Raw genomic sequence first — 57,671 nt, 5'->3', positions numbered from 1 at the left:
CGGTCTCTGACCGCCACATGTCGCAGCGCTACCGTCGGATGCCGGCGCGCGCAATCATCGACGGCCCTTGCCAATACGTCGTCGGCTTCGGGTCGGTGAGTTGCCCATTCGAGACCGGGAACCGACATCCCTATCGACAGATCGGAATCGGCCCATGCGTGCACAGCAGTAAGCGTCACGCCTCGGACTTCGGCTTCCTCGAATGCCCACTCCACCGCGCCCATGGCGGCCGAGGTCCCATCGACGCCGACCACGACCGCTTCGGACTGTGTGTAGCCGCCCGTCGGCCACGCATGTACGACCGTGACCGGGCAGTGCGAGTGCGTACTCAGCGCAACGCTGACCGAACCCAACGACGCACGCTGTGCCGCACCGAGTCCGTGCGTTCCGATGACGACCATGCGAGACGTCTCGGACAACTCGAGCAAGGTCGCGGCGGCGGGTCGATCCGACAGAAGTACGTCGACGGCGATGGTCGACGCGGCCGATCCTGCGGCTCGAGCTATCGACATGGCCTCGTCCAGAATGAGGTTCGTTTCGGACCTCAGGTGCGCCGATGTTCGTTCGGGCAGGGCGTCGAGGCCTGTGAGTACCGTCGGGACAGCAGAGACGATCGTCAGGTCGGAGCTGTGCAGTTCGGCATCGAGCACGGCCCATCGGAGGGCGTCGAGAGACGCCGCGGAACCGTCGACTCCTACCACGGTGTGGGATATGCCCATCTGATGTTTCCCTTCATGGTGGTCTCGGAGCTCCATCAGACCCTCCGGCCCGGCATCCGCGCGCCAGGACAACTACACCGACGTCAGGGACTTTCGGCTCCACTTTCGATGACCAAAGGTGAAGCTCGCCCGCTTGCGGGTCCGTAGTGTTGTGTAAGAAGCGCCCACCGAGGACGCAGGCGAGGGGCTGGACGTGGTCACAGTGTTTTTGGTCGACGATCACGAGATCGTGCGACGAGGTCTGATCGATCTCATCGATTCCGATCCCGATCTTTCCGTGATCGGTGAAGCCGGAAGTTGCGCACAGGCACTCGCTCGTATTCCCGCGTTGAGGCCCGACGTCGCTGTTCTCGATGTGCGTCTCCCCGATGGAAACGGCATCGAGCTCTGTCGCGAACTGCTCGACCGACTCCCCGATCTCAAATGCATGATGCTGACCTCGTTCACCGAGGATCAAGCCATGCTCGACGCAATCCTCGCCGGTGCGAGCGGGTACGTCGTCAAGGACATCACCGGTATGGAGTTGACCCGCGCGATCAAGGATGTCGGTTCGGGTCGATCGCTGTTGGACAATCGTGCAGCAGCAGCGCTGATGGACAAGCTGCGCGCGGGCACGGCCGCTCCAGGACCGATCGACCACCTCACCGGGCAGGAACGCACACTGCTCGACCTTTTGGGGGAGGGGCTGACGAATCGGCAGATCGCCGCTCGAATGTTCCTGGCGGAGAAGACGGTGAAGAACTACGTCTCCCGGCTGCTGGCCAAACTCGGGATGGAGCGGCGCACCCAGGCTGCGGTGTATGCGTCGAGACTGGCCGATACGAACCCGAAATCGGATATGCAACCAGGTTCGTCGGATGGATGATCGTCACGGCGAGCACGATTCCGGGCTGCCGCAGCTCCGGCTCGGTGAACTGCTGGCCGAGGTACAGGACCGAATCGGGCGCATCGCGGATGCGCGCGTGCAGGCGGACGGTCTGCTCGACGCAATGTTCGTCATCACCTCCGGCCTCGATCTGGAGGTGACGTTGCGGTCGATCGTGGAGTCGGCAGTCAACCTCGTCGGTGCCCGGTACGGTGCACTCGGCGTCCGAGGCGACGGTCACGATCTGAAGGCGTTCATTCATCACGGTATGGACGACGACGTGCGGGACGCGATCGGCCACCTGCCCACCGGCCGAGGTGTGCTGGGTCTGCTGATCGATCAACCCCATGTCCTGAGACTCGACGACCTCTCGGCACATCCTGAGGCGGTGGGCTTCCCGCCCAACCATCCGCCGATGAAATCGTTTCTCGGCGTGCCCATTCGGGTGCGAGACGAGGTGTTCGGAAACGTGTACCTCACCGAGAAGAAGGACGGAGCCCAGTTCACCGAGGACGACGAGGTGGTGACGCGCGCACTCGCGTCGGCGGCCGGAATCGCGATCGAGAACGCACACCTGTACGAGGAGTCGCGGATCCGTCAATCGTGGATGGAAGCGATGCGGGACATCGGTACCGAACTGCTGGCCGGGAGCGACATCGACGAAGTCCTGCACATGGTGTCGAGGCGAGCCTTGCATCTGACCGGGGCCGACACTGCGTTCATCGCCGTCCCCGCCGACGCGGACCAACACGCCGATGTGGTGTCCCGGTTGAACATCTCGGTCGCCGAGGGGCACGACGCAGACGCTCTGGTGGGTTCGCTCATCCCGATCGAGGGATCGAGTTCCGGTGCGGCATATCGTCTTCGGACGGCTACCCGCAAGGAGAACTTGGACTACCGGCCCAACGAGCACGTGGCGAACACGTTCGGCCCGGCGCTGATCTCGCCGCTACGGGTAGCGGACGGCGTGCGAGGAGTCCTGGTGACGCTGCGCCGAAAAGGCGCACCGGTCTTCAACGACTCTCAACTCGATCTCATTTCCAGCTTCGCCGACCAGGCCGCGCTCGTCATGCAGATGGCCGACACCACCCGACGAATGCACGAGCTGGACGTCCTCGCGGACCGCGACAGGATCGCCAGGGACCTTCACGATCACGTCATCCAACGGATCTTCGCAGCCGGATTGTCGCTGCAGAGCACGTTGCAGAAGACCGAGCTCGACGACATTCGTCAGCGTCTGGCCCGCACCATCGATGACCTGCAGGACACCGTCCAGGACATCCGCACGACGATCTTCGACCTGCAGAGCGCGACGCACTCGACCACTCGCCTTCGGCAGCGCGTCAACGGAGCCGTCCTCGAACTCACCGAGAGCGTTCCCATTCGCGCCGTGGTTCGCATGTTCGGGCCCCTGTCGGTCATCGACAGTTTCCTCGCCGACCACGCCGTCGCCGTCATTCGTGAAGCGGTGAGCAACGTTGTCCATCACGCACGCGCCGAGACCGTCAATGTGACACTGGCTGTCGGGGACGATCTCCGCATCGAGGTTTCCGACGACGGAACAGGGTTGGACGAGAACATCACTCGTAGTGGACTGGCAAACCTCGAAGCGCGTGCACTCGAATGCGGCGGCGCGCTGATCCTCAGGCCGTCCGCAGCCGACGCAGGTGGCACCGAGTTGATCTGGTCGGTACCGCTGCCCTGACGACGGACGACCTTGGTCACCTGTTCCGATGACCTCGGACTGCTGTGACCGGTGTGCCTGCACTCGTAGCGTTCTCGTTGTAGACGCGCACCATCGAGAGGCATCTGATGAACACTTCACATTCCACCGGACCGGTCACGGTCGGTATCGACGGATCGGAGACCGCACTCGATGCGGTCCGGTTCGCCGTGCAGGAGGCACGGGGACGGGGCACGTCGCTTCGCTTGATCCACGTCATCGACAGACACGCAATGGCCGAAACCGTATACGGCGCTCCGGATGTCGACGGGGACTACGCCCGCACGGCATTGAGCCGCGCCGCGGACGTGGCCGCAGCGATCGATCCGTCGGTTGCTGTGGAGTCGGTCGTTCTGCGCGGTCGGCCCGAATCGGTGATGTCGACCGAAGCCGGATCTGCGTCTCTGCTGGTAGTGGGGACCACCACCGGCAGTGCGGTGGCCGCCTGGGTACTCGGATCGATGGTCGGTGCCGTGGTCGAAGCCTCACCCAATCCCGTGGCGATCGTCCGGCACTTCGACGCGCAAGGGCACGGCCCGGTAGTGGCAGCGCTGGGTGATACCGAAGTATCGGCAACCGATGTCGTTGTGCATCAAGCATTTCGCGAGGCATCGATGCGAGGGGCCGGCGTGCTGGCTGTGCACACCCAATCTGTCGCGTCCATTCTCACGGCTGCTCTCGGTGGCCCTGCCGACGGGCTTCATCCCGAATCGGCAATGGATGTTCGACTCGAACCCTTCGGCGCGGACTACCCGGATATTCGCGTGGCGTCGGTGTACGCCGAGGCCGACTCGGGATCGGAGTTGGTCGCTATGTCAGAGACAGCCCAACTGATGGTGGTCGGTCACGAACGAGACCGAGTGCCGGGGCGAACTCTGACCGCCGTCCTGCGGCATGCCCATTGCTCCGTCCTCGTCGTCCCGCACGCATGAGTACCCCGAGGAAGTCTCCGATCGTCGTCGGTGTCGACGGCTCCGGCTCGTCGCTCGACGCAGTCGGTTGGGCCGCGCGTGCGGCCGAGTTGCGTGGGCTACCGGTGAAGCTGGTGTCCGCCTACCAAGTCAAGGCCCTGTACACGAGTTTCGTCGCGCTGCCGACTCACATCGGCTCCGAGGAGCACACAGCCGCAGAGTCGACCCTGGCCTGGGCGTCGCTGGTTGCTCGACGCTCGGTGAAGAACCCGGACGCGCTCACCATCATGAGCGAATCGATTGTGGGACCGACGATTCAAGCCATGCTCGATCAGAGCTCGAGTGCGTCGATGATGGTGGTCGGCTCGCGCGGCAACGGCGAATACTTCGCCGAACTGCTCGGCTCGGTGAGCACCGCGGTGGCGGTTCAAGCACACTGCCCGGTGGTCATCGTGCCGGGAAGCGTCGAGGTGGATTCGTCACGAGGCCCTGTTGTCCTCGGAATCGACGGGTCGCCGCACAACCAGAAGGCTGTTCGGTTGGCATTCGACGAAGCCTCGCTCCGAGGAACAGAATTGGTTGCAGTCCACGTGTCGACGGACGAACTGATCTCGTCGCCCGACGCGTCCGCGACCGACAGATCCGACGCGATCGTGTCGAACGGTCGAACCGTGTTGGCAGAGAGCCTGTCCGGCTGGAGCGAGCAGTATCCGGACGTAGTGGTTCAGCAAAAGGTGTTGCGCGGCAACGTGGTCGAGAAGATTCTCGAGGTATCACCGCGGGCGCAGGCCGTCGTCGTCGGTTCGACCGGCCGCAACGGTTTCAGCGACCGACTTCTCGGATCCACCGTCCGTTCGCTGGCCCACCGCGTCGACTGTCCGTTGATCATCGCCCGCGGGTAGCGAGCGCCCTACGATTGTGGACCCGCTGGTCGATCCCGACGACGAGCGACAGCACTACGGACACCGCACCGATCAGCAGCCACGAATCGATGCCGATCGGTGCGGTACCGAACAACGCATTCATGGCCGGAAGGTACGTCAGCGCCATCTGGCCCGCGATTTGGGTGAGCACCCCGACAACGATCCACCGGTTGGTGAACAGACCGAGCTGCCAAGCCGAACGTGTCAGTGATCGACAGCTGAACAGGTAGGCGATCTCGGCAGCGACGAACATGTTGAGCGCGACAGTGCGTGCCTCGTCGAGGCCGGCCCCGCGGCTCTGCGCCCACTCGAAGATCGCCCAGGCACCGACCACGAGCACGGTCGACACCAACAGAATCCGCACCATGAGTGCTCGCGTCAGAAGCGGCTCGTCGGGTCGGCGCGGCAACCTCGACATGATCTCGGGCTCCTTGGGCTCGAACGCCAACATCAGGCCCAAAGCGACGGCAGTGGTCATGTTGATCCACAGAATTTGGGTGGGAAGGATCGGCAGAGCCGTGCCGCACACGATCGCGACCAGGATGACGAGGCCCTCGGCAAGATTGGTGGGCAGCGTCCACGCGATGAACTTGGTCAGGTTGTCGAACACACCACGGCCTTCTTCCACCGCGGCCTCGATGGTGGAGAAGTCGTCCTCGGTCAGCACGACATCGGACGCATCCTTGGCCACCTCGGTTCCGCTGTGGCCCATCGCGACCCCGATGTTCGCCCGGCGCAGTGCAGGCGCATCGTTGACGCCGTCACCGGTCATGGCGACAACGTGGCCGCGCGACTGCAGGGACTCGACCAGCTGAAGCTTCTGTTCGGGGCTGGCCCTGGCGAAGACGACCGCACGATCGACCGCGTCCGGATAGTCGTCCGCGCTCAACGACGAGAGGTCGGATCCGGTCAGCACCGACCCGTCTGCGTCACCTCGATCCAGCAAACCGACCTGCTGGGCAATGACGGTCGCGGTTACGGCGTGGTCACCGGTGATCATCTTGACGGAGATCCCGGCGGAGCGGCAGGCCTGTACAGCGGACGTCGCGGCCTCACGGGGCGGGTCCATCATGGCTTCGAGGCCCGTGAACACGAGCGTCCCCGGCAGGCCGTCCACCGTGAAATCCACTGCCGCTCCGGTAGTGGTGCGCGCAGTGGCCAACACGCGCAGTCCTCGTCCTGCGAGGTCTTCGGCTGCCTCGGATATGCGATGACGATCGATCGGACGCAGTCGGCCTTCGGAATCCATCATCGTCTCGCTCATGTCGATGATGCGCTCCACGGCCCCCTTGACGAGGGCGAACCCGTGCTCGTCGCTGCGGGAACGATGGAGCGTGGCCATGAACTGACGGTCCGAGCTGAACGGAATGCTCCCGGATCGTGGATTCCCGTCGAGGAAGTCCTGGGTGTCGATATCGGCTTTGATCGCAGCCACGATCATCGCGGCTTCCGTCGGATCTCCGACGATCGTCCACTCATCGTCGATCTGTCGCAGCGACGCGTCGTTGCACACGGCACCGGTGAGAAGTGACCACCGCAGTGCGTCGTCGTGGTCCGCGGACACGAGATCACCGTCCTCCGTCAGGTCACCGACAGGCTCGTATCCCGAACCGGTGACCACGATTTCGCCGTCGATCGTCCACAGAGCTCGCACCGTCATCTGGTTCTGGGTCAACGTGCCGGTCTTGTCGGAACAGATGACCGTGGTGCTGCCCAGGGTTTCGACAGCGGGCAGCTGCCGGATGACGGCACCACGTCGTGCCATTCTGGAGACCCCGATGGCCAGGGTGATCGTCACTGCTGCAGGCAAGCCCTCGGGAATTGCGCCGACGGCGAGTGCGACTGCGGCGACGAAAGTTTCGACGGTGTCCTGGCCTCGGAGCAGCCCGACTCCGAAGGTGACAGCGGCCAGCCCGAGAATCGCGAACGTCAGGATCCTGCCGAACTCGGCGAGTTTCGCAGTCAGCGGTGTGGCCAGCGGCCGAGCCGACCCGACGAGACGGTGAATGCCCCCGAGTTCGGTATCGGACGCGGTGGCGACGGTGATGCCGGTCCCCGTTCCTGCCGTGACGAGGGTGCCGGAGTAGCCCATGTTGGTTCGGTCGGCGAGTAGGGTCGACGGCGGTACTGCTGCAGTGCCTTTTGCAGAGGGTTCGGACTCACCGGTCAGGGTGGACTCGTCGACCTCCAAGCCGGTCGTGTGTACCAGCCTGAGATCGGCGGGGACCTTGTCTCCGGCTTCCAATCGCACCAGGTCGCCCGGCACCACGTCCTCGGATGACAGGGAGTGCACCTCCCCGTCGCGCACCACGCGCGCCGGAGTCCGTGCCATCGACCGAAGAGATTCCAGCGCCGAACCGGCCTTGGACTCCTGAACGAACCCGATTGCTGCGTTCAGCACGACGACAGCGAAAATCACTGCGGAGTCGACGTATTCGGCCAGTGCCGCTGTGATCGTGCCGGCGGCGATCAGAACGTAGATCAGCGGATTGTGGAACTGACCGAGCAGGCGTCGGGGCCATCCGGGGCCGGCTCTGGCCGGGAGCACGTTGGGCCCGAACCGGAGGGTACGTCGGGCCACTTCGTCCACGCTCAGACCGCGATCGAGGCTCGAAGCGACGGAGACCACGACCTCGTCGACGGACAGAGCGTGACGTTCCCCAGTCTCTCCGCCCACTAGTGTCACGACCACCGCCACTGCCGAATCTCCGGGAGGTCCTCGAAATGCTCTCGGATGTAGGCGTCGTGGCGTGCGAGTTGGTCCTGGCAGTGCTGCCGCAGTTGCTCGGCACCGGCCGGCGCGGTGCGCGCTCGGTCGAGTGCTGCGAGCGCGAGGTGATAGCGACTGATCTTGTTGAGCACCACCATGTCGAACGGTGTTGTCGTGGTGCCCTGTTCGATGAATCCGCGAACGTGGAACCGTTGGGCGTCGGGTCGGCCGTGCACCAGTTGATGCACCGCACGGGGATAGCCGTGGAACGCGAAGACCACATCGACCGAGGCGGTGAACAGATCCACGAACTGCTCGTCTGAGAATCCGTGCGGATGATCGACGACGGGGAGCAGCGCCATCAGATCGATGACGTTGACCACGCGAACCCTGAGCTCGGGAGTCCACGTACGCAACAACTCTGCGGCAGCGAGGGTTTCCTCGGTCGGTACGTCGCCGGCACACGCCAGAACGATCTGGGGATCCTCCTCGTTCCCTTCGGTGCCGGCCCAGTCCCAGCGGGACGCACCCGCCGCGGCATGCGCCCGCGCCTCGGGAAGCGTCAGATACTGCGGGTGACTCTGCTTGTCCACCACCAGAACGTTGACGTGACCTCGACTGCGGAAGCAATGATCGGCAACGGCGAGCAGAGTGTTGGAGTCCGGTGGTAGCCACACGCGCACCACGTCCGGTGCCAGCGGAATCACCGCGTCGATCAGTCCGGGGCCCTGATGGCTGAATCCGTTGTGGTCGTTGCGCCAACACGTGCTGGTGAGCAACACGTTGAGCGACGCGACGGGTGCCCGCCACGCGAGTGTGGCCGCATGCTGGAGCCACTTGGTGTGCTGGATGAGCATCGACACGCTCACCATGGCGAAGGCCTCGTAGCTCGCGAAGAGACCGTGTCGACCCGACAGCAGGTACGCCTCGAACCAGCCCTCGCACAGATGCTCACTGAGCACTTCCATCACGCGGCCGTCGGGACCTAGATTGTCGTCGAACTCGGTGGTCGGCAACTGCCAGCATCTGTCGGTGGCCTCGAACACGGCCTGCAGGCGATTGCTCGCGGTCTCGTCGGGACAGAACAGACGAAAGTTGCCGCCGCCGTTGGGCTGTGCGTTGTCGAGGTAGATATCGCGCATCATCTCCCCGAGCACCGTGGTCGTCTCGTGCGAGGTGCGCCCCGGGGACTCGACGGTGAGTGCATAGTTCTCGAGGTCGCGAATGGCCAGGGGCTGCAACAGGACACCGCCGTTTGCGTACGGAGTGGCACCGAGACGTTCGGTGCCCGACGGAGCAAGCTCGCGAACGGCCGCCACCGGGGCACCGGCGTCGTCGAACAGCGATCGGGGATCGTAGGAGAGTAGCCACTTCTCGAGCAGATCCAGATGTGCTGGGTTCTCGCGGACACCCGACAGCGGCACCTGGTGCGCCCAGTGGGTGCCCTCGATGAGCTTGCCGTCCACCTCGTGCGGTCCGGTCCAGCCCTTGGGAGTGCGGAGAACGATGGCGGGCCATTCGATGTCGTGCTGTGGTTCGCCGCTGCGGGCGGTGTGCTGGATTCTCTCGATCGTCTCGTGGGCGCGGGTGAGGGCGCTTTCGAGCGCCGGGAACACTTCTCGTGGATCATCGCCTTCGACGAACAGCGGAGCCCAACCCTGGCCGCTCAGGTAGTCCGCGATCGATTGATCGGTGCTGCGACCGAGAACCGTCGGTCCGGATATCTTTCCGTCGTTCAGGTGCAGGATGGGCAACACGGCACCGTCGCGAATCGGATTGAGAAAGGCCGGGATCTTCCACGAACCGGACAGCGGACCGGTTTCGGCCTCACCGTCCCCGACGACACAGGCGACGATCAGATCGGGATTGTCGAACGCTGCACCGGCGGCGTGGACGAGGGCGTAGCCCAGCTCGCCGCCCTCGTGAATGCTGCCCGGAGTCTGGACGCTCACGTGGCTCGGAATGCCTCCGGGAGTGGAGAATTGACGGCACAGACGTTGGACGCCGTCGTTGTCGAGCGAGATGTCCGGGTAGATCTCGCTGTAGGTGCCCTCGAGGTAGGTGTTCGCCACCAACGCCGGACCGCCGTGGCCCGGACCGGTGACGTACAGCCAGTCCGAACCGGTTCGGCAGATCACACGATTGAGCAGTGTGTAGATCATCGACAGCCCGGGACTCGTACCCCAGTGCCCGAGCAGCCTCGGCTTGATGTGTTCGGCTGTCAGAGGCCGACGCAGCAACACGTTGTCCTGCAGATAGATCTGCGCCACCGTCAGATAGTTCGCCGCAGCCCAATAGCGCAGGTCTGCGTCCAATTCGTTGGAACCGTAAAAAGATTCGACCGCCGGTGCGCTCATCGATCGGTGGGTACGACAACGACGGGAACATCGACCGAATGGAGCACCGCGCGCGAGGTGGAACCGAGAAGCATCGACGCGAATCCGCCCCGACCGCGGCTTCCCACGACGATCAACTGCGCTGTCTCGGACGCGCGGACCAGTTCACGAACCGGCCTGTCCTGAACCACCACACGATGGATGGTGACGTCCGGGTAGTCCTCCGACCATCCGGCCAGGCTCTCCGCCAACGACGTCTTCTCGGCGAGTTCGGAATCGACCCACGGACCCTCGTCGTCGCGCGTCAACACGCTGCCCAGCTCGAGGTCGCTCCAGGCGTGTACCGCAACGAGGTCGACGCCTCGCAGTGACGCTTCCTTCAGAGCGAAGCCGATGGCGGGTTGGCTGTTGGAGGTGCAATCCACGCCGACGACGACCGGCCCGTCGCTGATGATGTTCGATTTGATCACCGCCACGGGGCATTTCGCATGCGAGACCACTGCGGTACTGACCGACCCGATCAATCCACCGGTGAACTCGCCGAGACCTCTCGACCCGACGACGATCATGGCGGGCGCGACGTCGAAATGCGTCAGGTTTCGTGCGGCAGAGCCGTGTTCGAGACGAGTGTCGAGAATGAGCGAGTTCCCCGCTGCGGTCTTGTGCGCAACGTCGACCGCGGCGGTCAGCACGCGCTTGGCCTCGACATCGGGGTCCGAGAACGAACCGATCCGAAGACTGATGGCATCGCCGTAGGTTCCCGGCGCGAACAGCGACGACGTGACCAACTCGAGCGGAGCGTGGCGTCGAACGGCCTCGCGTGTTGCCCAGCGGACCGCGTCGAGCGATGTGGCAGATCCGTCGACTCCGACGACTACCCGGCTCGATGCATTCATGACGAAATCCCGTCCCTTGACTTTCGTGTGCAGATACACAGCGAGCATGGCCCGAATCGGACCGTCGCAGACAGAGGCGGAAGTCCTTCGGTGCGGGGCGGAAGTCCCTGCCGGCTACCCCTAGGGGGTATGACTTGCTATCGTCGGTGACATGTACTCAGTGATCCGACGCAGACGCCTGGGCTCCGCCTCGGCGACCGGATTGCTGATCGCGCTGACGATCTTCGGGGTGCTGCTGATGCACTCGGTGACACCGATCATGTCGGTGAGCAGCGAACACGCCGCCATGGCGTCGACGACTCACCACGAGGATCCGGTACAGGTGGCGGCCGGCGAACACGACTGCCCGTCGGCACATCAGATGATGCATCCGTGCGCGGGAACCACGGTGGCGTGGGCTGCGTTGTCGGTCCCGGCGACGAGCGTCGATGTCGTCCACTCGCCGATGTCGGAGGACGGTATCGGTGGGCGCACCGACTCCATCTCGGAGCGTGCGCCGCCGTGGACCCTCTGGGAGCTGGACAGATCGGTGACCTTGCGAGTGTGACATGCAGTCCGGTGGACGCACGACCACCGGCGGATCGCCATACCCAGATCCCTGTATTTCGCACTTGTTCAAGGAGATTCACATGCGTACAACACTCGTCGCTTCGCTGGCTGCCGCCACCGTGAGCGCATTCCTTCTCGCCGGCTGCAGTAGCGACGACTCGTCGATGGACGGCCATTCGATGGGCTCGCAGAACTCGTCGTCGGCGTCATCGGACCAGGCCGACGCGTCCGCAGAATTCAACGATGCGGACGTGATGTTCGCGCAGATGATGTACCCGCATCATGCGCAGGCGGTCGAGATGGCGGCCATGGTCGAGGGCCGCACCGACAATTCGGACGTCGTTGCCTTGGCGTCGGCGATCGAAGCCGCGCAGCAACCGGAGATGGACCGGATGACGGCCTGGCTCGCCGAATGGGGTCAGCCCGCACCCTCGTCCGACATGGGTGAGATGGGCGGAATGGACCACAGCTCGGGCATGGGCATGGGCATGATGAGCCAACAGGACATGGACGCGTTGAGTGCGGCCACCGGTGCCGAGTTCGACCGCCAGTGGTTGACGATGATGATCGAGCACCACGAGGGCGCAATCGAGATGGCGAACATCGAGATCGCCGACGGCTCGAACCCCGACGCGCAGGAAATGGCGCGCGAGATCGTGGCCTCGCAGCAGCAGGAAATCGACACCATGCAGGCCTTGCTCGGCTGATCTGCACAGACACCGAAGGCCGCACCCTCTCATCGGGGGTGCGGCCTTCGGCCGTGCCGGGGCGATTGGGCGTCGTCGATGGCTCAGTGCACAGGTCGGCCGGTCACCGCGTCGGGGGAGAGGTCGAGTCGACGGAGTAGCTGCGCGTTGGCGGCGACGACGATCGTCGACAGTGACATCAGGACGGCACCGATCGACATGGGGAGCACGAAGCCGACCGGTGCCAGCACTCCTGCCGCGAGCGGAACCGATATCAGGTTGTATCCCGCTGCCCACCACAGGTTTTGCTTCATCTTCCGGTACGAGGCCCGGGAGAGTTCGATCACCGACAGCACGGACCTGGGGTCGTCGCTGGCCAGGATCACTCCCGCCGACGCGATCGCGACATCGGTACCGGCTCCGATCGCGATACCCACATCGGCCTGCGCCAATGCCGGGGCGTCGTTGACCCCGTCGCCGACCATCGCGACGGTGCGCCCCTCCTGTTGCAGGGTCGCCACAGTGTGCGACTTGTCTGCCGGTTTCACTCCGGCGAAGTACCGGTCCACGCCGAGTTCGGTGGCAACGGATTTTGCGACGGCTTCGGCGTCTCCGGTGATCATCACCACCGTGATTTCTCTTGCGTGCAACGCGTCGATCGCAGTGCGGGATTCGGGTCGTATCTCGTCAGCGAGGGCGAGCGCTCCGATGACGGTGTCGCCGGCGAGGACATGCAGGATGATCGCCCCGCCCTCGCGCCATCGATCGGCAACAGAGAGTTCGGTTGCGTGTTCCTGCTTCAGTAGTGCAGGCCCGCCGACCTGGATGTGGAGTCCGTCGACGTCGGCGGACACCCCGATCGCCGGGGACGATCGGAAGTCGGTGGCCGAAGAAACGGCCAGCTCTCGATGCCTCGCAGCGGCGACGATGGCGCGCGCCAACGGGTGCTCGGAATCGGCTTCTGCAGCTGCAGCGAGCGCAAGAACTTCGTCGGGGCTGTGCCCGGCGGTCGCCTCGATCGCGGTGACGTTGGGTTCGCCCATAGTGAGGGTGCCGGTCTTGTCGAACAGCACGGTATCCACGACCCGCATGGTTTCGAGTGCGAGCCGGTCCTTGACGAGCACACCGCCGCGGGCGGCTCGTTCGGTGGCGATGGACACGACCAGCGGGATCGCCAAACCGAGTGCGTGCGGGCAGGCGATGACCAGCACCGTGATCGTGCGGACAACGGCGTCGTCGGGCATCCCGAACAGTGTCCACGCGGCGGCGGTGAGGCCGGCCGATCCGAGGGCGAACCAGAACAACCATCCCGCTGCCGTGTCGGCGATGCGTTGAGCTCGCGACGTCGAGTTCTGGGCGTCGGCAACCAACCGGCCGATTCCGGCGAGTGTGGTGTCGTCCCCGACGGCGGTGACCTGCACGCGAAGACCTGAATCGGTGGCCACTGTTCCCGCGACGACCTGATCGCCTTCGCGGCGACGGACCGTCTTCGATTCGCCGGTGATCATCGATTCGTCCATGCTCGCCGAGCCGGCGACGACGGTGCCGTCGGCGGGCACTCGTCCTCCGGGACGGACGACGACGACATCGCCGAGCTGAAGTCGGTCCGGGGATACCGGCACCACGTCGTCGCCTTCGACGCGTTCTGCAGTGTCGGGCAGCAGTGCTGCCAGTGAATCCAGCGCGGATGTGGTCTGCGCAAGAGATCGCATCTCGATCCAGTGCCCGAGCAGCATGATCACGATCAGCAGCGCCAGTTCCCACCAGAAGTCGAGCCGATGATCGAGGATGCCCAGACTTGCCCCCATCGAGGCACCGAACGCGACGGTGATCGCCAATGCGATGAGGAGCATCATGCCCGGAGCGCGCGAACGGATTTCGCTCACTGCGCCGGTGAGGAACGGAGAACCGCCCCAGACGAACATCACGGTGCCCAGCACCGGGGAGATCCAGTCGATCCATGGCTCGTCGGGCAGTGAGTATCCGACGAGCATCGCGAACATCTCGGACGCGAGGACGACGGGGACGGCAAGCACGACCATGATGGTGAACAGGCGTCGGAACATCCCGACGTGATCGCCGTGCCCCGCATGGTCGCTGTGTCCTTGGTGGCCTTCGTGTTCCGAATGTGTCGAGTGTTCCGCGTGCGTGTGGGTCATCGTGCTGGTCCTTCCCGCTGACGAGTTCGGCGGCTACGAACGGTGTGAACTGGAGGGATCCGCGACGGCCGAATAGCCGGCCTGTCGGACCGCGGCGATGACCTCTGACTCGTGGAGCGCCGGCGTACCGACCACGGTCAGTGTCCCACTGGCGGCGGACGCGACCACGGACTCCACCTCGGCGAGCTCGCCGACCTCTTCGGTGATCGACGCTTCGCAGTGGCCGCAGGTCATGCCGGTGACTCGATAGTTGCTGGTGAACAGTTCCATTTCTCCGCCTTTGCTCGCATACCCCTAGGGGGTATCTTGGGTGACGGCTCGAACATACCCCCTCTGGGTATGCATGGAAAGGGGTGGGGCGAATCGAATCTGCTCGAGTAGGCTGCGATATCGGAGAGTCCTTCTCTGGGGGTCCGTCCGAGGGAGAGCGTTCACATGGCACGTCCACGGGTATTGGTCATCGGCGGAGGATTCGGCGGGCTGCACGCGGCCCGGCGTCTACGCGGTGAGGACGTCGACGTCACCGTGCTCGAGCGCGGCACCTCCCACGTCTTTCAGCCACTGCTCTATCAGTGCGCCACCGGTCTGGTGTCCGAGGGCTCGATCGCCAGTCCACTGCGACACCTGCTGCGTAAGCAGAAGAACGTGCATGTGGCACTGGGCGAAGCGACCTCGGTGACCGCGGTGGGTGACGGTGGAGTGGTGACGGCAAGCCGGTTCGACGGCTCGACCTTCGAGCTGCCCTACGAGTACCTCGTCGTCGCTGTCGGAATGCAGCAGGCCTATCACGGCCACGACGAATACGTGCAGTGGGCACCGGGGATGAAGACCCTCGACGATGCCCTCGCGATCAGGCGAAAGCTGATCTCCGCCTTCGAGATGGCGGAGTCTCTGCCCACCGTCGAGGAACGCCGACCATGGCTCACGTTCGCCGTGGCAGGGGGAGGCCCGACCGGAGTCGAATTGGCCGGTCAGATAAGGGAACTCGCCTCCAGGGCGCTGGCGAAGGAGTTCGACGCGATCCACCCGTCGGAAGCGCGGGTGCTGCTCTTCCACGGCGGTGACCGCGTACTCGAATCGTTCCCCGACTCCCTGACGAAGAATGCGCAACGCACCCTCGACGAGATAGGAGTGGAAACCCATCTCGGAGTTCACGTCACCGACGTCACGGCCACCGACGTCGAGGTGACGGCCAAGGCCGAACCCAACACCGTCACTCGCTACGACACCCACACCGTGCTGTGGACCGCAGGCGTCGAAGCCGTTCCGTTCGTGAAGCAACTCGCCGACGCGATGGACGTCGAACAGGATCGATCCGGACGCATCGCCGTGCAACCGGACCTCTCGATCCCCGGACATCGCACTGTGTTCGTCGTCGGAGACATCATGTCGCTGAACAAGCTTGCGGGAGTGGCCGAAGTGGCGATGCAGGGCGGGCGAGCGGCGGGTGCGGCCATCGCAGCAGACCTGTCCGGTTCTGCGCGAAAGGATTTCAAGTACCGAGACCTCGGCACCGCGGCCTACATCGCCCGCGGTCACGCACTGGTACAGGCCGGGCCGCTGAAGATGTCCGGATTCCTCGGCTGGGTCTCGTGGGGCGTCATCCACATCGCGTTCCTGGCCGGCAACCGCAATCGCGTCGGGACGCTGATCAACTGGGCCGCAACCCTCGCCACCGGTACCCGACGCGAACGCGCCATCACTTACGGTGACCCGGAAACGGCGCGTAAGCCGTACAACTGAGCGAACGCCAGCGTTCAGTACCGTCGCCGATCGGCGGAAATCCGCGATCGGTCGACGATAGTGAACAACCAGGTGCGGGTCAGCCGATGCCGGGGATGAAGCCGGGGTAGACGAAGTGCCCGGGACCTCCGCCGGGCAGCAGCTGACCCGTCGAACCCGGGTAGTTCATGTTCAGCGGAATCAGCTTGTGCGGGTTGCCATTCGAATCGGCCTGCCAGCAGGAGGACAGCACGCCGTGAAATCCGGTGCACACGATGCGGGTGCTGTTGCCGTAGGGCGAGGTCAGTCGATTCTTGCTGACGAACCGATTCCAGTAGTCCAGGTCCTGCGGGGTGAGGAATCCGGTGACATCCTGTGGGGCCGTCGGACTCGGATACGGCGGCGGAGTGGGCCACTCGTCGGCTGCGGCCGTTCCCGTTCCGAAGGCAGCGGCACCTGCAATGACGCAAGCAATGACAGCGGTGCGACGAAACATCTCGATCGACTCCTTCGCGGGACGGGCACCCAATAGACCACAGACACCCGTATCGAGGGAACACCTCTGTGTCTGCGTTGCCGAGAGCATCACGATCGCGTCTCGGATTCGTCCGGTCCATAACGCTCGGGACGTTTGCTCGAGGTAACGTCACCTCATCTTCGGCCGATGTAGAGACTCGACCGGTGTAACTCGACGAAAAGGTGAAACAGCGTGCCACGATCTCGACGACACGGCTTCCGGCGAATCGGTTCGGCTACGGCCGTCGCCCTCGCAGTGGCGATTCTCCCGACCGCGCTGATGACGCCCGTCGCGTCTGCGGAAGAGCTGCCTGCGGCTACGACGCAGTCGAGCAACGGATCGAGGATCGAGTCGGTGAACACCCTCGAGAACCGCCAGGTCCAGCTCCAGGTGTACTCGGCGTCCATGAACCGCACCATTCCCGTGACGGTGCAGAAGCCGGCCGACGACAGCGTGTCCCGCCCGGTGCTGTACCTGCTCAACGGCGCAGGCGGCGGCGAGGATGCCGCATCGTGGCAGTCGCAGACCGACGCCGAGGCCTTCCTGTCGGACAAGAACGCGTACATCGTGACTCCGCAGAAGGGCAAGTGGTCCTACTACACCGACTGGCTCCAGGACGATCCGAAGCTCGGCAGCAACAAGTGGAGCACCTTCCTCGGTGAAGAGCTGCCCCCGCTGATCGACGCTCAGTTCGACACCAACGGTCGCCAGTCGCTCGCAGCGCTGTCCATGACGGGCACCTCGGTTCTCAACATCGCGATCAAGTACCCGGGCAAGTTCACCGGCGTCGCGGCGTACAGCGGCTGCGCTCAGACCTCCGACCCCATCGGTCAGCAGTTCGTCAAGCTCGTCGTCGAGACCTACGGCGGCGGCAACGTCGAGAACATGTGGGGACCGCTCGACGGCCCCGTGTGGCGCGAGAACGACCCGCTGCTCAACGCCGAGAAGCTCCGTGGAACGCAGATCTACATGAGCACCGGCAGCGGCCTGCCCGGTGCCCCGAACGACACCTTTGCCAACCCGCGTCTGAAGAACGACCCGGCGACGCTTGCCAACCAGGTCATCGTCGGCGGTGGCATCGAAGTTGCCACCAACTTCTGCACCTCGAACCTGGCCAAGCGCCTCGATCAGCTCGGTATCCCGGCCACCGTGGACTTCCGCCCGGTCGGAAACCACTCGTGGGGCTACTGGCAGGACGATCTGCACAACTCCTGGCCGTTCCTGGCGGGATCGCTCGGCATCTGATCTTTTCAGCACCGAACAACGGCCACCTGCACCTCGTGTGCGGGTGGCCGTTCTTCGTTGTCCGGGGCGGTGGATCGGCGTAGTGATCGAACGTATGATCGAACGATGGCACGGCGCGCACAACCTCGACCGGCGTCTGCCGTGCGCCCGTTCAAGCTGCTCCGACCACCGCTGAAGGTGTGGATCGACCTGAACATCCTCTACCCGCTGCCGCCGCACCACGCCTCGAAGTTCAATCCCGAGGGATTCGATGTGCGACGCGTCGTGCCGGGAGATCTGGTCGAGTGGTCCATCACCGTGGACGGAGATTGGCTGGGCCGCGTCACGTACGAGTTGATGTCACGAGACCGCAGCGAAACCGTCACTCATTGGGTACCCAGCCGGGCGCTCAAGCCGCTGTAGGACGCAGAAGGCCCCGCCTCGATCGAGGCGGGGCCTTTCGTCATCACCTTCAGAAGCTGTGCTTGCGGGCCTTCTTGGCGAGCTTGCGGGTGGTGCGCTTCGACGGAACGAACAGGTGCGCAGCGCTACGGCGACGGTTGCGTCGACGAATCAGTACGAACGCGACGGCACCGGCTGCGGCTGCGACGGCTGCGATGATCGGAGTGCCGACCTTCGCCGCCTGGGCGACATCCTCGGAGTCGATGTTGCGAACCGTGTTCTTCACGTCGTCGGCGACGGCGGAGGCCTTGTCGGCTGCCTTGTCGGCGACCTGGGAGGCCTTCTCCTTCACGTCGTCGGCATCGACGTTCGAGACCTTGTCCTTGACGGTGTTCTTGACGTCCTCGGCCACGTCGGACGCCTTGTCGGCGACATCGGCGGCTGCGTGCTTGGCCTCCTTGGCGGCACCGGCTGCGGAGTCGGCGGCGCTTTCGGCGACGTCGGAGACCTTGTCGGCGGCCTGATGAGTGTTGGCCTTCGCCTGATCCTTGGCACCCTCGGCGCGAAGGCTGTCGTCACCGGTTGCCTCGCCGGCCTTCTCCTTCGCAGTCCCGGCCAGTTCCTCTGCCTTGTGCTGAGCCTTGTCGATGAAGTCGGCCATCGGTGAGTACCTCTTTCGTGTAGGTCGTCTCCGGATACCCGGAGCTGGGGGCGTCGCGGACGACGCCGTTAGGTATGAGTCGAAATCGACGCTCCGAAACATACGTCCGACGGGCGTGTTCCGGGTCACTATCGGTGGGGATGCTCGATGTCGCGCAGTTCGCTGGTGCCGTCGGGCCCCGCATTGTCAGTTCACGTGTTGGAGAATCACCACGATCGAAGCGATGCCGACCAGCAGAGCGATGTTGGGCTTCCGGTAGCGATGCAGGATTGCGACGAACTCGCGCAGGAACGCCGTCGGTGCGTAGAAACGTGCCGTGTCGGCTCCCGTCACATGAGCGTCGAGACCCAGATCGCGAGAGAACGCGGCCGTTCGCAGGACGTGAAAGTTGCTGGTCACCACGATCATCGGCTCCGATCTCAGATCCGACGACTCCAGAAGGTCCCTCGTCATCGTCAAGTTCTCCCGAGTGTTTCGCGAGCGCGCCTCGGCGAGGATCAGTTTTTCGGACACACCCTTGCCGACCAGGTACTTCTTCATTGCCGTGGCCTCCGCAGTCTCCTCGTCGGATCCTTGTCCGCCGGATACGACCAGGGCCGGGCGATGTCCGGACGCCACTTCGGCGTTGTACACATCGAGGGCGCGGTTCAGTCGGCTCTCGAGAAGAGGCGTCACGGTTCCTCCCGAGCCCAGCCCGCATCCCAGAGCAACAACGGCTGCACTTCCTTTCGGAGGCTCCAAGTGTCCGTAGATCAGTGCGTGGACCGAGAACGCGGCGAGCTGGACGCCGAGGCAGATCGAGAACAGCACCCCTGTCCAAACCGCGGCCAGCAACCACAGGGGCAGAGTGTGCGTTTCCAGCACGGCCGCCACTGCGACGAACAGCCCCACACCCAGCGTCACCGCAACCGCCAGAGCAAGTGGCAGTGCGGTCGAGAGCCGGAGCCCTTCGCGCCTGATCACCACCAGCCCATTGATGGCCGCTGCGCCCACGAGTCCGATTGCCGTCAGCAGGATTGCCGACAGCACCGCAACGACGAGAATCGCCTCGACCCGGGCGTCCAGCCGATGCAGCAGACTCAGCGATCCGATCGCCAGCGCAGCGAGAGCCGCAATGACAGTCAGGCCGTTGGACAGCCGACGCGGGTCTCGCCGGATACGGACGAACGACGTGACGACCAAGACGACGGCCAACGCGAGTAGGAGCATGGTTCGAACCTGGTTCCGGTCAGGGGAGTGGTGTCGTCAGTGCAGCGGTGACCAACTCGACGAGGGTGTCGATGTACGGGGTGAAGGTGTCATCGGTGGTTCCGACGTCGGAACTGCGGCTCAGGGCCCATTCCTGGGCGAAGATGTTGGCGGCACCGATGATGGCAAGAATGACCAGGCGATAGTTTCTGTTCGGCAGTTCTCCTCGTGCTGCGGCGGTGGTCGCCAGGGAGTCGAACATCTCGACGATGACGTCTCGCTGGTTCATGCGCCACAGTTCGATGTCGGTACTGACGCCGACCACCTCGACGTAGCAGACCCGAGCCGACATCCTGGTGCGACACGTGACGCCGAGGTACGCCCGGATTGCGGCGTCGATCGACGCCAACACCGGTTGCCGACCGTCGGCGGTCAGTGCCTCTCGTGCAGCGTGCTCGCCGTCCTGATTCATGGTGGTGACGATCTTCTTGAGCAGCTCCGACCGGCTTCCGACCTCGCGATAGAAGTGACGGGTCGACACGTTCGATTCCGCGCACAACATCCCGATCGTGGTTGCCGCGTACCCGTGGCTGCCGAACAGAGCGATCGCGGTGTCCATGAGACGGGCGATGCGTTCGGAGGATCGCTCCTCGGGCGACCTGCCTGCGTACTTCCGATCGCCCATGGGGTCGAGAGTACTGACCGGGCCCGCTGCCGTTGTCGACGTCACGGAACGGAATGGACCGCTCGCGAGCTCGTCACGTGCGACGGCGCGTGACCGGTCGCTTCGGCCACTTCGAGCGCACCGGCTTGTATGCGCCGGACAGGGCACGTCGCTCGAAGTCCAGGCCCGATCCCCTCGACGCCAGTAGGACGAGAGCGATGACTGCTGCGGCCCCGACCGCCACAGCAGTCATCGGGTTCTGGTTCCCTGTGCTGTGTGGATGCAGCCAACGGGTGATGTGTGGTTCATGAGGGGTTCCTGTCTTCGGTGTGCGGTGAACACTGTCATTGACACCGCCACTCGTCAATGGCACATTGTGTGATGTAAGTCGCGATCCGCCGCACAGTCGGGCCGATCCGCGAGGTGTTCGGCGAGACAGCGAGGCGCGACGTGACGACAAGCCGAGGACGATGGCCCGAGTTCGACGGCTCCGTCGACAATTTCCAGGACGTTCTCATCATCGGTGCAGGCATATCGGGCGTCGGAGCCGCATATCGCCTGCAGCAGATGGCACCGGAGCTCAGCTACACCATCCTGGAAGGTCGCGAGCGCGCAGGCGGTACCTGGGACCTGTTCCGGTACCCCGGAATTCGTTCGGACAGCGACATCTTCACGTTCTCGTTCCCGCACACACCGTGGCAGGGAGACACTCTGCTCGCGCACGGCGAAGACATCCGCAATTACATCGTCGATACCGCCTACGCGAACGGCATCGACGAACACACCGATTTCTCGACGTCGGTCGAGGCCGCGAACTGGGATTCGTCGACGGACCTGTGGACCGTCGAGACGCTTTCGAGCGGTGTTCCGAAGACCTATCGCAGCCGATTCGTGTTCCTGTGCACCGGATACTTCGACTACTCGGGCGGGTACACCCCCGATCTTCCCGGGGCCGACGAGTTCACCGGGCAGATGGTGCACCCACAGCAGTGGCCCGAGGATCTGGACCACTCGGGCAAGAGGGTCGTCGTGATCGGAAGTGGCGCAACCGCAATCACTTTGGTGCCCTCACTCGCAGCCGAGGCCGCGTCGGTGACGATGCTGCAGCGCTCGCCCACCTACATCGCGTCACTGCCGATGACCGACCCGTTCACCACGCTCACTCAGCGCGTACTGCCGGACTCCCTGGCGCACAGTGCATTGCGGTGGCGTAATGCACTGTTGATGGTCGGCTCGTATCAGTTGTGTCGACGCGCACCGAAGACGGCCCGCCGAGTGTTCCGCGCCATGACGAAGGCGCAACTGCCGCGGGGATACGACGTCGACAAGCACTTCGATCCGACGTACGCCCCGTGGGACCAGCGACTGTGTGTGGTGCCGGACGGCGACCTGTTCAAGGCCATTCGGTCCGGTCGTGCGACCGTGGTGACCGACCGAATCTCCCGCGTGACCGCCGACGGCATCGTCCTGGAATCCGGAGACGAGATCCCGGCCGACATCATCGTCACTGCAACGGGGTTGAAGCTCAAGGCCTTCGGTGGCATCGCGCTGTCACTGGACGGAAAGCCCTTCGCGGCGCACGACAAGTTCGTCTACAAGGGGCACATGCTCGAGGACGTGCCCAACGTTGCCTGGTGCATCGGGTACACGAATGTATCGTGGACGCTCAAAGCCGACATGACGGCCAAGGCGGTGGCGAAACTGTTGGTGTACATGCAGTCTCACGGCTACACCCACGCGATTCCCGACCGAGCGGGCAAGCCGGTGGAATCTCGACCGGTCGTGGACCTCGCATCGGGATATGTCACGCGATCCTTGGACGAGCTACCCAAATCGGGAACCGAGCGGCCCTGGTCGGTGAGGCAGAACTATATTCTCGACAGAATAGACGCGCGTTTCGACGATCTCACCGAATCGATGACGTTCGGGCGGACCGTACCTGCACGGGTGGCCGGCCCCGAAGCAGTCGACGCTCGCACCGGATAGACGAGAACAGATCGGACCGCAATGACTTTCGACATCGAGGGCCCCGCGCTCGCGCACACCATCCGCGGCGAGGGACCGACCCTGGTGCTGATCCATGGGATAGTTCATCGGCAACACGCCTGGGACAGCGTCATCGAGACACTCGCGCAGCACCGGCGAGTGGTGACGGTCGACCTGCCCGGCCACGGTGATTCACCCGAACTACCCACCGAGGAGTTCGATCTCGGCCCGTGGATCGTCGCCGAACTGGAGCGGTTCCTCGAGCACGTGGCGGTGGACGGCGAGAAGCCGCACGTGGCCGGAAACTCGTTGGGGGGATACTTCGCCCTCGAACTCGCCGCCCGCGGATCGGTTGCCTCGGCCACCGCGCTCTCGCCGGCCGGATTCTTTCGCGGACACTGGGATCAGACGCGTGCGCTGCTCGTGTTCCGATTGCTGCGCGCGTTGTCCCGAGTGATCAGCCCGATCGCACCGGCCGTCATGCGTTCGGTCGTCGGTCGTACGATCGCCAACGGTGTCTTCTACGCCAAGCCGTGGCGAGTTCCCGCCGCGACGGCCACCATCGACGCGCTCAGTATCACCACCAACCGGGCGATCGACGCAGCGGGTAACGCAGTGCCGCGCTTCAGCATTCCTGTCGACGAGGATGTCCCTGTCACCGTCGCGTGGGGGCGTCGCGACTGGGTTCTGCCGGTGTATCAGGCACCGCTGGTGCGTCGAACCTTTCCGCAGGCGGACGTGACGACGTACGCGGGGCTCGGGCACGTACCGATGTCGGACGATCCGGAACTGGTGGCGTCGATTCTGTTGAGGGGATCACGAACCGTCTCGCAGTCGGCGTGAGCGTTCCGGAGAAGGTCGACGGCCGAAGCCACCGGTGGCGCGATCATCGGATCACGCGGCGGCGTGAACTGCTCGACTGCACTCTGGACACGATCCGACAGCAGGGTCACAACATCGGCATGGACGACATCGCCTCTGCGAACGGTGTCTCGAAAACTGTTCTGTACAAGCATTTCACCGACAAACGGGGCCTGACCGACGCTGCCATGGCGCGATACGTCGAGACCGAGCTGGTGCCTCGGATCAAGGATGCGATGTCCGAGGACCTCGACGAGTATCACCTCACCCGGGTAGTGATTTCCGCCTACGTCTCGACGGTCGACACGGATCCCGAGATCTACATCTACGTCCACGCCAACAACGCCGTCTCGGGCAACCACGACGTCATCACCGCCGCGGAGGGGCTGATCGCCGAGCTCCTGGCCACCGTCATCGCCGGCAGATTTAGAGAGCGTGAGTTCTCCACGGCCGGCTCGATGCCCATCGCCTTCGCAATGATCGGTGCCGTTCGATTGGCGTCACACTGGTGGATCTTCGATCGAACCATGACGGCCGACGAGCTCGTCGACTACCTCACCATGATGGTGTGGGGCGGAATTGCGGGCATAGCGCGTGCCGCGGGCTCGGCCGAGCGATTCGCGTCGGAATCTCATCCGTTGATCGACGAGCCGTGAGGACTCAGTCCGGGAGCGCGATGTTCCTCGCGGCCACCGCTGCGGCCACTTCCTCCGGGAGAATGTTTCTGAACAGGAACAGGTCTCGACCCAACACCCATTCCGGTGCGAGTGCCGCCGAGTAGCGCTCGAAGTAGCCGAGCTGCTTGCCGAACAACACCAGTTCCTCCGGTGTCGCGATACCCCAGCGCCTGCCTGTCTCGACCAGAGACGCGACGAGTTTGCTCAGGTCGACGCGGGCGGCTCCTCGACCCAGAATCGGCTCGAACAACTTCCTCAGCTGCAGACCGATCAGCTTGTCGCCCAGAGTTGTTCCCTCGGTGATGCCGAGCATGCGGATGCGTCGCGCAGCTTCGGTGTAGTTGCCGTCGAACAGGGAGGCACGGAACATCTCGCGAAGTACCTCGCGCCACTGCTCGGGTAGTTCCCCGACGATTCCGAAGTCCAGGAATCCCACCCGTCCGTCGTCCAGTGCCCACAGATTGCCGGCATGCACATCGCCGTGGAAGGGACCGTGCAGAACAACGGCTTCCAGCCAGACCTTGACGCCGCGACGCAACTGCAGCTCGGAATCGAGCCCGGCGAGATCGCCCGGCGTGATACGGCCAACCGGGGTTCCTCGAACTCGTTCCATGCAGATCACCCGGGGTCCGCAATGGCTCCAGTAGATGTCCGGAACCATCACGTGAGAATTGTCCCCGAAGACATACAGGTTGTCGCGAAAGCGTTGCTGACGCAATGCTTCTGCTGCACTGTCGAGTTCCTCGGCCGTCAATTCGTCGAGGTCACGGACGACGGCCGTCGCGTTGGCGATGCGGAAGACCTCGAAGAACCTCTCCAACAACGACGCACCGGTGAAGGCCACCCGTAGATCGACTCGCATGCGACGACGGATTTCGGGCCGCTGCACTTTGACGACCGCCTCGCGCCCGTCGGGTAGCACACAGGCGTGGACCTGCGCCACGGATGCGGCCGAGAGCGGCACATCGTCGAACGAGGTGAACAGTTCCGCAATAGTGCCACCCAGGTCGCGTTCGATGACACGGCGAGCCTTGTGGGTAGGGACGGGTGGCACACCGTCGAGCAATCGCAGACACGCATCGGCAAGAACCGGGGGGAACACACCGGGCGACGACGCCATGAGTTGTCCCAGTTTGACGAACGTCGGCCCCAGCGCCTCGAATCCTTTGACCACGCCCTCTGCGAGCGCGACCGTGAAACGACGGCGTTTGGCGAGCCAGGACACCGGCCAGCGAACGACGGCGATCGCTGCGGCAGCCAGGAGTACCACGGTGATCCACGCGGCCCGGCCCAACTCTTCGAGTCCGAAGTGTGTGAGGTCGGGATACGCGATGTCGAGGGCCTTGATAGGCGCTCCGTCGGAGTCGGTGTCACGGCCCATCGCGTCGGGCATCAGCGATCGAACACCGCACGGATCGACTGGGATTCGGGCACGGACTGGCATGCCAATCGAACCCCGTGTTCGAGCTCGTGCTCGTCGAGTGTCTCGTTGGCGAGCATGGTCACAGTGCCTTCGGTGAGTGTGTACGCGCAGCCGCCGCAGGTCCCTTCGCGGCAGACGTAGGGCGGATCGAGACCGAGTTCGAGGAGTCGGTCGAGAAGCTTGGTGCCGGGATTCCAGGCGAATTCGGTCTCTGTTCCGTCGATCTCGACCTGAGCGGTGACGGACTGTGCGTCCGATTCGTGAGCCGACGCGGTGTTTTCGCTCCGGAACGGATTGGAGTCGAAGGAGGAGAACACCTCTCGATGCGTTCTGTGTGTGACCGTCCCGGTGCGGGCGAGCCACTCCTCTGCGACGTTCATGTACTGCGGCGGGCCGCACAGGAAGGCCTCGCACTCTGCCGGAACCGAGGCGCCCATCGTGGTCAGTCCCGCAGCTGTGGGCAGCCCAGAGTCCGATGCGAACCAGTGGTGGATGTCGAGTCGATCGGGAAAACGAGACTGCAGTTCGGTCAGCTGTTCCGCGAAGATCACCGAGCCGCGGTTCTGGTTGGCATAGACGAGGGTGATGCGGTTCTCGTGCCGCAACAGTGCGGTTTTGATGATGGACATGATCGGGGTGATGCCGCTACCGGCTGCCATGAGGACGAAATCGACGTCCCAGTTGTCCGGGCCGAACATGCCCGACGGCTTCAGCGCCTTCAGTCGCATCCCTCGGACTGCGTTGTCGTGCAACCAGTGCGACGCGAGCCCGTCCTTGATTCGTTTCACGGTCACAGTGGGAAACGGGTCGCGTACCGGCGAGCTGGAGAACGAGTAGCAGCGGGCCACCGAACCGCCTTCGGCGCAGGGGATCTCCAGTGTGAGGAACTGTCCCGGCGCGTATCGAAAGTGTGTCTCCGCGTGCTCGGGGACCGCGAATCCGAGCGAGACGGCGTCCTCGGTCTCGTGGGTCACCTCGGCAATTTCCACCTCGAAGATTCCCGCCTCGGGATCGCTGGTCGACGTACCGAGGTCTGCCGGTGGTGCGCTCCTGAACATCGTCACTTGTTCCCTCTTTCGGGCTCGTTGCGTGTCGGTCGTCACTGTCGCACACTTCGCCACCAATTAATAGGCCATTGACAAATGGCGAATAGCGGGTGAAGGTGACGAGGTGACTTCGACCACGAACGACGACTACCTGCCGCGCGGCGCATTCGGTGCCGGGTCTCGGCGAACGCGACTGGCAGCGTTGATGACTCGGCTGACGCTGCGCCCGATGACGAACCTGCTTCCGACGTCTCGCAGCGGCATCGAGTTCTCCCGACGCCTCGTCGCCACCTCGATGAACCTCTTCGGTCCGGTGCCGAAGGGGACGAGGGTGGACATCGTGGCCGACGGCCCGGTGCGCGGCGAATGGGTGCGCGCACCCGGCCTGACCCCGGGACCCCGGGTGATTCTCTACATCCACGGCAGCGCGTACGTCATCTGTTCGGCACGGACGCATCGTGGTCTGACCGCGCGGTTGTCCTCCGCGACCGGCCTGCCGGTGTTCACGGTCGACTATCGGCTGGCCCCGGAACACCCGTTTCCCGCCGCCGCCGACGACCTCGAATCCGCGTACCGCTGGCTACTCGGCCAGGGGTACACCGCTGCGAACATCGTCATCGCCGGAGACTCGGCCGGCGGCCACCTCGCTGCCGACCTGCTCATCGAGAACGATCGGACCGGGACGCCGCAGCCGGGGGCGATGGTGTTGTTCTCGCCGCTGGTGGATCTCGACTTCGAGCTGTCGGCTCGGATGGAGCGCACGCGCAAGGACCCGATGATCTCGGCGAAGGCGGCGCGAGGACTGGTGGCCCTGTACACCGAAGGCCACGACACGAACCTTCCGCGATTGCGGCTCGACCTCGCGCTCGTATGCGACCTGCCACCCACCCTGATTCAAGTCGGCGGAGCCGAAATGCTGCGCGGCGACGCGCGACACCTCCACTCCATGATCGATGCGGCAGGCGGACGAAGCGAACTCGAGATCTGGCCCGACCAGATGCACGTGTTCCAGGCTCTCCCGCGGCTGATCCCCGAGGCCGCTCACGCGCTGGAACATGCAGCCGAATTCATCACCCATGCACTCGACAACCGACTTGTGCAACAAGATTCGAAGGAACAGGTAAGTCGATGAGAAGCAAGACCGGGAAACCGTCGTATGGGTCCAGAGCGGTCGTGACCGGCGCGGGCAGTGGCATCGGCCGGGCGTTCGCACTCGAACTGGCTCGTCGTGGCGGAGCAGTCATGTGTGCCGATATCTCGTTGCCGCGCGCGCAGGAGACAGTAGCGATGGTGAACGCCCTCGGTGCCACCGGATACGCCGTCGAGTGCGATGTGTCGATCCGCGAGAACGTCGAGGAGTTGGCGCTACGTGCCGGCATCGAATTCGACGGACCGACGACGGTGCTGATCAACAACGCCGGCGTCGGGATCGGTGGAAAGCCCGTCGGCAACATCGGTTTCGAGGACTGGAACTGGGCCTTGGGGATCAACCTCTGGGGAGTGATCCACGGCTGCGAGGTGTTCACCCCTGCGCTGCGGGCCGCCGGCGAGGGCGGAATCATCAACGTCGCCTCCGCCGCAGGCTTTGCCGCCGCGCCGCTGATGGGTCCGTACAACGTCGGCAAATCCGCGGTGATGTCGCTGTCGGAAACGATGGCGGCGGAACTGTCGGGTACCGGTGTGCGCATCTCGGTTCTGTGCCCCACCTTCGTCAAGACCAACGTGGCCGTGGACGGCCGCATCACCGCGAGTTCGTCTCGGCTGGCCGAGATGGCGATGCGCTGGACCGGACGCTCGCCGGACAAGATCGCTGCCCGAACGCTCGACGCCTTCGACAGGGGTCGGCTCTACGTCGTCCCCCAGTTCGACGCCAAGGCCGTGTGGCGATTCAAGAGACTGCTGCCCGCGGTGTACGTGCGTTTTCTCGGGTTGCTCAATCGGGTGATGCCCGCCGACCAGGACACGGCGAAGAACGAATCCCTCACTACTACAACCACAGGAGCCTGACATGGCAATGGACTTCGAAGACATGTTGACCAAGATCAAGGACCGTCAGTGGGCGTTGGCGGACATCGATTGGGACGGCCCGGGAGCCGACACCATCAGCCCCGAACTGCATGCCAAACTCAAGCCCTTCATGTCCGATCTGATGTGGATCGAGAACGTGGGCGCTCGCGGCTTCGCCGCCATGGCGCTCAAGGCACCGAACGAGACGCTGGCGGAGATCTACCGCTACTTCCACGCCGAGGAGCAGAAGCACGCCAACGCCGAACTCGCTCTCATGCGGCGGTGGGGCATGCTCGACGGCGACGAGATGCCCGAGCCGAACATCAACGTCAAGCTCGTCATCGACTGGCTGGACAAGCACTCGGACGGGCTGTCACTGGCCGTACTGGGCACCGTCATTCCGATGCTCGAGGTCGCATTGGACGGTGCGCTCGTGAAGTTCATCATGGACGAGATCGACGACCCGGTATGTCAGTCGGTGTTCAAGAAGATCAACTCCGACGAATCACGGCACCTTGCAGTCGATTTCGCAGTGATCGAGCTGCTCGGGCATTCGCGGATGCGCAAGATTCTGGTCGACACCGTAGGCGCGTGGATGAACCCGGCCCTCATCGTCGGAACGCTGCGGTACATCCCGCTGCTGAACAAGATGCGCGACAACATCGTCGAGATGGGTGTCGACGAGGAGCGCCTGTACACCGCGATGAAGCGGTTCAAGAGTGTCGGTCAGCGCAATCCCGTTGCGTTGCGGGTGCCCATGTACCGCATCGTGCAATGGCACGGCAGCATCGTGATCAATCGCAAGCACCCGTACCACCTGCTGGCGGACGGCCTGGTGAAGCTCACGCGCCGGTACCCTACGAAGACTCTCAATTCCGAGCCGACCTGGGCCAAGGAACTGACCTACGAGCCCGTCGCATGAGCGAGTTCGATGTGCGCGACGGTGTGCTCGATGCGGTGATCGTCGGCGCAGGGTTTGCCGGAATCGGTTCCGCTATCCGACTGCGCAACAAAGGTATCGACAACTTCGTCATCCTCGAACGCGGCAGCGCAGTCGGAGGAACCTGGCGAGACAACACTTATCCGGGTGCCGCGTGCGACATCCCGTCCAGGTTGTACTCGTACAGTTTCGCGCCCAACCCCAACTGGTCGCACACCTACTCCGGCAGCGGTGAGATTCTCGAGTACATCCACACGATGGTGGGGGAGTTCGACATCGAGTCGCGTATTCGATTCGGCCACAACGTGGTCGACATCATCTGGAACGAGGCGGCCGGGCATTGGCACCTGAGCATCGACGGGCACGCCGACGTTCGGGCCCGCACGGTGGTGATGGCCTCGGGACCACTCGCCAATGCCAGCCTGCCGAACATTCGGGGCATCGACACCTACGAGGGACACAAGATCCACAGTGCTCGGTGGGACCACGACTACGACTTCGAGGGAAAGAAGATCGCCGTCGTCGGAACCGGGGCGAGCGCGGTGCAGATCGTTCCCGAACTGGTGAAAATCGCCGATACGGTCAAGGTGTTCCAGCGCACCCCGGGCTGGACGCTGCCCAGAATGAACCGAAAGACACAGGGCAGCACCAAGCGTCGGTACGCCCGGTATCCGCAGGCCCAGACCCTGGCGCGTTCGCTGTGGTTCTGGGGCCACGAGTCCGTCGCCCTCGGTGTCGTGTGGAAGACGCCGTTGACGCGCATCGTCGAACTGGTCGGTCGCGCGCATCTGCGTCGTCAGGTTCGCGATCCGTGGCTGCGACGCCAGCTGACCCCGCGGTTCCGGGCCGGCTGCAAGAGGTTGTTGATGACCAGCGACTACTACCCGGCCTTGCAGAAGCCGAACTGCACGCTGGTGACGTGGCCGATCGCAACGCTCTCGCCCAAGGGAATTCGGACCGTGGAAGGCGTCGAGCATCGGTTCGACGCCATCGTGTTCGCCACCGGATTCGACGTCTCCAACACCGGAACCCCCATCCCGATCACCGGGCGCGACGGCCGGGTACTGGCCGACGAGTGGAGCGCAGGGGCCAAGGCGTACAAGAGCATTGCCGTATCGGGCTACCCGAACATGTACTTCACCTTCGGCCCGAACTCCGGACCGGGGCACAGCTCGGCCCTGGTGTACATGGAGGCCCAGATCGACTACCTTGTCGAGGCCATCTCCCTGGTTCTCGACGGCAATCTGCACAGCGCCGATGTGCGCCAGGACGTTCAGGATGCCTACAACGAGGAGATGCAGCGCAAACTCGCCAAGACGACCTGGAATTCCGGTTGCAGCAGCTGGTATCTCACCGAGGACGGCTTCAACGCCACCATGTTCCCCGGTTTCGCCACCCAGTACGTCAACCAGCTCAGAAGCGTCGAGCAGGGCGATTTCACCATGACTCCGCGCCGCGTCGAACGGCCGCGAGAACCGCTGCGGATGCACGAGAGCACGCTTCCGTTGCGATGACGTTCGGATTCGGCTCCCACTTCCGCCGCGTGGTCGACGTATATCCTGTGGGTCGACGCGCGGCGGAGGTAGGGAGCTCGGTGGAGTATCGAATCGACGACTTGGCCCGAGAGGCCAAGACGACCACTCGCAATGTGCGGGCGTACCAGGAACGCGGACTGCTTCCGCCGCCCACGCTCCGAGGCCGAGTCGGAATTTACGACGACGATCACCTGACTCGACTGAAGGTGATCGACTCGCTGCTCCAACGAGGGTTCACCTCGGCGCACATCGCGGATTTCCTCTCGGGGTGGGAACAGGGCAAGGACCTAAAAGAAATCCTCGGCCTGCAGGAAATCGTGACCCGCAAGTGGTCGTCGGCCGAGACCACGGTCATCCCCGTCGAACTGATTGCGCAATTTCTCGGTGAGGACAACGACGACATCGTTGCCCGACTCATCGAAGCGAAACTGATCAGAATCGACGGAGATCAGGCCGAGATACTCGATCCCACTCTCCTCGAGGTGTTCGTCGATCTCAGCCAGTACGGCTTCACCCTGGAGCAACTGCTCGACCAGCACGAGCGAACTGCATCGAAGATGAACGCCATCGCAGAATCGATGGTGGGGAGCGTGACCGACCATCTGGCCGCGAAACACGGTCCGGGGTGGCTCCCCAAGTCGGGGGAGGTGGCCGAGACCACCGAGATGTTCGAGAAGATGCGCAGCCTGGCGATGAAATCGGCAGAGGCAGAGTTGGCGCGTGCCCTCGATCGCGTGCAGGAACAGGCCCTGAGTGATTACCTGTCGCAGACCTTGTCCAGGCGGAGCGAATGACTGCGGTTTGAAGGCTGCGACAATCGGACATACGTAATTCTCGACAGCCGAACGGCGGCTGAACGCCTAAGGGGGCACCATGAGATTCGTTACGTTGATCGTTCTCGTCTGGCTGATCATCGGCGCATTCGCGTCGTACCAACGTGGATACTTCGAGAGCGCACCCGAGAACTGCGGCGGAGCGGGCACCATCGCCCTCACTGTCGTCGCAGGACCGCTCAACTACTTCGGCATCAACCCCGAGGTCACCGACTGCAACGTCACTGTGCCTCAGCCCAGTGAGTGATCCGAGTCTCTGACCGCGCGCCCGCGGTGCACCTTCCCTAACCTGGTGAGGTGTTCCGCGGACGTCTGTTGCTGTTTCTGGCCTTCGCGATTCCGGTTGTCCTGGTGTCTGCGATCGGTGTCGGCGGGTACCTCGCGTTCACGAAGGCCCGCGTCGATCCGATGACCTCGGCCGACGCCATCGTCGTACTGGGCGGCGAACACGACGGCCGCGAGGCCTACGGCATCTCGCTCGCCGAGCAGGGTCTGGCGAAGACGGTGGTGCTCTCCGATCCCTACGGTTCCCGCGACCCGACCATGAAGAAGTACTGCGCGGCATCGACGACCGAGTTCGAGGTGCTGTGCATTCCGCCGACTCCGTCGACCACACGCGGAGAAGCGATGTTCACCGAGGAACTCGCCCGCGAGCGAGGGTGGAATCACGTCATCGTCGTCACGTGGCGCTACCACCTACCCCGCGCCCGGTACATATTCGACCAGTGCTTCGACGGATCCGTCACGATGCGTCCGACGCCACGTGCCTACGACTTCTCCCTCGTCGAATGGGAGTTCACCTACCTGTACCAAATCGCAGGCTTCGTCAAGGCGGGCGTACAGGGACCGTGCGAGAACTCGGCGGACGACTGATCCGAGCGGGTCAGAAAATCTTGTGATAAAGCGTGATTCCGGACTTCCACGCCAGGAATCCGAACATCACGGCAGCGATTCCGCCCACCACATTGGCAGCGAAAAATACTGTTGCGCTGCGATACTCCTGGTTTCTGGTGAGCCGAAGCGTAGCCAGCGCCACCGTGGCCAAGGGGGCCACCGACGCCAGAAATCCGATGCCCACCAGCGAACGAAACCGGTCCGGTGGATCGAGAGCGAACACCAAGCCCAACGCCGCACACGCCAGCAGATTGAGCGCGGACAACCGTCGCCTGGACCTGATGGCGTACGAGAACACGAACTGCCCGAGCGCAGCCAGCCCACCCCCGACGGCCACCAGAATCATGGTCGTCATCGAATGCTGCTCGGCCTCGGCTTGGTGATCGCCGCGCCGAGTGCCATGGCGATCAACGCGATGATCGGCGTTCCCACCAGGTACACCACCGAATTCCATGCACCGCGATGCGTCACCGCTTGGAACGCGTACAGGCTGAAGGTGGTGAACCCGCACGCCAGCCCGAACAGGGCCGCGCGGGCAACCGGGGCGGGCCGTCCCCACAGGTAGCCCAGGGCAGCGCCGACGACGAGGCACCCGAACACGTTGACGCCGAACGTGCTCATCAACAGCCACCTCGGCGATCCTCGCCACGTCCAGACCTCGTATCGCAACGCCGCACCGACCCCGCCGCCGACGGTGACCGCAAGGTACTCACCGAACGATCGACGACGGTCCGCTCTCTGCAGTGCCTCGATCATCGAAGCGAGCCTAGTGGGAGTCGGGCCACTCGGCCGAGTGGAAGAAGGTCGGCCAGGGTGGGCCGGGGTAAAGTCGGCGTGTGACTGCGGACGACACGGGCCTCGGGCCCCAGCACTTCGATGTGATCGTGGAATGGCGTGACCAGGACGTGGTTCTGGCGGTGTCCGGTGAACTGGATCTGGTGACTGCTCCGGATCTGTCCGAGTCGGTCGCTCTCGTACTCGAGAAATCGCCGACGGCTGTGGTGATCGATCTCAGTGATGTGGGATTTCTCGCGTCCGCCGGCATGTCCCTGTTGGCGTCGACGCATCAGCAACTCGGCGGCGCAGCCGGGTTTGCCGTGGTCGCGGACGGTCCGGCCACCGGTCGTCCCCTCACTCTCGTCGGTCTGGACGAGGTGTTCGGTATCTATGCAACGGTCGACGAAGCATTCGTTGCACTTCATGCGGGTAGATCCTGAACTTTTGGGTAGACGGGATTCATGATGGCGACTCTCTTCGGAGGTGACGACTCACGTACCGACAGTTCGATCTCGACGGCAGGTGCGCGAATGGAAGAACTGCTGTTCACCGGCGAACCTGCCGACGCCGATCGAGCGTCGGAGCTTCGTCGTGAGCTCGGTGACTGGTTGGGCAATGTGGGCGTCGACCCCGATCGTGCGTACGACGTGGTGCTGGCCACGTACGAGGCGATAGCGAACAGCGTCGAGCACGCATACCGAGACCACACCGACCGCGGAACGCTCGACATACGAGTCTCGTGTACCGCGGAGGGGCGAATAGAAGTGAAAGTCACCGATCGCGGCGACTGGGCATCGCACAACTCCGATCCCAACCGCGGGCGGGGTGTGCCGCTCATGCGGGCGTTGGCCGACAGTGCCGCCGTCACCTCGGATCAGAACGGTACGACCGTGCACATGATCTGGGACGCGACCTAGCCCCACAGCCCTATCCGGCACACTGGTGGGATGGTCGACGTGCAGATCGCTACCGCAGAGAAGAAGAAGATAACGGTCCCGAATCTGCGTGTGCTGTGGCAGTTCGTCCGCCCGCACCGTCGCACCCTGTCGCTCGGCATGACACTCGGCCTCATCGGCACAGGAGCTGCACTGGCGACGCCGATGGTAGCCAAAGGAGTGCTCGACGGCCTCGGCACCGACGCCTCCTTGATCCAGCCGGTGCTGATTCTGGTGGCTCTGCTCGTGGTGGGTTCGCTGGTGCTGTACCTGCAGTGGATCGTGCTGGGGGTCCTCGCCGAACGCGTGGTCCTCGACGCCCGCAAATCCATTGTGCGCAAGTACTTCGGTGCCACGGTGGGAAGTCTGGGCACTCGGCCCACCGGAGAACTCGTCACCCGGGTCACCTCCGATACCGTTCTGCTGCGCGAGGCCACATCGAATGCCTTGGTGGCCATAGTCAACAGTGTGGTCGGCCTCGTGGGCGCATTGATTCTCATGGCCGTGCTGGATCTGGTGCTGCTCGGCGCGATCGCCTCGGCCATCATTGCGATCGCAGTGTTGTTCGCCCGCCTGATGCCTCCTATCGCCGTCGCCCAGCGGCAGTCCCAGGAAGCGGTGGGCCGCCTCGGCGGTATTCTCGACGGCACTCTGCGGGCGATTCGTACCGTCAAGTCCAGCAGGGCCGAGACCCGCGAATCGGAGCGAGTCATCTCCGAGGCGCGAATCTCCGCCCAGCACAGCGTCAGAGCGGTCAAGATCTCCGCGCTGGCCTGGACGTTCGCCGGGGGCGGAGTGCAGTTGGCGATCATCGGAATCCTCGGTCTCGGCGGCTATCGCGTCAGTACCGGGGCATTGGCCGTGTCCAGCCTGATCGCATTTCTGCTCTACGCATTCCAGGTGATGGGCCCGGTGTCCACCCTGGCGACGAACATCACCGCATTGCAGGCCGGAATGGCCGCGGCCGCCCGTATCCGCCAGATCGACGACCTGGTCACCGAAAAGGGTGAGACCGGTCCCGCGAGGTCGGCGAAGACCGAAGCGCCCGCTCCGGCTCTCGAATTCCGCAGTGTCACAGCCCGATACGCACCGGGGAGGGAGCCGGCCGTGCGTGGTATGGACCTCGCGGTGCCTGCGCGTGGACACACCGCGATCGTCGGACCGTCGGGAGCAGGTAAAACCAGCGTCTTCTCGTTGATCCTGCGCTTCCTGACCCCCGAGTCCGGCGAGATCAGGCTCGGCGGAACCCCGTACGACGAGCTGAGCATCGACGAAGTGCGAGCGCGGTTGTCCTACGTGGAGCAGGAGACGCCGGTGCTTCCCGGCTCGATCCGCGAGAACCTCCTGTTCAGCCATCCCGAGGCCAGCGAAGCCGACATCTGGGCGGCGCTGGAGTCGGTACATCTGGACTCGGCGATCCGCGCACTGGACGAAGGGTTGGACACCGACCTGATCGGATCGACCGTTTCCGGTGGGCAGCGTCAACGAATCGCGTTGGCCAGAGCCATCGTTCGTCGTCCGGAAATTCTTCTGCTCGACGAGGCCACAGCGCAGGTCGACGGCCGCACCGAGGCGGCAATCCACGAGGTGATCCGATCGATCGCGGCCGACTCCGCCGTCGTCACCATCGCGCACAGGTTGTCCACCGTGCTCGACGCCGACACCATCCTGGTGATGGAGGACGGAGTGGTCCGCGCCAGGGGCACGCACTCCGAGCTCATGAACACCGACTCGCTCTACCGAGAACTGGTGGCCGCGTTGCGAATCGGCGACAACGCAGCGCTGACGAAGCCGAGCTGAGAACCCCCGGTCGGTGCCCTAGCGTCCGGAGTCGGATTCGGATTCGGTGGTGCTGCTCTCGTCGTCGGAGTCGTCGGAGTCGTCCGCGGAGGTGGTGGTGGTCGTCCGATCCGAGGACGGGGTTCGGCGTGGGCTTCGCGTCGTGGTCTCGGACCGATCCGGAGTGGTCGTCGTGGGGCGAGCAGTGGTGGGTACCGCGACCTGCCAGGTGGGCGAGGGCGGCACGATGACGATCGTCGACGTCGGTGTCGTCTCGACCGAACTCAGACTGTCCGACTTCAGAGCGGGCGGACGAACGGTCTGGCTCGTGTCGTCGAACGCGCCACCGAGAGCACCGATGGTCAAACCGACTGCGACTGCCACTCCGGCGCTCGCCACTGCTGCCGACGCGATGACCTTGTCGCGCATGCACAGACCCTAACGCCGTGGCCGGACCCGGATGGTCGGCAATGATGCGAGAACGTTACCTCAGCGAGCGGGGTGGTGAGAGATGGACGTTCACTGCGTAGACAACCGCAGAACATGGGGCAGCGCCTCCGCGATCGACTCCCCGGCCTGCTCGTACACCGAATGATCACGCCGGTACGGATCGCCGATGTCGAGTGTGTCGACACGGTGCACCGCCCGTGCGTCGGCCAGGGTCGCGATGGACTGCGCGCCCGATGCGGCGACGAGGCCCGACGCCTCCAGCAGAGTGAAGGTGCGACGCATCTGCCGCGGTGCGAGAGCCAGGACGGCGTCGCGATGTGCCGCCGTCATCGTCAGCACGAGATCGGCGTCGGACGCGATCGCGGGCGTGAGGCGTCGGGCAACGAAACCGTCCGGATCGCCGCCGAGCTGCGTCAGCACCGTCGCCGCCGTCGGATCCATGGCGTGCCCGGTCAAGCCCTGCGTTCCGGCGCTGCTCGCGGTGAGTTCGAAGCCACCTTCTCGTGCGAATGCAGCCGCAAGGCGCTCGGCTGTGGGCGATCGACAGATGTTCCCGGTACAGACGAACAGAACGCGCATGCCCGCAACTCTAGTGCTGTGCTCGGGTGCCGCACTGAGCACCGAGGGACGCGCTACAGTGTGCCATTGGCGGGGGATCGAGACTGGTTCGTGACATCCAGTCTCGGCGTGTGTTCACGGGGAAGTCGACCGAAGGCGGGTAATGACCGAAGTTCTCGGTGTGTCGGTGGGGGCCAGTGCTGTGCGCATGGCTCGTCCCGACGCGCGCCCTCAGGATTCGGGTCGCCTCGATTTCCATCACGACACCGTCGACGCCTACTGGGACCGCGCGGAGGAATTGGCCGCCGAGTCGATCGGAGTCGTGCTCTCGCAGCCGGGCGACGGCGGACCGGTGCAAGCGACAGGTGTCGCATATCGGGACCAGCAACAGTTCGGCGAGATCCAGCAGGCCATGGCGAGCCAGCGGCTCTACAACTACCGACTGGTTCCCGAGGCACGAGCGGCGTTGCAGTACCTGGAGGCCTCGGGCGAGCTGGGCCACTTCGGCACCATCGCCCTCTACGATCTGGGCAGCTCCGGATTGACGATCAGCGTGATCGACCGCGGTACCGGGCAGGTTCTGCTCGCCGAACGCACCATCGACATCAGCGGCGACGACTTCGATCGGCTCATCTCGGACAATCAGCTCGCCAAGCAGGGCGTCGACATTGCCGACAACCAGGAACTGAGCGAGTTCACCGCGCGGTGCCGGGTGGCCAAGGAGCAGCTGTCGACCAGTGGCGCGGTGTGTCTGCCCGGTGACGGCGGCGTCATCCTGATCTCGCGTGAGTCGTTCGAGTCTCTGGTGACCGTCCCGATCGAGTACTCGGCGCGGCTGGTGCGGGACGTGATCGGTCGTTCACCCAAGCACGTCGACGCTCTCTTCCTCATCGGCGGCGGGGCGCGCATTCCTCTGGTGGAATCCATTCTCGGTGCGTGGATCGGCCTCCCCGTGGTGACTCCGGCGGACCCGGAATCGGTGGCCGCACGCGGTGCAGCTCTGCTCGCGACCCCGGTGGCCGATGCGCCACGTCGACCGAGCCCACAACCGGGCGTTCGGCAGTCTCCGTCCGATCCCGCGTCGTTGACCGGGGCTCCGGATTGGTTGAGCCCCGAGCCCACCGGAGACAAGCCCGCCGACTCCAAACGCAAGGTGCGCGGCGCAGTGCTCGTCGCAGGGGGTCTCGTTGCCATCGCCGCACTCGGGTTGTCCCTCGGGTACGGCGGCAGCTCCGCGGAACCGACGAGTTCACCGGTCGAGACCAGCGCACCTGTCACCGCAGTGCCCACGACGCCGAGGACCACCGCACCGCCCACCACCGCGCCCCCGACGACCACTGTGCCGCCGACCACCGAGGCCGCTCAGGCCCCGGCTCGCACGTATTCCGAGCCGGAATACGTGCCGCCCGCCGCGCCCGCGCCTGCTCCCGCGCCGCCGCCACTGATTCCCGGCCTGCCGCAGATTCAGCTGCCGCAGATTCAGTTGCCGCCGGCACCGGTCATCGAGTTGCCGCGGTTCTGACCGGCGTACGCGGCCGCCCGGATCAGGGCAGCTGCAACTGCGCGAGAACCGCCAGGTGATCGCTGTCCGGAATCGGTAACGGCTCGACCGACCGGGCGCGGACGTTCTCACTCGTCACCACGTGATCCAAGCGCGCCAGTGGACGTTCCGACGGGAACGTGCGGAACAGGCCCGCACCGGCACCGGCTGCCGCGTCGGAGAACGGGGACGATGCCAACGTGCGGAACTGCCGGTGGTCGTTGGTGGCGTTGAAGTCGCCCGCGACGAGCACGGTGCCCTGGTAGGTCTCCATGATCGAGCGCATCCTGGCCAGGTCGGCGGCCCACTCGGTGGTGTGGCGCGGTGTGGCAGGCGACATCGCGTGGAAGGAGACGACGGTCAGATCCTGCCCGTCGACCGTGGTCTTCGCCTGTACCGGTACGAATCCGAAGTTGTCGAGGCGGGTGCCGTCGGTCAGCGGAGTGCGGCTCCACAACCCGGTGCCATCGGCCACCGGGAGCGCAGCGGTGAAGGAGAACGGTAGTAGGTCGCCGATGCCCGCGGCCTGCAGGTCGTCCACTTCCTCCGGGGTCAATTCCTGGACCGCGAGAATGTCGACGTCGTTACTACGCACCGCGTCGACGATGGACGCGGCGTCGGCGTCGCCGTGCGCGACGTTGACCGTCAGGACCGACAGTTGCGGGCCGGTGTTGTCCGGGCCGTCGGCGAGGAACATCGGCACCTGAACGCCGACGACGGCAACGGTGATCAGTACTGCGACGGCCGATCCGATGCGGGAGCGCGCTGCGGCGAACAGGATCACGGTGACGATCGCGGCGACCCCGAGATACGGAGCCCCCACGACGAACGCCACAAAAGTGATCTCGGTCACACCAAGTTGTCGAACGAGGAACATTCCGGCCACGCCTGCGAGCAGAGCCCAGCCGATGACCAGCGCTGCGCTGGATGCGAAACGGCGCATCGCGCTCGTGCCTCCTCTTGCCTGCCCGAGTTGGGCATGGATGTGTCAGGTGTTGTCTACACTCGGCATGTGCCCAGCTCAGAGCCATTGTGCAAGTGTCATCACGAACAAGCTGCGCACCGGCATTACCGGCGCGGAACCGACTGCTCGCTCTGTGATTGTCCGCGATACCGGAGTCCGGTATCGCTGCTGTCGAGATGGTGGCCCTGGAAATAGTTTGCCCGGGCAAAAACAATCCTACCGTCCGATCGAATGCGAAGAACAAACCGATTCGTTAGGATTAGGGGCCTGGATACAGGCAATACGGACAAATGCGGCTCGGGGACCGTCCGACATTCGATCCGGTAGGAGAGGCTTCATGTCGAACGATGCAGTGCTGGACAGGCTCGGTACCAGCCTACGAGTCCTCGAACTCGAACCCATCGGTTACCGACCACACCCGATTCACAATCACGACCGCATCTGGACCGAGACCAACTGTTACGTCGACCTGTGGATCGAAGTTCTGCACTCGTTCGGTGCAGATCCCACTCCGGCTCTCGCCTTCGTGCTGAGCGCCGGATGCGACGGGCGGCAGTGGGATTTCGTGAAGATCGCTCCCGAGGACCTCCGCACCCTGTACGGCATCGTCGTCGCCGAGATGAACGTGTGGCGTCCCGTGCTCGAGCACGTCGTCGAAGGCCTGGAAGACGGCATCCACGTCACCGTGGAGGTCGACGGCTTCTGGCTGCCCGACACGGCGGGAACCAGCTATCGCAACCAGCACACCAAGACCACCATCGTGCCGAATCTCGTCGATCGCGACGGCAAGGTGATGGGGTACTTCCACAACCGCGGCTATTTCGAGCTCACCGGAGCCGACTTCGACGGGATATTCAATCTCGCCCCCGAGCCGCACGCGGAGGTGCTGCTGCCCTACGTCGAGCAGATTCGAGTGGATCCCGCGGTACTCGACGCCGGTTTCGGTGATCGAGACCTCGACGTCGCTCGCGCTCATCTGGCGCGCCGAGCTCCTGGTAACCCTGTCGATGCGCTGGCCCGCCGCATCGTCGCCGATATCCCGCTCGTACAGACTGCGGGACCCGACGCATTCCACCTCTGGTCGTTCGGCCTGCTCCGGCAGTTCGGTGCCACGGCAGAACTGGCGGCGAACTACGTGCACTACCTCGAAGGTCGTGGCATAACGGGAGCCGCTGCGGCAGCGCCGCACTTCCTCGATGCCGCCTCCGGCGCAAAAGCCGTTCAATTCCGGATGGCGCGCGCCGCACGTGGCCGGGATGTGGTGCTCGACGAGCCGCTGATCGAGATGAGCAAGAACTGGGCTGCGGCCATGGACATCGTTGCAGGTGCATTGGGCGCGTGATCGATCTGCTCGACGGCGCTCGGTGGCGGCTGGCCCGAACCGACGCCGGTTCCGTTCTCGACCCTGCCGACCTACGAGAAGATCTCGACTGGGTCGTCGCGATGGTGCCTGGCACGGTTGCCACCGCGCTCGGACACCCACTCGCAGTGGATCCCGACGAGCACGACTGGTGGTTCGTCACTCACGTCTCCACCGGTGACCATCGCCGGGTGCGAGTGAGCTTCGGCGGCATCGCGACCCGCGCCCGGATCTGGATCGATGGCGTCCATCGCAGAACCGTGACGTCGATGTTCGTTCCCGAGACCCTCGATCTGACGGACTGCGGTGACACCGTCACCATCGCCGTCCACATCGAATCGCTTGCAGCTCAACTGAAGTCCCGACGCCCCCGCGGTCGGTGGCGATCGTCGCTGATCGCCGTACAGGGGCTGCGACACGAGCGAACGACGATGCTCGGTCGCGCACCCGTGTACGGGCCCCTTCCGGTTCCCGTCGGACCGTGGCGTCCGGTGACGATGACCCCCATCTCCGACGTTCACCGCGTCGACCTGACGACGGCGGTATCGGGCACCGACGGCGTCGTCACGCTGCGCGCCGACCTGGGCGCTCCCGGGGTGGCTCGAATCATGATCGACGACAGGGCCTTCGAGCTCGGCGCGGTCGAGCGCGTCGACTGCGCGGTGACGCTGCCCGACGTCGAACTCTGGTGGCCCCATACGCACGGCCGACCGCGAACGTATCGCGTGGCGCTCGAGGTCGACGGCACCGTCCATCCCATGGGCGTCGTCGGTTTTCGTACGGTCGAGCTGGACCGTACGGCAGGCGGCGCAGTACTGACGGTCAACGGCCAGACCGTCTTCTGCCGCGGAGGAACGTGGACCCCGCTGGACCCGGTGCGGTTGTGGTCGCCCGAGCCCGAGCTGCGGGCGGCGCTCGGGCAGCTCCGATCGGTGGGTCTGAACATGGTGCGCATCGTAGGCACCCTGGTGTACGAGCAGGACGAATTCTGGTCCCTGTGTGCAGAATTGGGCATCATGGTGTGGCAGGACGTCATGTTCGGCACCGTCGACCCGCCCACCGACGATACGTACACCGCAGCGGTCACCCGCGAGCTCGACGCGTTCGCCGACACGGTCTCGGCCAACCCTGCCCTGATGGTCGTCAGTGGTGGAAGCGAGACTCAGCAGCAGCCCACGATGTTGGGAATCGCAGCCGAGGATCAGCGAATGGTGATGCTGGACAGCATCGTTCCCGACTTCCTCGCCGATCGTGTACCCGGCGTCGCCTACGTGACATCGAGCCCGTCCAGCGTGAGCGGCGAACTGCACACTCACGTGGGCGACGGCATCGCGCACTACTTCGGGGTGGGCGGCTATCTCCGACCACTGTCCGATATCCGCACTGCCGGAGTACGTTTCGCGGCGGAGTGCCTGGCCTTCGCAGTTCCCCCGGAACGGGCGCAGGTGGAGAAGTTCTTCGGGTCCGCAGCCGTTGCCGGTCACCACCCCGACTGGAAAGCCGCCGTCCCACGCGACCGCGGCTCGTCCTGGGATTTCGAGGACGTGCGCGATCACTACGTACGCACGATCTTCGGCGTCGACCCACACCTGATCCGGCGCGACGATGCAGAGCTGTATCTCGATTACGGTAGAGCGGCGATCGTCGAAGCGTTCACCGAAGCGTTCGGCCACTGGCGTCGAGCATCCTCGGGGTGCGCCGGAGCCCTCGTGCTGACGCTACGAGACACCGTCGCCGGTGCGGGCTGGGGCATCGTCGACACCGCCGGTGTGCCCAAGGCACCCTTCTACGCGTTGGCGCGGGCCAGCGCCCCGGTGGCACTGCTGTTGTCCGACAACGGACTCGACGGCTATTCGGTGGAACTGGTCAACGACGGACCGGCTCGATCGGGCACTGTTCGAGTGGTGCTGCACGCCTCCCGCGGCAGCCACGAGTTCGAACGCACGGTGAGCGCCCCGGCGAACGGATCCATCGCACTGACGGTGGATTCCATCGTCGGCACGTTCACCGACGTCAACCACGCCTACCGCTTCGGCAGCCGCACCTACTCCGCCGTCACGGTCCTGTTTCTGGACGACAGCGGCGTCGAGGCGGCACGAACCACCGCGCTCGTCGGCGCGCAGAGTCGCCAGAACACGGTGGGCCTCACGGCGAATGTTGTCGAAAAAGATTCTGGAACATGGGAACTGATCGTCCGATCCGACTGGCCGGCGCAGTACGTCTGCGTCGACATCGACGGCTTCGAGGTATCCGACTCGTGGTTCCACCTGGCACCGAACGAACCTCGTACGCTGACGCTCGTCGGTCGCGGCGGGGGTGCACCGCGCGGACACGTGCGCGCTTTGAACTCCGTGGAGCGGGCCTCGGTGGCACCGAAGGTCGTGAGCGGTAACTCGTAGTGGACTACGAATTCAGTCGATGGCCCAAGCTGTGCACGTGCCGCTAGCGGCTCGTGCTGAGTTTTCCTCGGGCATAGCCGATTCCGGCCGCACCGACGCTGGCCACCACGGCCATCGCACCCCAGGCGCGCGCGGGATTGCCGCGGGCCGCTGCGCTGGTCTCCCGGCCGACCGCGCGAGGAAGAATCTTGGCGGTGTAGGCCCGCTCGGAGGACAGTGCGTCCTCGGCCCCGATCAACCGGGCGATCGCTGCCTTCGATACGCCCTCGGCGTAGCTGCGCGTGATGAGGTAGCGCGGACGAGTGCGATCTGCGCTGACGGTGTGATCGACGACGATCGAGGGATCGAACACGATCTGGGCGTCGGGATGCGTCTGACGCAGACGGATGCACAGCTCCGTCTCCTCGCAACCGAGCGGCACTCGACCGATCCGGCCGATGCCGGAGACGAACCCGCCGAGTGCGACGACGGGCTCACGGCGGAACGACATGTTCGCGCCCATGAGATTGCGGACCTGAGCGGTTTCCGTTGGCTGCCCGCGGTAGGTGCACCCGACGACCCAATCGAGTTCGCCGGGTTCACCCACTACCTCGGCCGGTAAGAAGGCCGGACGCTTGTCCGGCCATACCGGGTATGCAGAGCCCCCAACGGCGTACACGGCATCGTCCGAGTAATGGGACAGAATGGCTCCGAGCCACTCTGTGGTGCGCGGTGAGGCGTCGTCGTCCAAGAAGACGACGATCTCACCGGTCGCGAGGTCGAGCGAGGTGTTGCGCGCTCCGGAGAGGCCACGTGGGTGGTTGTTCTCCACCACGTTCACGGTCCGGTGCAGCGGCGAGAACTCCTCGCGCGCACGTTCGGCCAGTTGCGCATTGTGATCGATGACGATGATCAGTTCGTCCGCCGGAACGACCTGATCGAGGACGGCACGCACGGCAGCCTGTAGTTCTGACCACCGAGCCAGGGTGTACGCGCAGATGACGACCGAGGAAGTCGGCAGACTCACGCCGTCTTCTCGCGGAGTTCGAGAACCTCGTTGTACGACTCCAGGGCCTCGAACTCGAGGTCCATGTCGGTGCGGGCGTCGACCGACTCTCGCAACGGCCGAACGATGGACTTGCGCTTGATCTTGCGGGCACGCATGCGCTCGGTCATCAGGGTGCGCAGCACCCGGAAGCCGTCGGAGAAGGTGCGCAGATTGCTCTGACCGTAGATGCGAGCCAACTCGACGCTCGGCACCTCTTCGATGCGCACGGACGCCTCGGCGAAGCGGCAGTTGATGATGGTCTCGATCTCGAAACCGTCGCCCCAGAGCATCATGCCCTCGGCACCGGGCTGATCGACGACGGGGAGATCCAGCACCGGCACCAGGTCGCGCCAGAAGGCGTTGTAGCCGTAGCAGAGATCCGAGAAGCGAGTCCCGAAGAGGGTGTTGGCCACCAGGTGCAGGCCACCGTTGCCTGCACGGCGCAGCGGGGTGATGTCGTGGCTTCCGCCGCCCTCGCAGAACCGGCTGCCCTTGGCGAAGTCGGCACCGGCGAGCAGGGCGTCGACGAAGCGCGGGATCTCGGCGGCATCGGCGGAACCGTCGGCGTCGAACATGACGATGATGTCGCCGGTCGCGGCCTCGAAGCCGCAGGCGAGAGCGTTGCCCTTGCCCTTGCGGGTCTGCTTGATGATGCGAATGTCACCACGGATCTCGCGCGCCGCGTCGATGGTGCCGTCGACGGATCCACCGTCGACCAGCACGAGTTCGTAGTCGTGCGAGAGCAAGGGGAGGACGTGACGAAGGTTCGCGGCCTCGTTGAGCGTCGGGATGACGACACTGACGCGGGGATTCTGACGATTCAACATATCCATTCCACATGGGTCGAGTGCGATGGGCAGATGTCTCCGAACTCCGTGAATCGACCCCCGCCGCATCCACAGACAGTGTCATAACGCTCGTTCTCAAGCGTAAGAACCTGTTTCCTTTGACTGAAAGCAAGCTTAAAAGAAGCTACGAGTTTGTCAAGCCGCGAACAAACCAACTGGGAGATTGTTTGGAGATACACGTCATAGTTTGTGACGGGATCAACGTGATCGGTACTGGTAGACGATCGTGTTGGTGTCCTGATACCGCACCGACCACGCCGAGTTGGTGGCGAGCCACTGCCGGAAACGTGCGACCGCATCGTCGGCGACGAACCCGTAGTACTGCATCGCCTCGAGCGACTGACGGGTCAGGACCATGTAGGTGGGTGTGTCGCTGACCGACGCGTTGTAGTCGATCTGGCCGAGCTTCTCCGGCGTCGGGAAGCCTTCCATGTACTCGGGGCCCAGCGCGTAGAGCGGGACGTCCCAGTACTCGTTGGCCTCCGTCAGGCGCCCGTAGTCCGACGTGGACCGGGCCGGGTAGCCCGAGGAGTACAGCATCGTGACCGCGGTGCCGGACGGTGACTGCGCGGCGACCGCGCGGGCGTCGTCGATCTGGTCGCGGTGTTCGAGCACGATCGGCCACAGGCCGAAGTAGCTCTGCAAGCCCAGCACGGCACTGCCGAGAGCCCCGGCCGTCGCGACCGCAACCGATGTCCGGGCGGTGAGCCTGCGGGCCCGGGACGGGCGATCCTGGGATGGCTTGCGATCGAACAGGGCCAGGAACAGCGGCGTGATCAACAGCACGCAGCCGGGAATCGCGTACAGGTACACCCGGAAGATCGCTTCACCGCCGTAGCTCTGCCCGGCGAGCAGCATGATCGATCCGAACGCCATCACCATCGGTGCCCAGAACGTCTTCTTGGTACGCCAGGCGTAGATCGCCGAGACGAACGCCAGCACGAACACCCCGCCGGACAGTGCGCGGCAGACCAGGGACGTGATCTGTTTGCCGAGCACGCCCTCCGCCTCGACGTTGCTCGCGGCGTTCTGTACGGGGTCGAACCCCTGGAAGAGTCCGTACGGTGCCACGATCGGCAGTCGCGGATACAGGTATCCGAGCAGGATGATCCCGAGAGGAATCATCAGCCACCACGGCTTGGCTCGCCGCGTCACCAGCAGCACTCCGGTGACGGCCATCAGCCAGTACGGCGTCAGCTGGTGCGTGGGGACCAGCGCCGCGAACGGAACGATCGACAGGAACGCCGCGGACCGGGTGAGCGAGGAGGACATCAGCAGCGCCAGGAAGCCCACGGCGAGCAGAACGGCCCACGCCTGCGGTGAGTAGTAGTCCTGGCCCACCCAGTTGATGACCTCGGCGAGCATCGCCGCGGTGATCGCGGCGCGTTTGTCGAACTTCATGACCCGCGCCAGTCCGTAGACGGCCGCCGCGAGCACCACGTGGATCATCGGCGCGAACACGTGCGCCAGAGCCAGCGTGTCGTATCCGGTGACGTGCTGGAACCAGGCCGAGACGAGGAAGAAGCTGGGCCACTCGCTGTAGATGTCGACGCCGCTCGGAGCCAGTCGGTTCAGATCGAGCACGAACTCGGTGACGGCGACGTGCTTGTACGTCCAGTCGTAGATCGGAGCGGAGGTGACGAGGGTGACGGTGAATCGCTGGACCACGATGGCCAGGCCGATGGCGACCAGCATGGTGCGCAGCTGATGACGACGCAGCGCGATCAGGAACGCCGCCATGATCAGCACCATGCACAGCACCAAACCAGGGCCGGTTCCGGCGGTCAGCAGCCCGAACTGCGAGTACGTTGCGCGCTCGAGACCGGGCAACAACGGCAGCCACAGAAAGAACGCCAACGCCAGAATCAGGCCGGCAACATTGCGTCGCAACGTCTCTCGGTCGGTCAGAGCGAATTTCACGGAAGCGAGGGCGGACGTTCGCGACGACGGCGAGACGACCTCACGTGCCTGCGCCACCCAGACCGGCAGGTCGGGACGGCCGTGCTTGCGGTACCAGAGCACCGACGAGCCGATCAGGGCCAGACACAGCCACAACGTCCACATCCGGGGCGACCAGCGGTAGCCCCACATCGCCGCCGACACCATCAGTGTCACCACCGAGATACTCAGAATCGGCAGGGCGGCAGGAACCGCGGTGCGTGGGATGCGCACCCACGACAGGATCGCGGCACCGGGTCCGAAGAACAGCAGGACCGTCAGAAGCACGACGCGAACCAGCGTCGGCAGCGCGATCATCGAGGCCAGGCCGGACAGGGCGGCGAGGACGCTGATGTCCGAGTAGCGCAATCGGCTACCCGCGCGCCGCCGCGTGCCTGCAGCGAAGTCGGTGGTGCCTATGGGCCAGTCGGTCCAGTCGGACGGGACGAACAGCTTGTGCCGCAGATCCGCGATGGACCGGTATCCGGAATCAGTCGAGGACGGGTTCACGGCTCACCCCCGCCAGCGGAGTGCGTTCGCGACCTTCGCGCCTGCTGCGCCGGATGGCCGCGGGGCCCTTGGCGATGGAGAGCAGTTCCATCCGGCCGATGCCGTCGGGCAGGTCGGCAGCGAGATCGTCGGGAGGGGAGGCGACCTTGCTCATCTTGGCCGACAACCGAATTGCACTGCCGAGTCGGCGAGCGGCAACCTTCGCCGCGAGGCTCGCGGATCTGCGGTCGGTGGCGACCGTGTACAGCCACGCGCCGAGCCCGAGCCCGTACCCGCGCGCCTGGACCGCCAACGCCTCGGGATCGGCGCGGTGACGGTGCCACACGATGGCCGCAGGCTCGTACACCAGCTTGTCGCCGGCCATCAGCACCCGGAAGAACATGTCGAGATCCTCACCGCCGTTGGTCGGCGAACCCACTCCCAGTGCCTCGTCGAATCCTCCCAGATCGAACATCCGGCCGCGGTCGACCGCGAAATTGGCCCCGGTTCCGTACATTCCGACCTGGAACGGAAACAGCGGCACGTCGGCCGGTGGATTCTTCAGGTCGTAGACCCGGGGCGTCACCGAACTCGCCCACCCGACGCGGCGATCGAAGTACGCCTGCGCCTGAGTGCGGATCTCCCCACTCGGCACGATGCCGGACACGCACGTGACCCGCTCGGCCCGCCCGAAGCCGCGCGCGATGCTGCGCAACCACCTCGCGTCGACGGCGACGTCGTCGTCGGTGAAGGCGACGATGTCGTGCCGCGCTGCCCGTAACCCCGTGTTCCTGGCTCGCGACAGACCCGCCGTCGGCTCGGACACGACGCGAACACGGGAGTCGTCCAACCCGCGAACGTACTGCTGCGTGGCATCGGTCGGAGACGCATTGTCGACGACGACCACCTCGAAATCCGGGTAGTCCAGAGCGGACACCGACGCGAGCGCGCCCTGCAGATGCTCGACTCGGTCACGAGTGCAGATCACCACGGTGATCGGCGGCAACGCTCGATCGGTCTCGGGAACGGCATCGGGCATCGGAACCTGGGCGAGCGACATCGCCGCCCTCCGTGCATCGTCTGCCGCGACCGCGCCGTCGACGACATCGAGTTCGACGAAGCCGAGGGGGTCCGGTCCGCGTCGGATCAGCAACCGGGCACGGTGGTAACCGTCGGAACCGTCGAGTACGAGAGAGTCCGGAAGATCCTGCTCCAGGTCGATGTCACCGATCCACACGGCACCGTCCCATTCGGGAGACTGCAGTCTGGGGAGCGCGGGAGGTAACACGGGGAGGGTCCTTTCGGGTGACACGTACGGGCAGGTGGAGCGGGGTCTCAGTCGGCGCGATACCGCACCCAGTCGACCGCCATGGTCGCCGGGAACGGCGTGGAGTTGTCGGTGGGGCCGGGCCAGTCACCGGCGACGGCGACGTTGAACAGCAGGAAGAACGGCTTGTCGAAGACCCAGTAGTCGTTGCCGCCGGTGAGGTCTGCCGGAGTGATCGTGGCCAAGGTGGTGCCGTCGATGCCGGTGGTCACGCGGCCGGGAGAGCGCTCTACCCAGTAGGTGTGGAAGTTCTCGGACAGTGGCTCCGGCGGAATCCCGCCTGCGTCCACCTTCTGGCTCGTCAACGAATCGGGTTGGGGGGCATGGATTCCGGTGTGGTACTGGTCGGCCTCGTTCAACGTCTCCATGATGTCGATCTCGCCGGACAGCGGCCAGCCGACCGAGTCCAGGTCGGTACCGAGCATCCAGAACGCCGGATGCAGTCCGGCTCCGGCCGGCATCTTGATCCGAGCTTCGATACGGCCGTAGGTGAACTCGAACTTGTCCTTGGTGGTCACTCGGGCCGAGGTGTACCCGTCACCGTTGCGCATCGCATTGATGACCATGTGGCCGTCACCGTCGAGAGACGAGTTCTCGGTCGAATCGGTGTAGTCCTGCTTCTCGTTGTTGCCCCAACCGGTCTGTCCGACATCGTGACTCCAACGGTCGTCCGACATGGCATCACCCGCCGTGCCCGAGAAGTCGTCGTAGACGGTGAATCCGGGCTTGGCGGCTTCGGTATTCGACGCCGACGTCGTTGAGGTGGCGTCGACGGTGCCCTGCGCAGTGGAGTCGGGTTCGGCTCCGTCCGAGCGCTGCGTCAACCCGTACACGGTTCCGGTGACGACCAGACCCAGCACGACGAGGAACGCCAGAACGGAAGGCCAGCGTCGACGTGGAGGCTCGACGATGAGCCCGGTTCCCGGTAGCCGCGAAACCTCGACGGTCCCCGTTCCGGACTCGTGGCTCGATGCGGCATGACGACTCACGCGGTCTCGTCGACGTTCTTCGGAACTCGCGTCGCGTTGAACTGCGAGACCGACAGCACGACTATGCCCACGAGAAGCGCATAGGTGGCGATGCGTTCCATGCTGCCGATACCGAGACCGAACTCGTGACCGCTCATATAGGCGAAGTAACCTGCCAGACCGACGGCACCGAGCGCGGTCACGACGATGCGAATACCGCGCGGCAGACTCCGGTGCCCGCCTGCGACGACGAGGCCGAAGTTTCCGAAGATGAAGAACGCGGTGGCTCCGAACGAGTGGATGGGGTAGTTCACGCCCTGGTTGACCAAGCCGGCGGTCATGGCACCCGCGCCGGCCACGAGGAAGAACGCCGCGGCCCTGCCGTCGATCCGGCGAACGATGTACCAGGATGCGCCCACCGCGGCGATCGCCACACCGAACAGCACCATCGAGGCGTTCAGCAGCACGTAGAGCTGGCTGCACGGCCAGTTGCCGGTAGGCCCGCAGAAAGGAACGCCGAGCTCGCTGATGTAGTTGTTCCGGTAGCTGTAGAGACCCCGCCACGTGGCCGAGACGATGTACTCGACGAGAACGAACTGCACCACCGACAAGCCCGCCCACCGAGCGACGTGGGCAACGAAGACCGATCGCTTCGTTGCAGGCGCAACGGTGCTCGACGTCGGACTGTTCGCTTCGGGTTCGGTGGGGCGCTTCGCTTCGATGGTCATGCAGTCTTCTCCTGAGGGGCCAGCAATGCGAGGGGGTTCGCTGCTACGAGATCGAGTGCGGCTTGCACTGTGTGGCGGTCGAAAACATTGTCGTGGAACGACGCCGAGACGAACACGACCGAACCGATGGTCTCCATCGTGATCATCACCGACTCCGGTAGTCCCGGATCGGCGATCACGAAGAAGGCACGGTCGGCGGGCTCGGCAACCCAGGAGACCTGCTCCAACTGCCTGACTCTACCGAGATCGGAGTACATGAGCTGAACTCTGGGTCGAACCGGAACTCGGTCTGCTGACACCCCGGAGACGGCCTTGTGTTCACGCTTGTACTTGATGGTGCTGATCGTCGCGGATGCGATGGGACGGCCCTTGGCGATGGCACCGGACAATGCCGCATGCACCTCCCCGGCCGAGGTGGGATCGATGTCGGAGAAACGGATCCCGGCCGCGAAGTTGCCGAGCACCACCGTCGACGGCGGAAGGTAGCGGCGGCAGTCGAACAGAAACGCTGCGGAACGATCGAGCGACAACGACGTGCGCGCGAACGCCGCAGCCACGGCGGCACACATCACGGCGCTGACGCTCGCGCCGGGCAGGTGGGATTCCCGCCACCGCCGGATCGCATCGGTGGTACCCGACTGCGTCACCACGGTGGCCACCGCCGCGGACGGTGCCCACGGCCGACATGCCGTCGGCGATGCGGTGTCCGGCGCGGCGGTGTCGGTGGTGGCTGCGTATTCCGGGTTCGGACCGGGACGGACGCGGTCGAGGATCGTATCGAAGACTTTCCTGGGATTTCGAACGATCCAGCGCAACAGTGCTTTTCGGAGAGGGTGACCGTCGATGGCTCTGCTCGCCCACGCCGGAAGCGGGGCGTCGGGACGTGCGTCGGCCAAGTAGGCGAACAGGTCGACCGGCAACAGAGCGTCGCCGATACCGTGATTGAGATCGAGGAACAGGTAGCGACCGGCCAGACGGATCCGCAGAGTGATCTCGGGAACGGACGCGTGCGAGAACTCGGTGAGCTCCTTGGCCAACTGCTCGTGATCGACGGCGGGTCCCTCGACGATGTGCTCGACCACCCGCTCCGGCTCGTAGACCCAGCCGGCCGAAGACTGGTCGGCGCGCAGGCCCAGCCGCGTCGCAGGACCGATCGAGGCCAGTGCGAGTACCCGGCTCCGCACTCGTGCGAGATCACCGAAGTCCGCGGGTCCCAGCACGGTCACGATGCGCGAATCGGACCGAAGCATGTCCAGTGAACTGGCGCGATAGGTCTGAGTCATGGTGCCGTCCTGTGTTGAGCGTGGACAGGGATGCGACGCGGTGACGGTTCGTCGAGCTGCGGCCGGCCGTCCTGTGGCTCGCGGCGAGGCGGTTCCGCGTGGCGGGGTTCGGCGTGGCGGGGCTCGCGATGACGCGATCGAGGTGGGCGGGCGTCGCTGTCGTCGATCGGCCCGCGGGGTCCGGGAGAGCCCGACGGGCCCTGGTCGTCACCGGACTCGCCGTTGCTGCCGGCGGACAGCTCACGAATCCATCGGACGAGCGGCACGATCAGAACGAGTGCGCCGAACGCCTCCGCGGCGAGGTACGCCCAGCCGACGGCCGCGATGCCCATCGACGACGACAGTGCCACCGAGCCGCCGATGATGATCGAGGTGGCCACCACCTGCACGATCACGGCCAGTCGCATGCGCCGACGGACCCGAGCCAAACCGTCGTACAGGGAACCGACGACGGAGAGCGGGATGGTCAGCGCGGCCAACTGCACGATGATGGTGCCCTGATCGCGATAGCCCTGGCCGATCAGGCCGAGTCCGAACGGTGCAACGAACGCCAGGAAGATCGACCCACCCACCGCGACGATGCACACGAGGCTCATGAATCGCTTCGTCAGGCGGTGGAACTGTTCGGGGTGGGCGGCAACCTCGGCGACGTACGGTCCGATCAACACGCTGATGAGAATGTACAGAGCACTGACGATCGACCAGGTGAGCGAGAAGTAGGCGTTCTGCTCGGCACCGAGGGTGGCGACGACGATCATCGGCACGAGCAGCGGAGCGAGCGAGCCGAGCGCGGTGATGCCGTACGCCGAACCGAAGTAGGCCCACATCTCACGCCGGGGCGGCAGATCCGGCTTGCCTGCGTACCGCTGTTCGGTGCGGACGTTCTTCAGGATCGCGCGCAGGACGAAGATCGACGCCACGATCGCGGGGACGGCCCAGGCGGAGATGATCGAGGTACTGCGCTCGGTCGAGAAGAGCGCCAACAACAACACGAACTTGAAGACGGCGTGAAATACGTTCTTGGCGGCCGCCCATCGGGCGACGCCCAGGCCGGAGGAGGTCTGATCCTGCAGCGCGAACACCGCGAGCACTGCGACGAAGAACGGGAACGAGACGATTTCGGCGGTGTTGGTGAACATCTCGTCCACCGGCGCAACCAGCAGGAAGCCGCCGCCGAGCACGAACGCGAACGCGGTGACGGTGAGGTAGCCGCGCACGATGAACGACTTGGCCAACCGGCCCGAGATCGGAAGGAATCGCTCGTACATCGAACCGAGGCTCAGATTGGACAACGTGGAGAGCATCACCGCGGAGGTGATGACCGCCGACGCGCTGCCCACCTCGGCGACGGGGTAGAGCCGACCGGCTGCAGCCCAGAACAGCAGGCCGAGTGCGCCGGTGATGGCCGTCGAGAGCATCAGAGCCATCGAGTTGAGCGCGAGATTGCGGTCGGAGGCCTTCGAACCCGGTCCCGTCTCGGGTGCCGAATGTTCGACGGGGTCGGCGATCGGAGAAACATCGACCGACTGCACGGCATCGTGCCGAGGCACGGTCTGCACCGGCATCGTCGGGCTGTTCATCAGACCCAGGTCGAACCGAGCCGGTTCGACCGGATACCACCGAAGTTGTTCGAGCTGTTCGTGCTTGGGCGGCAGGATTCGGGGAGCGCGGTGCTTCACAATCGAACCCGCCCCACTGCGACGGGAGGCGACGGTGCAGTGATCTCGAGGTCGAACGCAGCAGCAGTGGCCGCGAGAAGTTCGGCTCGGACGTTCTCGCGCAGGTCGCGACCGTAGAGCGAGTGATCACCGGACTCGAACGAGGTGACGGTGGGCACCGACGATCGGCGCTGGAGCCGGCGCATTCCCTCCGGGCCCCGATTGGCCTCGAACCAGGCGGTGTCGGTGGGGGAGAGCAGAACTCGTGTCTGCACCCGGCGGTCGCTGAGAATGCGTAACGAGATCTCGGGAACCTGGATCAATCCGCGCCGGCCGAGCCAGATCCACAGGGCATACGGAATTCGCGGCTGCAGTGCATTCTTGGTCCGTACACCCCAGTGGTGCAGACGGTCGAGTGCGCGAGCCTTCAGTCCCGTCTCCTCGATGTGCATCGAGGAACGCTTGACGAATTCGAGTCGACGAGTGGTCCAGTCCAGGGTGTTGAGCAGTACCGCGGCACGAACCCCCAGTTCTCGGGCGGCGAAACTGGAATACCAGGAGCCCGAGCACATTCCGGCCACCAGGACGTTGTCCGGGGTCGACCCCGACTGCCGGACGGCGGTGAGTGCATCCTCGTTGCCCTCGTCGCTGTAGAGCCGGGTCAACTCCGTATCGGACACGATTCCGTTCTCGCCGGTGCCGCGACGATCGAAACGCACCGTGGCCACTCCGAAGCGAGGCAGCAGCCGCGCCAGTTCCACCCACATACGGACCGGACCGACACGGTGCTCGTTGGCGGTGGGATACAACACCACGGTCGGTCCACCGGGCAGGCACAGATCCGAGGACGACCGAATCGCGAAAAGCTGCTGTGCGCCCAGGTATTCGATGCTCTCCTGAATTCCCTCGACCACAGATAGCGATCGACGCTCCACCGCGACGTCGGCCGCGGGCGTCGCGGGGAACTTCGACGCCGTCCACGTCGCGAGGTAGGAGATGTCGGACGTCGGGATGACGACCTCGAAATCACTCGGCTCGAGAAAGTCGTCGTGCGCGGTCAGAATGTGTTCCTGAGCCGAGAGAGTCTCGACGACCCTGCGTACGGGCTTGGTATCGGCTCGCTCGGTGCGCGTGGCAACCAGCACCGGTGCGTCCGTTCTCGTCTTCGCGGCATCGAGCGCGGAGAAGTCGGCAGCCGAATCGGGATGCAGCACAGCGCCGATGATCGACACCCGCGGATCTGCGTCGGAGTCGGTGGTCACGCTCACCGAATACAGCGCGCGCTGCTCGTGCAGATACGACCGTCCTCTGACCACCGGATCCCACAGCGTCATCGCGGTGAGCGGGCCACACTCGGCGGCGACCGAACACGCCAACAAGGCCCCGACGCGCAGACCGACGAGGCCGACGTCGTTCACCCCGCAACCACGAACGTAGGCGACGGCTTCGACGATGCTGCGCTGCCAGTGCGCCACCGCGTCGGGCTGATCCTGCTCGCCCCACGAATCCCCGGTGCCGTGATAGTCGAACCGTAGCACCAGAAGTCCCTGCGCACACAGCTTCTGCGCGAGCAGGGTCATGCCGCGATACGAATCGACCTGTTCCTTGCCCAATGGTGGGCACAGCACCACACCGCCGCGCGCCCGACCGCCGGACGGCACATGGACGGTGCCGAACAGCGGTGAGTCGGCCGGGCCGAACCACATCGGGTACTTGCCGCCCGCCGTACGCGAAGAGGACTCGGCGAGAACTGAGCCGATGCGCCGGGGAGCGGTGCGGGAACTGTTCACAGGTTTGGTCCTTCGTGTACGTACACGGGTGAAGCGGTATCGATCAGTTGCGCAGTGCGGCAGGCCAGGCCGATCGATCGAGTCCATGGGTGCGGAGCATCGCCAAGGCGATGCGTTCCATGCCGAAGCCGACGCACGCGCTGTGGGCCGGTTCACCGTCGACCGTCTCGATGCCGAAGGTGTGCCCGAAGTGATCGCGGTGGCAGTTGCACGAGACGACCGCAGTGCCCTCGTCGAGATCTCCGTAGAGCTTGACGACCAACTCGGTCTTGAGGTTCTCGTTGCGCTGGTTCGCCGCGAGCATGCGTCCGGCGCGACCGAAGAACGGGTCGTTGGCAATGACCGCCTCGGCTTCCAACCCCAGATCTGCCAGGACCTGAAGACCGCGCGGCACCCAGCGTTCGCGGTGTGCGATCGCGTCGTCGGGGGTGCCCACTCGAACGAACTCGTGCATCCGAAATGCCTGCATCCGAGCCGGATCCACCGCGGGCTCGTGCCGGAAGCAGTAGCCGTAGATGTCCATCAGCGTGCCCTCGTCGGGCAGCGTGCCGGTGAGCATCGAGTACGACGGATGGCAGGCAGCCGAGACCAGCATGGTGCCCGCCGAGTGCAGAAAGTGATCCCAGTCCTTACCGTCTGATCGTTCCGCCAACAGCGCCGCGTGTTCCTTGTTGTCGCCCTCGAACGTGTTGATGGCACCGGTGAGGTTGGGGAACGACGCGATGTAGTCGGTGCGCTCGAAGGCTTCCCGCGGGAAGACCGGAGCGAACCGGAATCGAGTGGCCTGACGGCCGTGTTCGGCGACCCCTGCCTCGGTGACGCGGGCATCGACGAACTCGATGATGTCCTCGAATTCGCCACTACGCCCGTACAATCCGGGGATCGAGCTGGGGACCAGCAAGCCGGCGTCGACGAGCTCGGCGCGGAAAGCGGCTCGGGCCGAGTCGAGTTCGCTGATGTCTGTCTCCGGTGCGGAGTGTGTGGTGGTCATCATTTTCCCTTGTAGACGAGGGAGAGCTGCGAGTTGTGCCCCAGGATGCGTTCGTTGCTGACCATGATCGCGGACCCGTGCGCATCGCGAAGGTGACGGCCGATGCTCATCTCGCCGTCCTGGCGGTAGCCGGAGATGCCACAGATCTGCAGTGCCTTGCCGACGATGTCGATGACGAGCGTCGACGCGGTGACCTTGACGTTGTTGATCTTGAGTGCGAAACCGATGGCTCCGAGCTCGGCGGGACTGTCGGAGACGGCCTCGAACTTGGCTGCGGCACCGAACACCGTGTCCACCAACTGCTCGTGCACCACCATCAGCTCCGCGAGACGCAGCGCGCTCGGCGGCGGCGTTCCCGGAGTCTTGCGTGCGGCCTTCTGCACCGACTTGCGCGCCTTGGTGACCGCCGCGTCGGCGATGCCGAGCCACGCAGATCCCCACAGCACGTGCGCTACCGGAAGCATGGTCTGAGCGGAGATGTCGCCGTAGTTGTCGCCCAGGATGTTCGACGTCGTCGTGCGCGCGTCCAGCATGAAGCCGGGGCTGCAGGTGCCGCGAAAGCCGAGGGTGTCCCAGGTGCCGGTCTTGACGAGCGTCACGTCGGGCTTCTCGCACACCACGAGCACCTGATCGCTCGGCGGGCTGTCGACGCTGCGCCGCGCCGTCGCCAACACGATCTGTGCGTACTCGCCGTAGGAGATGACCGGTGCGTTCTTGCTGAGCGTGATCTGCTCACCGTCGTACTCCACCGCACAACTGCTCGAGCGGACGTCGCCGCCGATGTTGATCTCGGTGGTGGCCGACG

General features: G+C 64.7%; 53 protein-coding genes and 1 pseudogene (2 of these 54 running past the window's edge). 25 read left to right on the top strand and 29 right to left on the bottom strand.

The window, feature by feature from the left end:
- A protein-coding gene (locus tag AB0362_RS06240) for a universal stress protein (protein WP_317809981.1) crosses the window boundary here: on the bottom strand, positions 1-719 show its 5' portion. It extends 193 nt beyond the left edge of the window; 719 of the gene's 912 nt are visible here — the first part of the coding sequence; the start codon lies at positions 717-719; its stop codon lies beyond the left edge, outside the window.
- Positions 720-912: 193 nt separating this feature from the next.
- Between AB0362_RS06240 and AB0362_RS06235 the strand changes: the two genes are divergently transcribed.
- The 4 genes from AB0362_RS06235 (at position 913) to AB0362_RS06220 (ending at position 5,120) form a co-directional block, all read left to right on the top strand.
- On the top strand, positions 913-1,584 hold the full coding sequence (locus AB0362_RS06235) for a response regulator transcription factor (protein WP_317809982.1): 672 nt from the start codon (positions 913-915) through the stop codon (positions 1,582-1,584).
- Positions 1,577-3,289 (top strand): GAF domain-containing protein, encoded by a 1,713-nt coding sequence (locus AB0362_RS06230; RefSeq protein ID WP_317809984.1) that lies wholly within the window; start codon positions 1,577-1,579, stop codon positions 3,287-3,289. The genes AB0362_RS06235 and AB0362_RS06230 overlap by 8 nt, the downstream gene beginning before the upstream one ends.
- A gap of 107 nt (positions 3,290-3,396) precedes the next feature.
- Positions 3,397-4,239 carry a universal stress protein gene (locus AB0362_RS06225; RefSeq protein WP_317809986.1) on the top strand — a complete coding sequence of 281 codons (843 nt, stop codon included), beginning with the start codon at positions 3,397-3,399 and terminating at the stop codon, positions 4,237-4,239.
- Positions 4,236-5,120: a universal stress protein gene (locus tag AB0362_RS06220; RefSeq protein WP_317809988.1), complete on the top strand. Its 885-nt coding sequence runs from the start codon at positions 4,236-4,238 to the stop codon at positions 5,118-5,120. Before AB0362_RS06225 ends, AB0362_RS06220 begins: the two co-directional genes overlap by 4 nt.
- On the opposite strand, the gene AB0362_RS06215 is transcribed toward AB0362_RS06220, so the two are convergent.
- From AB0362_RS06215 to AB0362_RS06205, 3 genes are read right to left on the bottom strand one after another with little or no spacing between them, the layout of a single operon-like run.
- Positions 5,104-7,827 carry an HAD-IC family P-type ATPase gene (locus AB0362_RS06215; RefSeq protein ID WP_317809989.1) on the bottom strand — a complete coding sequence of 908 codons (2,724 nt, stop codon included), beginning with the start codon at positions 7,825-7,827 and terminating at the stop codon, positions 5,104-5,106. The genes AB0362_RS06220 and AB0362_RS06215 overlap by 17 nt on opposite strands.
- The gene (locus AB0362_RS06210; protein ID WP_317809990.1) at positions 7,824-10,208 is read right to left on the bottom strand and encodes a phosphoketolase family protein; all 2,385 of its coding nucleotides are present in this window, start codon (positions 10,206-10,208) and stop codon (positions 7,824-7,826) included. The genes AB0362_RS06215 and AB0362_RS06210 overlap by 4 nt, the downstream gene beginning before the upstream one ends.
- Positions 10,205-11,083, bottom strand: coding sequence for a universal stress protein (locus AB0362_RS06205; protein WP_317809991.1), 879 nt, complete (start codon positions 11,081-11,083; stop codon positions 10,205-10,207). Before AB0362_RS06205 ends, AB0362_RS06210 begins: the two co-directional genes overlap by 4 nt.
- Positions 11,084-11,234: 151 nt before the next feature.
- Between AB0362_RS06205 and AB0362_RS06200 the strand changes: the two genes are divergently transcribed.
- The gene (locus AB0362_RS06200; protein WP_317809992.1) at positions 11,235-11,630 is read left to right on the top strand and encodes a DUF6153 family protein; all 396 of its coding nucleotides are present in this window, start codon (positions 11,235-11,237) and stop codon (positions 11,628-11,630) included.
- Between the two features lie 82 nt (positions 11,631-11,712).
- Entirely contained in the window at positions 11,713-12,339 is a 627-nt protein-coding gene (locus tag AB0362_RS06195) for a DUF305 domain-containing protein (RefSeq protein ID WP_317809993.1), read from the top strand.
- Between the two features lie 83 nt (positions 12,340-12,422).
- Here the strand turns inward: AB0362_RS06195 and AB0362_RS06190 are convergent, their stop codons facing one another.
- Together AB0362_RS06190 and AB0362_RS06185 are read right to left on the bottom strand one after the other, a co-directional pair.
- Positions 12,423-14,477: a heavy metal translocating P-type ATPase gene (locus AB0362_RS06190; RefSeq protein WP_317809994.1), complete on the bottom strand. Its 2,055-nt coding sequence runs from the start codon at positions 14,475-14,477 to the stop codon at positions 12,423-12,425.
- A 33-nt stretch (positions 14,478-14,510) separates the two neighbouring features.
- Positions 14,511-14,747 (bottom strand): heavy metal-associated domain-containing protein, encoded by a 237-nt coding sequence (locus AB0362_RS06185; RefSeq protein ID WP_317809996.1) that lies wholly within the window; start codon positions 14,745-14,747, stop codon positions 14,511-14,513.
- Positions 14,748-14,912: 165 nt separating this feature from the next.
- On the opposite strand from AB0362_RS06185, the gene AB0362_RS06180 reads away from it, so the two are divergent.
- Positions 14,913-16,220, top strand: coding sequence for an NAD(P)/FAD-dependent oxidoreductase (locus tag AB0362_RS06180; protein ID WP_317809998.1), 1,308 nt, complete (start codon positions 14,913-14,915; stop codon positions 16,218-16,220).
- 79 nt (positions 16,221-16,299) lie between these two features.
- Here AB0362_RS06180 and AB0362_RS06175 read toward each other — a convergent pair whose 3' ends face one another.
- Complete coding sequence (locus AB0362_RS06175; protein ID WP_366235176.1) at positions 16,300-16,695, bottom strand: hypothetical protein; 396 nt, start codon at positions 16,693-16,695, stop codon at positions 16,300-16,302.
- 213 nt (positions 16,696-16,908) lie between these two features.
- Between AB0362_RS06175 and AB0362_RS06170 the strand changes: the two genes are divergently transcribed.
- Both AB0362_RS06170 and AB0362_RS06165 read left to right on the top strand, forming a co-directional pair.
- Positions 16,909-17,961: an alpha/beta hydrolase family protein gene (locus AB0362_RS06170; protein WP_068055601.1), complete on the top strand. Its 1,053-nt coding sequence runs from the start codon at positions 16,909-16,911 to the stop codon at positions 17,959-17,961.
- 105 nt (positions 17,962-18,066) lie between these two features.
- Positions 18,067-18,363, top strand: a complete 297-nt coding sequence (locus AB0362_RS06165) for a hypothetical protein (protein WP_032376174.1) — start codon at positions 18,067-18,069, stop codon at positions 18,361-18,363.
- Between the two features lie 472 nt (positions 18,364-18,835).
- Here AB0362_RS06165 and AB0362_RS06160 read toward each other — a convergent pair.
- From AB0362_RS06160 to AB0362_RS06145, 4 genes and pseudogenes are all read right to left on the bottom strand, one after another.
- Positions 18,836-19,003, bottom strand: a pseudogene (locus AB0362_RS06160) (CsbD family protein); the annotation flags it as partial.
- A gap of 186 nt (positions 19,004-19,189) precedes the next feature.
- Positions 19,190-20,212, bottom strand: a complete 1,023-nt coding sequence (locus AB0362_RS06155) for a YdcF family protein (protein WP_366235175.1) — start codon at positions 20,210-20,212, stop codon at positions 19,190-19,192.
- A 19-nt stretch (positions 20,213-20,231) separates the two neighbouring features.
- Positions 20,232-20,876, bottom strand: a complete 645-nt coding sequence (locus AB0362_RS06150) for a TetR/AcrR family transcriptional regulator (protein ID WP_366235174.1) — start codon at positions 20,874-20,876, stop codon at positions 20,232-20,234.
- 73 nt (positions 20,877-20,949) lie between these two features.
- A complete protein-coding gene (locus AB0362_RS06145) occupies positions 20,950-21,108 on the bottom strand; it encodes a hypothetical protein (RefSeq protein WP_366235173.1) in 159 nt (52 codons plus the stop codon).
- A gap of 197 nt (positions 21,109-21,305) precedes the next feature.
- On the opposite strand from AB0362_RS06145, the gene AB0362_RS06140 reads away from it, so the two are divergent.
- The 3 genes from AB0362_RS06140 to AB0362_RS06130 are packed head-to-tail and all read left to right on the top strand — an operon-like array spanning position 21,306 to position 24,358.
- Positions 21,306-22,841 (top strand): NAD(P)/FAD-dependent oxidoreductase, encoded by a 1,536-nt coding sequence (locus AB0362_RS06140; RefSeq protein ID WP_366235172.1) that lies wholly within the window; start codon positions 21,306-21,308, stop codon positions 22,839-22,841.
- A gap of 21 nt (positions 22,842-22,862) precedes the next feature.
- Positions 22,863-23,684 carry an alpha/beta fold hydrolase gene (locus tag AB0362_RS06135; protein ID WP_094640786.1) on the top strand — a complete coding sequence of 274 codons (822 nt, stop codon included), beginning with the start codon at positions 22,863-22,865 and terminating at the stop codon, positions 23,682-23,684.
- Positions 23,681-24,358 (top strand): TetR/AcrR family transcriptional regulator, encoded by a 678-nt coding sequence (locus AB0362_RS06130; RefSeq protein WP_366235171.1) that lies wholly within the window; start codon positions 23,681-23,683, stop codon positions 24,356-24,358. Before AB0362_RS06135 ends, AB0362_RS06130 begins: the two co-directional genes overlap by 4 nt.
- A 4-nt stretch (positions 24,359-24,362) precedes the next feature.
- On the opposite strand, the gene AB0362_RS06125 is transcribed toward AB0362_RS06130, so the two are convergent.
- Both AB0362_RS06125 and AB0362_RS06120 read right to left on the bottom strand, forming a co-directional pair.
- A complete protein-coding gene (locus tag AB0362_RS06125; RefSeq protein WP_366235170.1) occupies positions 24,363-25,772 on the bottom strand; it encodes an AarF/UbiB family protein in 1,410 nt (469 codons plus the stop codon).
- On the bottom strand, positions 25,772-26,860 hold the full coding sequence (locus tag AB0362_RS06120) for a ferredoxin--NADP reductase (RefSeq protein WP_366235430.1): 1,089 nt from the start codon (positions 26,858-26,860) through the stop codon (positions 25,772-25,774). The genes AB0362_RS06125 and AB0362_RS06120 overlap by 1 nt, the downstream gene beginning before the upstream one ends.
- Before the next feature lie 112 nt (positions 26,861-26,972).
- Between AB0362_RS06120 and AB0362_RS06115 the strand changes: the two genes are divergently transcribed.
- The 7 genes from AB0362_RS06115 (at position 26,973) to AB0362_RS06085 (ending at position 33,036) form a co-directional block, all read left to right on the top strand.
- Positions 26,973-27,980, top strand: a complete 1,008-nt coding sequence (locus tag AB0362_RS06115; protein ID WP_366235169.1) for an alpha/beta hydrolase — start codon at positions 26,973-26,975, stop codon at positions 27,978-27,980.
- A complete protein-coding gene (locus AB0362_RS06110) occupies positions 27,977-28,855 on the top strand; it encodes an SDR family NAD(P)-dependent oxidoreductase (RefSeq protein WP_366235168.1) in 879 nt (292 codons plus the stop codon). The genes AB0362_RS06115 and AB0362_RS06110 overlap by 4 nt, the downstream gene beginning before the upstream one ends.
- Before the next feature lies 1 nt (position 28,856).
- The gene (locus AB0362_RS06105) at positions 28,857-29,777 is read left to right on the top strand and encodes a ferritin-like domain-containing protein (protein ID WP_366235167.1); all 921 of its coding nucleotides are present in this window, start codon (positions 28,857-28,859) and stop codon (positions 29,775-29,777) included.
- Positions 29,774-31,309, top strand: coding sequence for an NAD(P)/FAD-dependent oxidoreductase (locus tag AB0362_RS06100; RefSeq protein WP_366235166.1), 1,536 nt, complete (start codon positions 29,774-29,776; stop codon positions 31,307-31,309). The genes AB0362_RS06105 and AB0362_RS06100 overlap by 4 nt, the downstream gene beginning before the upstream one ends.
- Positions 31,306-32,124, top strand: a complete 819-nt coding sequence (locus AB0362_RS06095) for a MerR family transcriptional regulator (protein WP_366235165.1) — start codon at positions 31,306-31,308, stop codon at positions 32,122-32,124. The genes AB0362_RS06100 and AB0362_RS06095 overlap by 4 nt, the downstream gene beginning before the upstream one ends.
- Before the next feature lie 79 nt (positions 32,125-32,203).
- Positions 32,204-32,410 (top strand): hypothetical protein, encoded by a 207-nt coding sequence (locus AB0362_RS06090; protein WP_094640793.1) that lies wholly within the window; start codon positions 32,204-32,206, stop codon positions 32,408-32,410.
- Between the two features lie 50 nt (positions 32,411-32,460).
- Positions 32,461-33,036: a YdcF family protein gene (locus tag AB0362_RS06085; protein WP_366235164.1), complete on the top strand. Its 576-nt coding sequence runs from the start codon at positions 32,461-32,463 to the stop codon at positions 33,034-33,036.
- 10 nt (positions 33,037-33,046) lie between these two features.
- Here AB0362_RS06085 and AB0362_RS06080 read toward each other — a convergent pair whose 3' ends face one another.
- Positions 33,047-33,412: a CrcB family protein gene (locus AB0362_RS06080; RefSeq protein ID WP_068055485.1), complete on the bottom strand. Its 366-nt coding sequence runs from the start codon at positions 33,410-33,412 to the stop codon at positions 33,047-33,049.
- The gene (locus AB0362_RS06075; protein WP_283347435.1) at positions 33,409-33,813 is read right to left on the bottom strand and encodes a CrcB family protein; all 405 of its coding nucleotides are present in this window, start codon (positions 33,811-33,813) and stop codon (positions 33,409-33,411) included. The genes AB0362_RS06080 and AB0362_RS06075 overlap by 4 nt, the downstream gene beginning before the upstream one ends.
- Positions 33,814-33,941: 128 nt before the next feature.
- On the opposite strand from AB0362_RS06075, the gene AB0362_RS06070 reads away from it, so the two are divergent.
- The 3 genes from AB0362_RS06070 to AB0362_RS06060 are packed head-to-tail and all read left to right on the top strand — an operon-like array spanning position 33,942 to position 36,569.
- On the top strand, positions 33,942-34,274 hold the full coding sequence (locus tag AB0362_RS06070) for an STAS domain-containing protein (RefSeq protein WP_283347496.1): 333 nt from the start codon (positions 33,942-33,944) through the stop codon (positions 34,272-34,274).
- Between the two features lie 21 nt (positions 34,275-34,295).
- Positions 34,296-34,751, top strand: coding sequence for an ATP-binding protein (locus tag AB0362_RS06065; protein ID WP_366235163.1), 456 nt, complete (start codon positions 34,296-34,298; stop codon positions 34,749-34,751).
- Positions 34,752-34,781: 30 nt separating this feature from the next.
- The gene (locus AB0362_RS06060; protein ID WP_366235162.1) at positions 34,782-36,569 is read left to right on the top strand and encodes an ABC transporter ATP-binding protein; all 1,788 of its coding nucleotides are present in this window, start codon (positions 34,782-34,784) and stop codon (positions 36,567-36,569) included.
- A gap of 18 nt (positions 36,570-36,587) precedes the next feature.
- On the opposite strand, the gene AB0362_RS06055 is transcribed toward AB0362_RS06060, so the two are convergent.
- Both AB0362_RS06055 and AB0362_RS06050 read right to left on the bottom strand, forming a co-directional pair.
- Positions 36,588-36,977, bottom strand: a complete 390-nt coding sequence (locus AB0362_RS06055; protein ID WP_366235161.1) for a hypothetical protein — start codon at positions 36,975-36,977, stop codon at positions 36,588-36,590.
- Positions 36,978-37,067: 90 nt separating this feature from the next.
- A complete protein-coding gene (locus AB0362_RS06050; RefSeq protein WP_082898757.1) occupies positions 37,068-37,577 on the bottom strand; it encodes a low molecular weight phosphatase family protein in 510 nt (169 codons plus the stop codon).
- Positions 37,578-37,719: 142 nt separating this feature from the next.
- Between AB0362_RS06050 and AB0362_RS06045 the strand changes: the two genes are divergently transcribed.
- A complete protein-coding gene (locus AB0362_RS06045; protein ID WP_283347430.1) occupies positions 37,720-39,078 on the top strand; it encodes an Hsp70 family protein in 1,359 nt (452 codons plus the stop codon).
- Positions 39,079-39,100: 22 nt separating this feature from the next.
- On the opposite strand, the gene AB0362_RS06040 is transcribed toward AB0362_RS06045, so the two are convergent.
- Entirely contained in the window at positions 39,101-40,039 is a 939-nt protein-coding gene (locus AB0362_RS06040; protein WP_366235160.1) for an endonuclease/exonuclease/phosphatase family protein, read from the bottom strand.
- A gap of 358 nt (positions 40,040-40,397) precedes the next feature.
- Here AB0362_RS06040 and AB0362_RS06035 point away from each other — a divergent pair, with 358 nt between their 5' ends.
- Positions 40,398-41,402 (top strand): DUF1839 family protein, encoded by a 1,005-nt coding sequence (locus AB0362_RS06035; protein WP_366235159.1) that lies wholly within the window; start codon positions 40,398-40,400, stop codon positions 41,400-41,402.
- Entirely contained in the window at positions 41,399-43,819 is a 2,421-nt protein-coding gene (locus tag AB0362_RS06030) for a glycoside hydrolase family 2 protein (RefSeq protein WP_366235158.1), read from the top strand. Before AB0362_RS06035 ends, AB0362_RS06030 begins: the two co-directional genes overlap by 4 nt.
- Positions 43,820-43,862: 43 nt before the next feature.
- On the opposite strand, the gene AB0362_RS06025 is transcribed toward AB0362_RS06030, so the two are convergent.
- The 11 genes from AB0362_RS06025 to AB0362_RS05975 form a co-directional block, all read right to left on the bottom strand.
- Positions 43,863-44,825 carry a glycosyltransferase family 2 protein gene (locus AB0362_RS06025; RefSeq protein WP_269595004.1) on the bottom strand — a complete coding sequence of 321 codons (963 nt, stop codon included), beginning with the start codon at positions 44,823-44,825 and terminating at the stop codon, positions 43,863-43,865.
- Positions 44,822-45,679 (bottom strand): glycosyltransferase family 2 protein, encoded by an 858-nt coding sequence (locus tag AB0362_RS06020; RefSeq protein WP_149407382.1) that lies wholly within the window; start codon positions 45,677-45,679, stop codon positions 44,822-44,824. Before AB0362_RS06020 ends, AB0362_RS06025 begins: the two co-directional genes overlap by 4 nt.
- A 213-nt stretch (positions 45,680-45,892) precedes the next feature.
- The gene (locus AB0362_RS06015; RefSeq protein WP_366235157.1) at positions 45,893-48,142 is read right to left on the bottom strand and encodes a hypothetical protein; all 2,250 of its coding nucleotides are present in this window, start codon (positions 48,140-48,142) and stop codon (positions 45,893-45,895) included.
- Complete coding sequence (locus AB0362_RS06010; protein WP_262498551.1) at positions 48,123-49,409, bottom strand: glycosyltransferase; 1,287 nt, start codon at positions 49,407-49,409, stop codon at positions 48,123-48,125. Before AB0362_RS06010 ends, AB0362_RS06015 begins: the two co-directional genes overlap by 20 nt.
- Positions 49,410-49,456: 47 nt before the next feature.
- The gene (locus tag AB0362_RS06005; RefSeq protein ID WP_366235156.1) at positions 49,457-50,437 is read right to left on the bottom strand and encodes a glycoside hydrolase family 16 protein; all 981 of its coding nucleotides are present in this window, start codon (positions 50,435-50,437) and stop codon (positions 49,457-49,459) included.
- On the bottom strand, positions 50,434-51,144 hold the full coding sequence (locus tag AB0362_RS06000; protein WP_366235155.1) for a DUF998 domain-containing protein: 711 nt from the start codon (positions 51,142-51,144) through the stop codon (positions 50,434-50,436). The genes AB0362_RS06005 and AB0362_RS06000 overlap by 4 nt, the downstream gene beginning before the upstream one ends.
- Entirely contained in the window at positions 51,141-52,427 is a 1,287-nt protein-coding gene (locus AB0362_RS05995; RefSeq protein ID WP_366235154.1) for a hypothetical protein, read from the bottom strand. The genes AB0362_RS06000 and AB0362_RS05995 overlap by 4 nt, the downstream gene beginning before the upstream one ends.
- Positions 52,424-54,106, bottom strand: a complete 1,683-nt coding sequence (locus tag AB0362_RS05990) for a lipopolysaccharide biosynthesis protein (protein ID WP_366235153.1) — start codon at positions 54,104-54,106, stop codon at positions 52,424-52,426. Before AB0362_RS05990 ends, AB0362_RS05995 begins: the two co-directional genes overlap by 4 nt.
- Complete coding sequence (locus tag AB0362_RS05985; RefSeq protein ID WP_366235152.1) at positions 54,103-55,875, bottom strand: alpha/beta fold hydrolase; 1,773 nt, start codon at positions 55,873-55,875, stop codon at positions 54,103-54,105. Before AB0362_RS05985 ends, AB0362_RS05990 begins: the two co-directional genes overlap by 4 nt.
- 43 nt (positions 55,876-55,918) lie before the next feature.
- Positions 55,919-56,866 (bottom strand): amino acid--[acyl-carrier-protein] ligase, encoded by a 948-nt coding sequence (locus AB0362_RS05980; RefSeq protein ID WP_366235151.1) that lies wholly within the window; start codon positions 56,864-56,866, stop codon positions 55,919-55,921.
- A protein-coding gene (locus tag AB0362_RS05975; protein ID WP_366235150.1) for an acyl-CoA dehydrogenase family protein crosses the window boundary here: on the bottom strand, positions 56,866-57,671 show its 3' portion. 349 nt of this gene lie beyond the right edge of the window; the window shows 806 of its 1,155 coding nt (coding positions 350-1,155); its start codon lies beyond the right edge, outside the window; the stop codon is at positions 56,866-56,868. Before AB0362_RS05975 ends, AB0362_RS05980 begins: the two co-directional genes overlap by 1 nt.

The organism is Rhodococcus sp. NPDC079359 (assembly GCF_040702585.1).
Classification (GTDB): domain Bacteria; phylum Actinomycetota; class Actinomycetes; order Mycobacteriales; family Mycobacteriaceae; genus Rhodococcoides.
Note: the sequence above shows the minus strand (reverse complement) of the source record. Positions and strands in the feature narration are given on the sequence as shown.

What these genes read in the sequence shown, in the direction of transcription:
- AB0362_RS06155 (WP_366235175.1), bottom strand. Translation starts at nt 20,212, where the DNA reads ATGCTCCTACTCGCGTTGGCCGTCGTCTTGGTCGTCACGTCGTTCGTC.
- AB0362_RS06090 (WP_094640793.1), top strand. Translation starts at nt 32,204, where the DNA reads ATGAGATTCGTTACGTTGATCGTTCTCGTCTGGCTGATCATCGGCGCA.
- AB0362_RS06180 (WP_317809998.1), top strand. Translation starts at nt 14,913, where the DNA reads ATGGCACGTCCACGGGTATTGGTCATCGGCGGAGGATTCGGCGGGCTG.
- AB0362_RS06135 (WP_094640786.1), top strand. Translation starts at nt 22,863, where the DNA reads ATGACTTTCGACATCGAGGGCCCCGCGCTCGCGCACACCATCCGCGGC.
- AB0362_RS06065 (WP_366235163.1), top strand. Translation starts at nt 34,296, where the DNA reads ATGATGGCGACTCTCTTCGGAGGTGACGACTCACGTACCGACAGTTCG.
- AB0362_RS06220 (WP_317809988.1), top strand. Translation starts at nt 4,236, where the DNA reads ATGAGTACCCCGAGGAAGTCTCCGATCGTCGTCGGTGTCGACGGCTCC.
- AB0362_RS06100 (WP_366235166.1), top strand. Translation starts at nt 29,774, where the DNA reads ATGAGCGAGTTCGATGTGCGCGACGGTGTGCTCGATGCGGTGATCGTC.
- AB0362_RS06190 (WP_317809994.1), bottom strand. Translation starts at nt 14,477, where the DNA reads ATGACCCACACGCACGCGGAACACTCGACACATTCGGAACACGAAGGC.
- AB0362_RS06150 (WP_366235174.1), bottom strand. Translation starts at nt 20,876, where the DNA reads ATGGGCGATCGGAAGTACGCAGGCAGGTCGCCCGAGGAGCGATCCTCC.
- AB0362_RS06175 (WP_366235176.1), bottom strand. Translation starts at nt 16,695, where the DNA reads ATGTTTCGTCGCACCGCTGTCATTGCTTGCGTCATTGCAGGTGCCGCT.
- AB0362_RS06165 (WP_032376174.1), top strand. Translation starts at nt 18,067, where the DNA reads ATGGCACGGCGCGCACAACCTCGACCGGCGTCTGCCGTGCGCCCGTTC.
- AB0362_RS06195 (WP_317809993.1), top strand. Translation starts at nt 11,713, where the DNA reads ATGCGTACAACACTCGTCGCTTCGCTGGCTGCCGCCACCGTGAGCGCA.
- AB0362_RS06125 (WP_366235170.1), bottom strand. Translation starts at nt 25,772, where the DNA reads ATGCCCGACGCGATGGGCCGTGACACCGACTCCGACGGAGCGCCTATC.
- AB0362_RS06080 (WP_068055485.1), bottom strand. Translation starts at nt 33,412, where the DNA reads ATGACGACCATGATTCTGGTGGCCGTCGGGGGTGGGCTGGCTGCGCTC.
- AB0362_RS06145 (WP_366235173.1), bottom strand. Translation starts at nt 21,108, where the DNA reads ATGACTGCTGTGGCGGTCGGGGCCGCAGCAGTCATCGCTCTCGTCCTA.
- AB0362_RS05980 (WP_366235151.1), bottom strand. Translation starts at nt 56,866, where the DNA reads ATGACCACCACACACTCCGCACCGGAGACAGACATCAGCGAACTCGAC.
- AB0362_RS06105 (WP_366235167.1), top strand. Translation starts at nt 28,857, where the DNA reads ATGGCAATGGACTTCGAAGACATGTTGACCAAGATCAAGGACCGTCAG.
- AB0362_RS06120 (WP_366235430.1), bottom strand. Translation starts at nt 26,860, where the DNA reads ATGTTCAGGAGCGCACCACCGGCAGACCTCGGTACGTCGACCAGCGAT.
- AB0362_RS06075 (WP_283347435.1), bottom strand. Translation starts at nt 33,813, where the DNA reads ATGATCGAGGCACTGCAGAGAGCGGACCGTCGTCGATCGTTCGGTGAG.
- AB0362_RS06185 (WP_317809996.1), bottom strand. Translation starts at nt 14,747, where the DNA reads ATGGAACTGTTCACCAGCAACTATCGAGTCACCGGCATGACCTGCGGC.
- AB0362_RS06040 (WP_366235160.1), bottom strand. Translation starts at nt 40,039, where the DNA reads ATGCGCCGTTTCGCATCCAGCGCAGCGCTGGTCATCGGCTGGGCTCTG.
- AB0362_RS06230 (WP_317809984.1), top strand. Translation starts at nt 1,577, where the DNA reads ATGGATGATCGTCACGGCGAGCACGATTCCGGGCTGCCGCAGCTCCGG.
- AB0362_RS06020 (WP_149407382.1), bottom strand. Translation starts at nt 45,679, where the DNA reads ATGGATATGTTGAATCGTCAGAATCCCCGCGTCAGTGTCGTCATCCCG.
- AB0362_RS06035 (WP_366235159.1), top strand. Translation starts at nt 40,398, where the DNA reads ATGTCGAACGATGCAGTGCTGGACAGGCTCGGTACCAGCCTACGAGTC.
- AB0362_RS05995 (WP_366235154.1), bottom strand. Translation starts at nt 52,427, where the DNA reads ATGACTCAGACCTATCGCGCCAGTTCACTGGACATGCTTCGGTCCGAT.
- AB0362_RS06045 (WP_283347430.1), top strand. Translation starts at nt 37,720, where the DNA reads ATGACCGAAGTTCTCGGTGTGTCGGTGGGGGCCAGTGCTGTGCGCATG.
- AB0362_RS06210 (WP_317809990.1), bottom strand. Translation starts at nt 10,208, where the DNA reads ATGAGCGCACCGGCGGTCGAATCTTTTTACGGTTCCAACGAATTGGAC.
- AB0362_RS06060 (WP_366235162.1), top strand. Translation starts at nt 34,782, where the DNA reads ATGGTCGACGTGCAGATCGCTACCGCAGAGAAGAAGAAGATAACGGTC.
- AB0362_RS06055 (WP_366235161.1), bottom strand. Translation starts at nt 36,977, where the DNA reads ATGCGCGACAAGGTCATCGCGTCGGCAGCAGTGGCGAGCGCCGGAGTG.
- AB0362_RS06225 (WP_317809986.1), top strand. Translation starts at nt 3,397, where the DNA reads ATGAACACTTCACATTCCACCGGACCGGTCACGGTCGGTATCGACGGA.
- AB0362_RS06050 (WP_082898757.1), bottom strand. Translation starts at nt 37,577, where the DNA reads ATGCGCGTTCTGTTCGTCTGTACCGGGAACATCTGTCGATCGCCCACA.
- AB0362_RS06110 (WP_366235168.1), top strand. Translation starts at nt 27,977, where the DNA reads ATGAGAAGCAAGACCGGGAAACCGTCGTATGGGTCCAGAGCGGTCGTG.
- AB0362_RS06095 (WP_366235165.1), top strand. Translation starts at nt 31,306, where the DNA reads ATGACGTTCGGATTCGGCTCCCACTTCCGCCGCGTGGTCGACGTATAT.
- AB0362_RS06205 (WP_317809991.1), bottom strand. Translation starts at nt 11,083, where the DNA reads ATGAATGCATCGAGCCGGGTAGTCGTCGGAGTCGACGGATCTGCCACA.
- AB0362_RS06000 (WP_366235155.1), bottom strand. Translation starts at nt 51,144, where the DNA reads ATGACCATCGAAGCGAAGCGCCCCACCGAACCCGAAGCGAACAGTCCG.
- AB0362_RS06200 (WP_317809992.1), top strand. Translation starts at nt 11,235, where the DNA reads ATGTACTCAGTGATCCGACGCAGACGCCTGGGCTCCGCCTCGGCGACC.